The following is a 54,740-nucleotide window of genomic DNA, read 5'->3' on the forward strand; positions in this document are numbered from 1 at the left end:
CGTCGTTGTCGCGGACGATCGCACGACTGCCGACTCGGCCTACCGCCTCGCGTGCGAAGGCACGGCGTTGCTGTGGAACGGCGATTTCCAGAACGCCCGCCAACTGCTGCAGGCGGTTACGCGCCGGCTGGAACGCAAACCGCGCAAGCAGGGCGAAACGCCGATCGACGCGTTCAACCTGCATCGTCAGGCGCAATCGCAACGCGCCCGCACGCTTGGCATGATCCTGATTCCGCTCGACGCCGCTTACGGCATCCCGCTGCGCCGGGCGCCTGACGTGCAGCAAGCCTGCATCGAAACCTATGGGCCATCCGCCGATGAACCCTCGGTCGTGTCGCTACGCGAATTGCTCGGCCTGATCGGCGCGCACGAGTGGCGTAAAAAGGGCGTCGAAATCCCGGTGCTCGGCGAGCGCATCCATCCGCACTACGGCGTGTTTTCGCCGGTGCGCGGTGAGTATGTGGATCTGGTCGCGCGCACGCCGTTGCCGTCTTTGAACAAGGCATTCGATATCGGCACCGGCACGGGCGTGCTGGCCGCGCTGCTCGCCAAACGCGGCGTGAAGAAAATCGTCGCAACCGATCAGGACCCGCGAGCGCTTGCCTGCGCGCGCGAGAACCTCGCGCGGCTCGGCTACGATCAGCAAGTCGAAATCGTGCAGGCCGATCTGTTTCCGGAAGGCCGGGCGCCGCTGGTGCTCTGCAATCCGCCGTGGCTGCCGGCGCGACCTGCATCGCCGATTGAATACGCAATCTACGATTCAGAAAGCCGCATGTTGCTCGGGTTTCTGAACGGCCTCGCGGAGCATTTGTCGCCGGGCGGGGAGGGCTGGCTGATCATGTCGGACTTCGCCGAGCATCTTGGATTGCGGACGCGCGAGTGGCTGCTGGCCGCCATCGAAAAGGCCGGGTTGACCGTGGTTGGCCGCGAGGATATTCGTCCACGGCACCCGAAATCGACCGATGAAACCGACGCGCTGCACACGGCGCGCATGGCCGAAGTGACGTCGCTGTGGCGTCTGAAGGCGCGCTAATCCACGCAGATCCGCGCTAGTCCGCAATAGGGCGCCGCTAGAAAGCGGCGCCTCAGACCGGTACGCCGCGCGCCTCGAGATACGCCAATGCGCCGCGCCCGGCCACGAGTCCGCTGGCGAAGCAGGCGGTGAGTAGATAACCGCCCGTCGGCGCTTCCCAGTCGAGCATCTCGCCGGCGCAAAACACGCCAGGCAGACGCTCGATCATCAGATGCTTGTCGAGCGCTTCAAACGGCACCCCGCCCGCGGTGCTGATCGCTTCCGCGATCGGCCGGGCGCGCGTGAGCGGAACCGGAAGCGCCTTGATCGCATGCGCCAGACCCTGCTCATCGGCAAAGGCTTCCTTCGACAGAATCTCGTGCAACAAAGCCAGTTTTACGCCGCTTATACCGATTCTGCCGTGCAGGTGAGTCGACATGGAACGCGAGCCGCGCGGTCGCGTTACTTCGGCGATGACACGCTCCAGCGTCAAGCCTGGCGCCAGGTCCAGCGCGATCGTGGCATCGCCGTCGGCGAGAATTCGTTCGCGGATCACGGCCGACAGCGCATAAATCAGGCTCCCTTCAAGGCCCGTTTCGGTCAGAAGTATTTCACCTTGTCGATTGTGGACTTTATTGTCTACGTCGGTGAGCGTGATGGCCACGGATTTCACCGGTTGGCCGGCGAAACGTTCACGCAGATAGGGGCTCCAGTCGGCATCGAAACCGCAGTTCGCGGGCCGCAATGGCGTTACCGGCACTTCGCGCGCGTCTAGCAGGGGCACCCAGGTGGCGTCCGATCCGAGCCGCGGCCAGCTTGCACCGCCGAGTGCCAACACCACGGCGTCGCAGCTCACGCGGTGCTCGCCATCGGGTGCGGCGAAGCGCAAGGTGTTCGCAGCGCCGTCGCTATCGCTGTCCCAACCGGTCCACTTGTGGCGCATGTGAAAGCGCACGCCGGCTTCGCGCAACCGATGCAGCCACGCGCGCAGCATCGGCGCCGCTTTCATGTCGGTCGGAAAAACCCGTCCCGAACTGCCAACGAACGTTTCGATACCCAGTCCATGCAACCAAGCCCGCAAGGCGTCCGGCCCAAACGCGTCGAGTAGCGGCGCGATCTGTTCGCGGCGTGCGCCGTAGCGGTCAAGAAACGGCTCGAGCGGTTCCGAATGCGTGAGGTTCATGCCGCCTTTGCCCGCCATCAGGAATTTGCGGCCAACTGAGGGCATCGCGTCGTAGACGTCGACCTGTACGCCCTGCCGGGCGAGCGCCTCGGCGGCCATCAAGCCGGCGGGGCCGCCGCCGATCACGGCGACGCGGGCGGAATCGAAGGAGGATGACATGCGGTCCTGCAGATGAGCGGAAGGGCGGCGCGCCGACTCAGTCTGACGATCAGGCGGCGCGAAGGGCGCTATTTTCACACCGTGGGCAGCGCAGGGCAAACGGACGGGCGCCTGCCGGATCCGGCGGCTGAAAAACACTGGGTTCGGGCGGTTTCGACGCCACCCAGTTTGCGCTCGCGGCTTTGCAATCTCCGCGCGCAAACTATACTTTTCAAATGCCTTCCATCGGACGCAGCCCGCGTCTTCCCCGCGTCAAACTAACCCGCCATTCTCATTGCTCATTGCGCCCGACGCTGCCCATCCTGTCGCGTCACGGCTGGCGACGTGGTCTGCGCGTCTGCAGTCCGTCTGGATGTTTCGATGTTTGATCAAGGAGATTGCCATGACTCGCAAATACATCGACTGCCGCGAGTTTCCGAGCGAAATGAATTGCACGGTTGCCCTATCCGCCGACAGCGAGAGCGAATTGCTCGACGCGGCCGTGCAGCACGCCGTGACGGTGCACAAGCACGCGGACTCGCCGGAACTGCGCTCACAGCTCAAGACGTTGTTTCATGACGGCACGCCACCGGTCGAGGCACCGCGCGCGTGATGCGTCGTCCTTCGTCCTGAGGAAAGAGGCCGGGTGATCAGTTCGAACGGTGGGGAGCCGCTCGAACCGATCGCGGCGTCGCATGGGCGCCTTAACCGGGATAGGCCTCGTCCACCTTCAGGCCGGCCAGCTTGAAAATGACCCGCAGCGTTTGCGGTTTGATGTCGCGACGCGAAGCGAGCGTCGTCATCACGAAGTCGAGCACTTTCGCGTACTTGAGCATCGTCAGGCATGTTTCCATGTCGACGCTGCCGTCGCGCATGACCTCGGCGAGTCGCAGCATTTCGGTGGAAATATCGCGCGCCATTTCCAGTTCGAGCTGCTGCTTTTCCGACCACGCGGGCGCGGCGGTGAGCTTCGCCATCATTTCCTGAAATTTCTGTTCGACGTTTCCGTTGGGTACCGTGTCCATTGCTGCCTCTTCTATTTTCCAGGCGCGCGTCCGTTTGATATCGCGGCGCGCTGCTGGTTACGTAACGTTCGGCCCGTGTTCCGGGACCGTCCTCCCCACATGCATTCGGTTCGCGTGATCGACGCCACGGCCGGCAGCCTCTTGTTATGCGCGACACGGCTTACGCCATCGGGTGAGCCGGCCCGCAAGATGCTTTCAAGCCACGTTGGAAACGTTCCCGCGTAGTGCGTTTTACGCACGAAGTGTTCCAGGTTTGTGGCGTTTCTTGCGTAGTCGACACGGCTCCTCAGGTGAGCGGCCCGCGCTTTGGGTAAACTGGCAGCAACTTTTCCTTTTTTCCGTCATCTGTCGCACGTTCGCGTTGCAATCGATGGCGGTCCCCACGATGTCCAGCAAAACCCACGAAATCCGCCCGAACCAATCCGTCGAACTGCTGAAGGAGCTCCATATCCTGACGCGCGACGGCAAGATGAACCAGGACAGCCGCCGCAAGCTGAAGCAGGTCTATCACCTGTTCCAGTTCATCGAGCCGCTGCTGAAAGACCTCAAGGACCAGCAGGGCGCGGTGACGCTCGTCGACCACGGCGCGGGCAAGTCATACCTAGGTTTTATCCTGTATGACCTTTTCTTCAAGGAGTTTCAGGACGCCGCGGGTGGTGCGTCGCACATTTACGGCATCGAAACGCGCGAGGAACTCGTGAAGAAATCCGAGGAACTGGCCGGCCGGCTGGGCTTCACGGGGATGTCGTTTCTGAATTTGTCGGTGGCGGAGTCGATTACGTCGGAGCGCTTGCCGGCGCAAATCGATATCGTGACGGCGCTCCATGCGTGCAATACCGCAACCGACGACGCGCTCCGGTTTGCGCTGGAAAAGCAGGCCAAGTACATCGTGGTGGTGCCGTGTTGCCAGGCTGAGGTGGCGGGAGTTCTACGGCAAAACAAGGGCAAATCGCTGGGCAATGCGCTGACCGAGATCTGGCGGCATCCGCTGCATACCCGGGAATTCGGAAGTCAGATTACCAACGTGCTGCGCTGCTTGCAGCTCGAAGCACATGGTTATCAGGTGAGCGTGACCGAGTTGGTCGGGTGGGAGCATTCCATGAAGAATGAACTGATTATTGCCCAGTTCAAGGATCTGCCGAGACGGCGGCCGGCTGAGCGGCTCAATGAAGTGATGGAAACGCTTGGGATCGAAGAGCTGAAGGAAAGGTTTTTTGTCCCTGCGTGATTTTTTCTGCAGCAGTGATTCTGCGGTGGCCGGCGGTGGTCTTTTCATCGCCACCGCGCGAGCTATATTTTCATCAGATCATTCCAACCTTTGAGACCGATCCGCCGAAGGGTCTCCTGATTCCGCTCATAAATAGCTTCCGCATCGGGAAAAGCCTGAACGGCCCGTTCAATACTATCCTCGCGAAGCAGATGGAAAATCGGATAAGGCGCCCGATTCGTATAATTCTCGATATCGCCGGGCTCACTGCCTTCAAACTGATAGTGAGGATGAAAGCTCGCAATCTGGATAATGCCTTCCAGCCGAAGTTGCTTGATCATTCTTTCGGCAAAAAACAGGCAATCGTTATAGTCGAGAAAATCACCGAGTGCCCGAGGTAAAACCAGAAGCGTCGTATCCACTGCTTCTGGACTCGCCGCGACAAGCGCCTGAATCTCGGTTTCGAGATCCGTTAAAACCCCTTCCATATCCACGGCGTCGCTCACTGCGTAGCGAATTTGCTCCTTCACATGCACGGCCTTGGCAAAGGGGCACAGATTGAGCCCGATCACGGCTTTCGTCAGCCAGTGACGAGTGAGGGCGATAACAGCATCATGAGATTCGGCAGGCGACGACATGGCACGCAGCAAAGGGGGAAACCGTCATTCTAACGGCGCGCAAAGGTAGCGATCCATGTCCTGCCGTAGCAGGATGGCAGAAGCCTTAACGCGCCCGTGACTCGCCGCACGCCGCGGCGATCAACTGCGCCGCCACCTTCGGTGCGGCAAGAATCGGCCCGCAACCCGGGCCGTATGTCTGGCTGGCCGCGTACACGCCTTCGATCATCAAGCCCAGCCCGTCAGCCAACGCCACGGGATCGTTGGCGCCTGCCGCGGTCGTCAATTCCAGAAGCCGCGCCATCAGCCGTTCCTTGTTGCGAAACACGAATTGCCGCGCCGGATGCGCGACATCGGGAAACTCCACCGATACGTTCACGAAAGGACAGCCACGATAGTCGTCGATCGATGCACGCACCGCCAGATCGTCGAAATATTGCTGAAGCTGCTTCGCCGGCTCGCCTGGATGCTTTGCAAAGCTCTTCTCCACGTAGCCGAAGAATTGCTCGTCCTTGCTCTCCAGATAAGCCATCACCAATTCGTCTTTCGACGAAAACTGGCGGTACAAACTCATCTTGTTCACGCCGGCGCGCTCGACCACCGCGTCGACGCCGACCATGCGTACTCCCTCGCGATAAAACAGTTCGTCCGCGGCGCGCAAGAGATGCTGCTGCGCCTGCGGGCCGGCTGTCTGCGCGCCGCGCGCTCGCCGTGTACCGGCTGGCTTGGGAGTTTCACTGTCGGACATGGCATGCCACCTGAATTGAATTAACGCCTTGACATGTTACCGACCAGTAACTAAGATCGCAACACCTATTGTGACTGATCTGTCACAAGTCCTTTACCGAAGTCGTAACAATGCGAGCGGCGCGGCCTGTGGGGCAGGCGTCGATTGGAGAACCGATGAACTGGGCAGCGAGACTGATTGGCGGACGTTTCCACTACGGCTGGTTGACCGTGGCGGTGGTATTTCTGGTGCTGTTGGCGGCGGCGGGCACCCGTGCCACGCCGAGCGTGATGATGGTGCCGCTGGAACATCAGTTCGGCTGGAGCCGCGCGACGATCTCGCTCGCGATCTCCGTCAACATTGCGCTTTACGGCCTGATGGGACCGTTCGCTGCCGCGGCAATGCAGCGCTTCGGTGTGCGTCCTACTTTGCTGATCGCGCTCGGCACGATGGCGGCGGGCGTGGCGCTGTCGTCGCTGATGACGCATCCGTGGCAGATGATCCTGATCTGGGGCGTGATGGTCGGCGGCTCGACCGGCGTGGCCGCGCTGTCGTTGTCCGCGACGGTGGTGACGCGCTGGTTCACCACACACCGTGGCCTCGTGATGGGGATTCTTACCGCCAGTTCGGCGACCGGTCAGTTGGTGTTCCTGCCGATGCTCGCGGCCATCGCCGAGCATTACGGCTGGCGTCAGGTGGTATGGGTCGTCGCGGGCGCGGCCGCGATCGTCTTGCCGCTGGTCGCGTTTCTGTTGCCGGAGCGGCCCGCGGATATGAAGCTGCGCCCATTCGGCGAACCGGCCGACGCGCCGATTGCCACCACGGTGACGAAGCAGAATCCGCTGGCAATTGCCTTCGGCACGCTCGCCATGGCAAGCAAGACGCGCGACTTCTGGCTGCTGTTCTTCAGTTTCTTCATTTGCGGCGCGAGTACCAACGGTTACGTCGGCACGCACCTGATCGCAATGTGCGGCGACTACGGCATGACCGAAGTGCAGGGCGCGTCCTTGCTTGCCGCAATGGGCATCTTCGATCTGTTCGGCACGACGCTGTCGGGCTGGCTGTCGGACCGCTTCAATAGTCGCGTGCTGCTGTTCTGGTACTACGGTTTGCGCGGTTTGTCCTTGATGTATCTGCCGCACGCCTTTGGCATCGATTTCTTCGGCCTGCCGTTGTTCGCGGTGTTCTATGGACTCGACTGGATCGCCACCGTGCCGCCCACCGTGCGTCTCGCCACCGATGTCTACGGCAAGGAAGCGGCACCGGTCGTGTTCGGCTGGGTGGTTGCCGGCCACCAGCTTGGCGCGGCGTTCGCGGCGCTCGGCGCCGGCATGTTGCGCGCGAGTCTCGGCACGTACACGGTGGCCTCGATGATTTCTGGCGGGCTGTGTCTCGTTGCTGCTGTAATCGTGTTGCGAATCAACCGGCCGGCCAAGGTGCCGCAGCCGCAAGCGGTGTGACGCTGCGCCCGCTGTGAGCGGTGGTGAACAAAGGAAGCCTGGCAAACGACCCCATAAGGGGTTGTTTGCCATTACCTCCGACGTGAAAACTAACTGCGCACTTGTTGGAGCGCGAGCGGCTCAGCCCGGTTATGCTATGAGCCCCCGGGCAGCCGCCCGTCGATCATGAATTTCGACCGAGAGAAGCGCATGACCAACAAACCCGCCCCTACCGCAATTGCCATTCACGAGTTGATTGCAGGTCGCTGGAGCCCGCGCGCGTATTCGAGCGAGCCGGTGAGCCGCGAGAATCTGCATTCGGTGCTCGAAGCGGCACGCTGGGCGCCGTCTTCGTATAACGCTCAACCATGGCGTTTTCTCGTATTCGACCGCAGCGTCGATGAAGTCTCGTTCAAGCAGGCCTTTGCCACGCTGGTGCCGTTCAACCAGGGCTGGAACGCGCCGGCGCCGGTGCTGATCGCGGTGACCACGCACACGCTCACCAACAAGGGCGAAGTGAACCGCTGTGCGCCGTACGACGCGGGTGCCGCGGCGATGGCGCTGGTGCTGCAGGCGCATGCGCTCGGGCTCGCCGCGCATCAGATGAGCGGCTTCGATCCGAACGCATTCCGCACGACATTCAAGCTGCCGACGGACGTCGACGTGATCGCGATCATTTCGCTCGGTCACTACGGCGACGTCGACAAGCTCGATCCGGTGCTGCGTGAGCGCGAAAAGTCGGTGCGTCAGCGTTTGCCGCTTGCCGAGATCGCTTTTGGCGGTGGCTGGAAGAAGCCGCTCTGAAGATCCGGCGGCCTTAGTCGTAATAAAAACGCGCGGCGCCGACCGCGCGTTTTTTCATTGCGCATGGTTCGTGATGGATCAAGGCGCGTGGTTGGTTCCCCGCCGTCCACACTGCTCGAAGCGCATGGTTCAATCCGCTTCGTCCACAACGCTCGAGAGCGGCGCGGCGACACTCTCGAGCGGCTTGCGCTCCGCATCCACGCCCCAGATCGCGGCGATCACGGAGGCGGCGAGCATCAGCCCCGAGCCGACCAGATAACCCACGAACACTTCGCTGCGCTGATGAGTATCGATCAACCGGCCGAAGAAGGCCGGGCCGATGATGCCGCCCAACGCCGTACCGAACGCATAGAACACCGCGATCGCCAGCGCGCGGATTTCCAGTGGAAACGATTCGCTGACGGTCAGATACGCCGAACTCGCCGCAGCCGAGGCGAAGAAGAAAACCACCATCCATGCGATCGTCTGGGTCACGACGGTTAGCATCTGCTGCTCGAACAGGTAGCCGCTTATCGTCAACAGGATGCCGGACAGCGCGTAAGTCGTGGCGATCATCTTGCGCCGCCCGATGACGTCGAAGAGCCGCCCGAGTATCAGCGGTCCAAGGAAGTTGCCGAGCGCGAACGGCAACAGATACCAGCCGATGTGATCGCCCGGCACGTGATAGAAATCGGTCAGCACCAGCGCGTAGGTGAAAAAGATCGCGTTGTAGAAGAACGCCTGCGCCGTCATCAATGACAGGCCGACCAGCGCACGTCGCCGATGCACATTGAAAAGCGTGTGAAACACCTCGCGCAGCGGCGTATGTCCGCGTGCTCTCAGCTTGAGCCGTGTGAGGTCATCGTCGGCGAGCGTACGGCCTTCGTCGCGAAAACGCATTTCGATGCCCTCGACGATCGCGCGCGCGTCGCGTTCGCCGCCGTGCGTCAGCAGCCAGCGCGGACTTTCGGGCACCCAGATGCGCATCGGCAAAATCGCCAGCGCCAGCACCGCACCGATGAAAAAACACGCGCGCCAGCCCCAGTCGCCCGGTAGCAGATTCGGATCGAGCAGGACCAGCGAGCCGGCCGCGCCGAGTCCCGCGCCGACCCAGAAGGTGCCGTTGATGCCGAGGTCGGCCCAGCCGCGCACCCGCGCCGGCGTGAATTCCTGAATGGTCGAATTGATCGCCGTATATTCGCCGCCGATGCCCGCGCCGGTGAGAAAGCGAAACAGCAGGAAGCTGGCGAGATTCCACGACAAAGCAGTCGCCGCGGTGGCGGCCAGGTACAGCGCGAGCGTGATGAAAAACAGCTTGCGGCGGCCGAGCCGGTCGGTCAGCCAGCCGAAGCCGAGCGCGCCGAGCACGGCGCCGGCAATGTACGCGCTGCCGGCGAGGCCCACGTCGGCGTTGGTAAAGCGCAACGATGGGCTGGACTTCAACGCGCTTGCCACGGCGCCCGCCAGCGTAACTTCAAGACCGTCCAGCAGCCACGTCACGCCCAGCGCGACAACGATCAGCGAATGAAAGCGTCCCCACGGCAAACGGTCGAGCCGCGAGGGTAGATCGGTTTCAATAACGGTGGCGTTTTTCTCGTGGACAACGGCGGTAGGCGGCGCGCTCATTGCTGCAAGTCTCCTGATTATCGAAATTTGGTGGCGTATCCTGTCGGATTGAGCAATTTTTGTTCCGTCGAGCGGACGCGGGACACGGTTGCGGGCGTCCCGGAAAGCGTCAGTTGATGCTGATCGGGCTTTCGTGATACAAAGCCGCTCCCCTTTCTGTCCGCGCCAGCCGTGAGCGGCGATTCCTGCCATGAACTATTGCGCGATTGACTTCGGTACTTCCAACTCGGCCGTAGCCGTCCCTGACGGCGCTGCGCTTAGGCTTGCGCCGGTCGAGGGCGCCTATACGACGCTGCCGACCGCCGTCTTTTTCAACACCGACGAAAACACCCGCGAGTTCGGGCGCTCGGCGTTGGCGGCATACATCGACGGTTTCGACGGCCGTCTGATGCGCTCGATGAAAAGTATTCTCGGCTCGCCGCTCGCCGAGAATTCGACCGATCTCGGCGACGGTTCGGCGATCAAGTACACGGACATCATCGCGATTTTCGTCGACCACCTGAAGCGCTCGGCGGAAAAGAGCACCGGTGCGCCGATCAGCCGCGCCGTGCTGGGCCGCCCGGTGTTCTTCGTCGACGACGATCCGCGCGCGGACCAGATGGCGCAGCAGCAGCTCGAAGCGGCCGCGCGTTCAGTCGGTTTGCGCGAGATTCACTTTCAGTATGAGCCAATCGCGGCCGCGTTCGACTACGAATCGCATCTGACGGAAGAGGGCCTCGTGCTGGTGGCCGACATCGGCGGCGGTACCTCGGACTTTTCGCTGGTGCGAGTCGGGCCGGAGCGGATGAAGCGCGTCGAGCGCAAAGAAGACGTGTTGGCGCATCACGGTGTGCACGTGGCAGGTACTGATTTCGACCGTCGTGTCGAACTGGTGACGATCCTGCGTGAACTCGGCTATCAGACGCTCGACCCCGAAGGCCGCGAGATTCCGAGCCGTATCTATTTCGACCTGGCCACCTGGCACCTGATCAACACCGTCTACGCCCCGAAGCGCGTCAGCGAGCTAGCGCTCATGCGGCATCTGTTTACCGAGGTCAAGCATCACGACCGCCTGATGCGCGTCGTGGAGCGCCGCTTGGGCCATGCCTTGGCGGCTCATGCGGAAGAGGCGAAGATCGGCGTGGCGGCGGGCGGCGAGACCGTGATCGACCTCGACGAGGTGGAAGACGACCTGCGCCTCGCGTTCGACGAAGCGCAGCTTATCAAGGCCGGGCAGGACGAGACGCGGCGCATCGTGCAGGCGGCGCGCGACACAGTGCAGGCGGCCGGCGTAGCCCCGCGCGACGTCAACGCGATTTACTTCACGGGTGGCTCGACTGGCCTGGCGTTTCTATCGGGCGCATTGGCGGCGGCATTTCCCGATGCAAAAGCGGTATTCGGCGATCGTCTTGCCAGCGTTGCGACAGGTCTCGGTATTCACGCGCGGCGTCTGTTCGGATAAAAGACTTACCAATCGCATACTGCGAAGATAATCACCGCATACCGTTGCGATGAATATAAAAAAACCCCGCCGAGGCGGGGTTTTTTGCGTCCAGAAGGAAGCTTGCTTGCTTACGCCGGCTTGATGTTAGCAGCTTGCTTGCCCTTCGGGCCCGTCTTCACTTCAAACGTAACCTTTTGGTTTTCTTGCAGCGTCTTGAAGCCTTCCGTACGGATTTCCGAGAAATGCGCGAACAGATCTTCGCCGCCGCCGTCCGGCGTGATGAAGCCAAAGCCCTTTGCGTCATTGAACCACTTGACGGTACCGGTTTCCATATTACTTGTTCCTAAAGATGGTAAATAAGGCCGAAGCCCAATGGGTGCGCATGAAAATCAAGGAAGGGGGTAATGGGACCAACCGGAGTACCGTTGATGGGCGAACTACGAAAGACCAATTCACTCGCCGCTTGAAATCCTGCCCGAACGTTATACGGCCATTTCGGGCGAAGGTCAACACTCTGGTCCCAACTTTACAAGATTTTGATGGATTGGCGTAGAAATTGCTTACAAAGCTTGCTATTTGCCCGAATTTTTTGCCAGGGAGAACCCTTGGTTCCGCTGCAGCGGACGGGTGCAACCGTTAAACTACGCGCCGCGCGTCGGTTGCACCTGATTGGAATGGACCGTCGCGCATGCATGCGCGTCACCCGTCCTCAGCGCCACAAGCGATGTCACGCGGTGCCGGCATGATTCTGCTGCAAACTTGCATGGGGCTGAAGTAAGTGCTAAAGCACTAACTCCGGCCGACACACGGTGTATGGGACCGGAGTAAGTGCTACCGCGCTAACTCTGGTCGACACAGGAGAAGATGTGAAAAGTTCTATTCAACGGAACATTGGGCCAGTCGCACTGCTGCTGACCGGCTTGGGGTCGATCATCGGATCGGGCTGGCTGTTCGGCGCGTGGAAGGCTGCAAAAATTGCCGGACCGGCGGCCATTTGTGCATGGGTCATCGGCGCGGTGGTGATTCTCGCGATCGCATTGACCTACGCAGAACTCGGTGCAATGTTCCCTGAGTCCGGCGGTATGGTGCGTTACGCACGCTACTCGCACGGCGCGCTGGTTGGTTTCATCAGCGCATGGGCCAACTGGATCGCCATTGTCTCGGTGATTCCAATCGAAGCCGAAGCTTCCATTCAATATATGAGTACCTGGCCGTATCCATGGGCGCATGCGCTATTCGTGGATGGGTCATTAACGACCAATGGGTTATTACTGTCCGCGGCCCTGGTGATCATTTACTTCCTTCTGAACTACTGGGGCGTGAAGTTGTTCGCGCGCGCCAATTCGGCGATCACGGTCTTCAAGTTCCTGATTCCGGGTGCGACGATCGCGGGTCTGATGCTGACAGGCTTCCACAAGGAAAACTTCGGCGAAGCGAGCACCTTCGCGCCGTACGGCTGGTCGGCTGTGCTGACCGCCGTGTCGACAAGCGGCATCGTGTTCGCTTTCAACGGTTTCCAGAGCCCGATCAACCTCGCGGGTGAAGCGCGCAATCCGGCCAAGAGCGTGCCGTTCGCAGTGATCGGTTCGATCCTGCTGGCGCTGGTGATCTACGTGTTGTTGCAGATCGCCTATATCGGCGCGGTGAGCCCGGGCGACGTGATGAAGGGCTGGAGCCACTTCAACTTCGCTTCGCCGTTTGCCGAACTGGCGATCGCGCTGAACCTGAACTGGCTGGCTATCCTGTTGTACGTCGACGCGTTTGTCAGCCCGAGCGGTACCGGCACGACTTACATGGCGACCACCACCCGCATGATCTACGCAATGGAGCGCAACAACACGATGCCGAAGATGTTCGGCAACGTGCACCCGTTCTACGGCGTGCCGCGTCAGGCGATGTGGTTCAACCTGCTGGTGTCGTTCATCTTCCTGTTCTTCTTCCGCGGCTGGAGCTCGTTGGCGGCGGTGATCTCGGTCGCGACCGTGATCTCGTACCTGACCGGCCCGATCAGCCTGATGGCACTGCGCCGCGCGGCGACGGATCTGGAGCGCCCGCTGCACATTCCCGGCATGAAGCTCATTGCGCCGTTCGCTTTCGTGTGCGCGTCGCTGATTCTGTACTGGGCGAAGTGGCCGCTGACCGGCGAAATCATCCTGCTGATGGTTGTCGCGCTACCGGTGTACTTCTACTTCCAGGCGAAGTCGGGTTTCGGCGGCTGGGGGCGTGACCTGAAGGCTGCATGGTGGCTCGTAGCCTATCTGCCGGTGATGGCGATTCTGTCGCTGATCGGCAGCAAGGAATTCGGCGGCCGTGGCCTTCTGCCGTACGGCTGGGACATGCTGGTAGTGGCCGCGTTCTCGCTGGTGTTCTACTACTGGGGCGTGCATAGCGGCTACCGTTCGGAATACCTCGAAGAGCGTCAGACGCACGACGAAGTGCTCGAAGGCATGGGCGCGCACTAAGTTGCCGCGCTGAGTCTTGCGCCTGGTTGTCGGACCGCCCTGGTCCGGCGCCGTATGAAAAAAGCCCGCCTGAGTTGCTCAGGCGGGCTTTTTTGTTTGCGGCGTTTCGACCGTGGCTTGGCGCTTGGGTGGCGCTTCGATCGCGCTGAGTTCGCGTTGATTCAGGCGGTGCCGAACACGTAGTTCGTCATCGCGAGCGAGCGCTGATAGGTTCCGAGCGACTGGATCGCCAGCGAATAATCGTCGTCCGCTGCACCCAGGGCCGCGAATACCGGCAGCAGGTGCTCGTCGGTCGGATGCATCAGCACCGCGTGCGGCGCCTGACGGCGGTAGTCGAGCAACGCGTCGATGTCGTGTGCCGCGAGCCTGGCCTCGAACCAGTCGGTGAATTCGGCCACGCGCGGATCGGCGTCTTCCGGGCGTGCGGAAAAATCCGCCGCGCGCAGGTTGTGCGTGATCTGGCCCGAACCGATCACCATCACGCCGTCGTCTTTCAGCGAGCGCAGCGCGCGACCCACGCGGAAGTGATGGGCGGCGTCCATGTGCGGCTGGATCGATAGCTGTGCGACCGGCACGTCGGCCTGCGGGAACATCAGCAGCATCGGCACCCACGCGCCGTGGTCGAGTCCATGCGGCTCCGTAGTGGTCAGAATACCGTGCTCGCCAAGCAGTACGGCGGCTCGGCGAGCCACATCGGGCACGCCCGGAGCCGGATATTGAATCTCGTACAACTGACGCGGGAAGCCGTAGAAATCGTGAATGGTTTCCGGCGCCGTGGACGTGCTCGCCACCGGCTGCGCCGTGCCCCAGTGGGCCGACAGCATCAGCACGGCTTCGGGCCGCGGCAATTGCGCCGCTAACGTGCCGAATTCGGCGGACGGCAGCGAAGGGTCGATCGGCAGCGTAGGCGCGCCGTGGGAGAGGAACAGCGACGGTAAGCGATTCATGGCAGCAACGTCGCCGCGGGAGCGCGGCGTGGAAGTGGGGTTGCTATCAATATAGGTCCGTACCGGCGTTTGATAAACGGGTGAAAACGGAATTGATTGTGTCGCAGGTGTGATTAATGGCGACGAAAAGATTGTGGCGCGCCGCTCGCCCCTGTTCGCAAAGCCACGCCGATGTAACGCCTGCCTTCGCGCCACGGGCGGTGGCGGCAATTCGCCCGGCGAATTATTCCTGCGCGCCGCGCAAACCTTGCCACGCGGGCGACATGGCCGGGCCCAACGCGAATAGATCCAGTACGCGCGCCACCGTGTGATCGACCATTTCGTCGATTGTGGCGGGTTGGTTGTAGAAAGCGGGCAACGGCGGAAAGATCACGCCGCCCATTTCGGTGACGGCCGTCATGTTGCGCAGATGCGCAAGATTGAACGGTGTTTCGCGCACGAGAAGCACGAGCCGGCGGCGCTCTTTGAGCGTGACATCGGCGGCGCGGGTGATCAGGTTGTCGGAAAAACCGTGCGCGACGCTGGCCAGCGTTCGCATTGAGCAGGGGGCGACCACCATGCCGTCGGTGGCAAACGAGCCGGATGCGATACTCGCGCCGACATCGCGCACCGAGTGGACAACATCCGCGAGCGGATGCACGTCTTCTTTGCTCAACTGGAGTTCGTGCTGGATATTGAGCCAGCCAGCGCTCGAAATCAGCAGATGGCTCTCGACGCCGCCCAGCTTGCGCAACGTCTCGAGCAACCGGATGCCGTAGATGGCGCCGGTCGCACCGGTGATCGCAACGATCAGCCGGCGTGGCGCCGCAGCGCGTGTTTCCATGGCTCGCGGCGCCTTATCGGTGGACGACGAACGTTCGGACAGCGGACGTTCAGGCCGCAGCGAACAGTTGCTGCAGTTCGCCCGATTCGTACATTTCCATCATGATGTCCGAGCCGCCGACGAATTCGCCCTTTACATAGAGCTGCGGAATGGTCGGCCAGTTCGAGAACTGCTTGATACCCTGGCGGACTTCATCGTCTTCGAGCACGTTGACGGTCTTGATTTCGCCGACGCCGCACGCTTTCAGAATCTGGATGGCGCGGCCGGAAAAACCGCACATCGGGAACTGAGCGGTGCCCTTCATGAAGAGCACGACGTTGTTTTCGTCGACGATTTGCTTGATGCGTTGTTGCGTATCCATGACTGACCTTGCGGTTCCGTTATGTGTAGGGAATAGGCTGAAATGATAGCGGATTTCGGTCACACCGGCCTGAGGCGCTTGCTACCCCGCCGATTCAGGCGGTCCATCGAGGTCAGCCGGGCCACTGCCCGCCGCTGATTCGCTCGATGCCGGCAAGATCCCGCTCCGAGCGGACTTGCGCAAAACCCTGCGCCGTCAGCAGATCGCGCACGGCTTCGGCCTGATCGTATCCGTGTTCGATCCACAATACGCCGTTGGCGGCCAGACGTGCAGGTGCGCCGGCAACGATCTTGCGGATCGCGCTGAGCCCGTCGGCTTCGTCGGTGAGCGCGCCGCGCGGTTCGAAGCGCAGATCGCCTTCCGCCAGATGCGGATCGCCGCTGGCGATATAGGGCGGATTGCTGACGATCACGTTGAAGCGCAGCGCTGTGTCGAGCGAGCTGTACCAGTCGCTTTGCTGCAATGTCACGGCGCCGCCGGGGCGCCGGCTATCCAGCAGACAGGCGGCGTTGCGTGTGGCCACCGCCAGCGCTTCGGCGGAGCGATCCAGCGCCCAGACCTGTGCGTCGGGCCGCATCGACGCAATCGCCACCGCAATCGCACCGGTGCCGGTGCCCAGATCGAGCACGCATGGCCGCGAGATGTTTTCCAGCGCAGCCAACGTCGTTTCGACCAGCAATTCGGTTTCCGGACGTGGAATCAGTACGTCCGGTGTGACTTCAAAATCGAGCCCGAAAAATTCGCGTACGCCGACCAGTTGTGCCACCGGCTCGCCGGCGACACGTCGCGCTTCCATGGCCCGGTATCGCTCAACTAGCGCGTGGTCGAGCGCTTCTTCGCTGCGCGTAATCAATTGCGTATGCCGCCAGCCGAGTACGTGCGTGAGCAGAATCCGCGCTTCGAGCGAGGGCAGTGGCGAGGCGCGCAGGAGCGCGGCGGGCGTAACCGGATTCATCCGCGCTTAGTCCGCGTCGCCCAGCGACGCCAGCAACTCGGCCTGATGCTCGCTGACGAGAGCCGCGATCAATTCGTCGAGATCGCCGTCCATGAGTGCTTCGAGGCGATACAGCGTCAGATTGATCCGGTGATCCGTCAGACGTCCTTGCGGGAAATTGTAGGTGCGAATCCGCTCCGAACGATCGCCCGAGCCGATCAGGCTCTTGCGGGTTGCGGCCTCCTTCTGCTGCTGCTCGTGCGACTGCTTGTCCTTGATGCGCGCGGCCAACACCTTCAGCGCACGATCCTTGTTCTTGTGCTGCGACCGGTCGTCCTGACATTCGACAACGATGCCCGTCGGCAAGTGCGTGACGCGTACGGCCGAGTCTGTCTTGTTGATGTGCTGCCCGCCCGCGCCGGACGCGCGGAATGTGTCGATGCGCAGATCGGCCGGATTGATCTCGACTTCGCCGATCTCGTCCGCTTCCGGCATCACCGCGACCGTGCACGCCGACGTGTGGATGCGGCCCTGCGTTTCGGTGGCCGGTACGCGTTGCACGCGATGGCCGCCCGATTCGAACTTGAGCTTGGAGTAGGCCGCAACACCTGCGATCCGCACGATCACTTCCTTGTAGCCGCCAAGGTCCGACTCGCTCGCCGACATCATCTCCACTTGCCAGCGATTACGCTCGGCATAGCGCAGGTACATGCGCAGCAAATCGCCGGCAAATAGCGCGGATTCGTCGCCGCCCGTGCCGGCCCGGATTTCGAGGAAGATGTTGCGGTCGTCGTTCGGGTCTTTCGGCAGCAGCATTTTCTGCAATTCCGCGCCGAGTTTTTCCATCCGCTCACGCGCCGCGCGGATTTCCTCTTCCGCGAAGTCGCGCATCGACGCGTCCGTCAGGAGTTCCTGCGCGGTCGCCGCGTCGGTCATCGCCTGGCGCCACAGCGCGTAATGCTCGACGAGCGGCCCGAGCTCGGCGTGCTCGCGTGTGAGCTTGCGGTATTGGTCGAGATTCGAGGTGATGTCCTCGCGGCTCAACAGGTCGTTCAGTTCGGCCAGCCGGGTAGTGAGCTGGTCGAGCTTGCGTTGCATGCTCGTTTTCATCGGACGGGTATCGGAGCGGACTCCGGCAAGGACGACGACTAGGGGAGTGGGCAGATGCCCTGGTCAGAAGCATGTCGCGGGCCACTCGGGGTGGCGCGGACGGTGCGGCGGTGGCTGCGCCGCTAACGCTCCGTAGAACCGGAGTGTTTGTAGAAACCGCTCATCAATTCAATGAGCGTGTCACGGTTCTCGCTGCTCGCGCGATTGAGCGCGTGCGTGGGGCCGTGGATCAGTTTGTTGGTGAGCGATTGCGACAGCGCTTCGAGCACCGCTGCCGGGTCTTCGCCGCGGGCGAGCATTTTCTGCGCGCGTTCGACTTCGGCGCGACGCAGCACGTCGGCCTGCGTATGCATATGGCGAATCACAGGCACGATGCTGCGCGCGTCGAGCCATTGCATGAAATTCTGGACACGTGTTTCGATGATCGCCTCGGCCTGCGCGACCGCGGCTTGCCGCGACGCATTGCCTTCGCGAACAATCGCGCCGAGGTCGTCGACGGTATAGAGAAACACGTCTTCGAGCTGGCCGACTTCGGGTTCGATATCGCGCGGCACGGCCAGATCGACCATGAAAATAGGCCTGTGACGGCGCGCTTTCACGGCCCGCTCGACCGCGCCCAGCCCGATGATCGGCAGGGTGGAAGCGGTACACGACACGATGATGTCGAACTCGTGCATGCGCGTGGGCAGTTCCGAGAGCGGAATGGCCCGGCCGTTGAAGCGTTCGGCGAGGCGGGTGCCGCGCTCGGCGGTGCGATTGGCGACGACGAGCTCACGCGGCTGCTGCGCGGCGAAGTGCGTGGCGCACAACTCGATCATTTCGCCCGCGCCGATGAACAGCACGCGCTGGTTCGAGACCTTGTCGAAAATCCGCTGCGCGAGCCGGACGGCGGCAGCCGCCATGGAAACCGACTGCGCGCCGATTTCGGTCGTGCTGCGCACTTCCTTCGCAACGGCGAAAGTGCGCTGGAACAACTGGTTCAGATAGGTGCCGAGCGCGCCGGCTTCCGATGCCGTGCGCACCGCATCCTTCATTTGTCCGACAATTTGCGTCTCGCCCAGCACCATCGAATCGAGGCCCGATGCGACCCGGAACGCGTGGCGCACGGCTTCCGACTGCGGCAACGCGTAGACATGCGGCGCAAGTTCGTCGATGGGCAGATTGTGGTACTTCGAGAACCACTGGATCGCGGCTTCACGCGCGGCCTGGTCGTCGGTCGCGCAGTAGAGTTCGGTACGGTTGCAGGTAGACAGAATCGCCGCTTCCGGCGCCGTGCGGGCAGTGCGGCCGAGCCAGACATTCTTGAAGGTGTCCAGTGCAGGCTTGATCTGTTCGAGCGGAAACGCCACGCGTTCGCGCAAGGCGACAGGCGCAGTGTGGTGATTGATTCCGATCGTTAGAAGCTGCATATGGGGCGCTGCATATGGGGCGCTATGGTTTAGCCCAATATTATAGCGTTTTCATGATTCTTTCATTCTGCGCGCGTCATCCGGCCTCCACAACCGGTTCTGGCGCGATCGCGTCGAGCTGGTAGCCGTAGCCATAAAGGGGCGTCAGGCAGTAGCCGTGTTCCGGGCGCAACTGCAATTTGGTCCGTACGCGCGATGCATGCGTGTCGACAGAACGCGACTTTACGTCGCGGCGGCGTGTCCAGACGGTTTCGAGAATATGCGCGCGCGACACCGGCCGTGACAGATTGGTAAATAACAGCAGCGCAAAGCGGAATTCCTTCGGCGTCAGCGCGACGGTTTGATTGCGGAATGTGACGGCAAACTGCGCCGCGTCGAACGCGTAGCCGCCGAACGTGTCACGCCGCCGGTTGGGCGGTCGCCGCCAGCCGGCGCGGCGCAGCAGCGCATCGATCCGGGCCAGCATTTCCGGACCGCGGACCGGCTTGGTGAGGCAGTCGTCGGCGCCGGCATGTAGCGCGGCTACGATCTGGCTCTCACGTGGCTCCGCCAGCAGCATGATCACCGGCAGCCCAGGCAGGATGGAGCGGGCGCGCGGAATCACGTCTTCGGCGCAATGGTCGCCGGCCCAGCTCTCGGTGATGAGAAGATCGAAGAATTCGTCGGCGGCGCGATCCAGGAACGAGGCGCTCGCGGTGAAGTGCTGACAGGCATGGCCGCCGGCAAAGATCAGCCGGTTGACCAAGGTGGCGTGCCGAAGATCCGGCTCGATAAGGGCGATTCGCATGGCGCGCTGTCAGCGTGGCATTTACCAGGGGTCAGGCTTGTCCGTAAGGCTTACAGCTTGCCTAACATCACCCCGACCCCCTAAACTCAACCGCTATGCGGAAAGCGCCGTGCTGAACCTCTATAGTTAATGAGAAGAAAATGCTAGCTGTCCTGGCTCCATGCGCCCATGAGACGAATCTGAATCTGCGCGAGACCTGCTGCTAATGGGGTGGCCCGGAATCCTGGTGCTGGGCGTGGTGATCGGTCTGGCGGGCTGGTTGCTGCATCCGCTGCGCCGATCGAGCCGTGCCCCATGGTGGGCGGCGTTACTGGCTGGCGTGGTGGGCGCGGGTGTCGCGCGCATGGCCGGCAATGTGGTTGGTCTCTTTCATGATGGCGATACGCTCGAATGGCCGGTATGCACCGGCGTCGCGTTGATCGCCGTTGCCGTGACGGTCGGCTTGCTTTCCCGTCGTTGAATACTTGCAGGTGACTCCGATGAATGCCCGACTTCCCGAAACCTCCTCCATCCCCGAACGGCTCGCGACATTGCGCAATGCGATGGCACGTGAAGGTGTGGCCGCCTATCTGGTGCCGTCCTCGGACCCGCATCTTTCCGAATACCTACCCGGGCGCTGGCAAGGCCGGCAGTGGTTGTCGGGCTTCACCGGCTCGGCCGGCACGCTGGTCGTGACCGCCGATTTTGCCGGTGTCTGGACCGACAGCCGCTACTGGGAACAGGCCAGTGCGCAACTGGGCGGCACCGGCGTGCAGTTGATGAAGATGACCGGCGGCCAGCAGACCGTGCCGCATTTCGAATGGCTTGCACAGAACGTCGCGGCTGGCGGCACGGTCGGTGTGGACGGGGCGGTACTCGGTGTGTCGGCGGCGCGTGCGTTGGACCAGGCGCTCACCGCGCATAGCGTGAAGCTGCGCACCGACGTCGATCTGTTCGACGCAATCTGGCCGCAGCGTCCGTCGCTGCCCGCCGCGGCTGTGTTTGAGCATGCCGCGCCGCACGCAAGCGTCGCCCGTTCGGAAAAGCTTGCGCAGATTCGCCGCGCGATGGCGGAGAAGGGCGCACATTGGCACTTCATTTCCACGCTTGACGATCTCGCGTGGCTGTTGAATCTGCGTGGCGCCGATGTTAGCTACAACCCGGTGTTCGTGGCGCATGCGCTGATTGGTCCGCAGAGCGCGTCGCTCTTCGTCGCCGACGGCAAGGTGCCGCAAGCGTTGGCCGAGGCGCTCGCGCGTGACGGCATCAGCGTCGAACCGTACGCCAAGGCGGCCGATGCGCTGGCCGCGTTGCCGGCCGGCAGCACGCTGCTGATCGACCCGCGCCGCATCACCTATGGCTCGCTGCAGGTGGTGCCGTCCACGGTGAAGGTCGTGGAGGCGGTCAATCCGTCCACGTTCTTCAAGTCGCGCAAGACCGAGGCAGAAGCCGAGCACGTGCGCGAGACGATGGAGCAGGACGGCGCGGCGCTCGCCGAATTCTTCGCGTGGTTCGAAGGCGCGTTGGGCCGTGAAACGATCACCGAACTGACGATCGACGAGCGTCTGACGGCGGCCCGCGCGCGCCGTCCGGGCTTCGTGTCGCTGAGCTTTGCCACGATTGCCGGCTTCAACGCGAACGGCGCGATGCCGCACTACCGCGCGACTAGTGAGTCGCATTCGGTGATCGAGGGCAACGGCCTGTTGCTGATCGACTCGGGCGCTCAGTATCTGAGCGGTACGACCGACATCACGCGCGTCGTGCCGGTCGGCACCGTCAGCGAGGCACAGCGGCGCGATTTCACGATCGTGCTGAAAGGCACCATGGCGCTGTCGCGCGCGAAATTCCCGCGCGGCATACGTTCGCCGATGCTCGACGCGATCGCCCGTGCGCCGATCTGGGAAGCGGGCGCCGACTATGGTCATGGCACCGGTCACGGCGTGGGCTATTTCCTGAACGTGCACGAAGGCCCGCAGGTGATTTCGCACTATGCGCCGGCCGAACCGTGGACCGCGATGGAAGAGGGCATGATCACCTCGGTCGAGCCGGGCATTTACCGGCCGGGCAAGTGGGGCGTGCGGATCGAGAATCTGGTGCTGAACGTGCCGGCGGAGAAAACCGAGTTTGGCGATTTCCTCAAGTTCGAAACGCTGACGCTGTGTCCGATCGACACGCGCTGCCTCGACCTCTCGCTGTTGCGTGACGACGAGCGCGCCTGGCTCAACGGGTACCACGAGACGGTGCGCGCGCGGCTTTCGCCGCATGTGTCGGGCGAGGCGAAGGCGTGGCTCGAATTGCGTACACAACCTGTCTGATCGTCGCCGCGACTATACGGAGAGAGCGCGCATGGCCATCAAGGCAGTGGTGTTCGATTTCGGCGGTGTGCTGATCGACTGGAGCCCCGAGTATCTTTATCGTCAGTTGATTCCTGACGAAACGGAGCGCCGCTGGTTTCTGACCCACGTCTGTTCAATGGACTGGGTGATCCGTCAGGACGGTGGCCAGCCGATCGTCGAGGGAACAGACGAGCTGATTGCGAAGTTTCCCGATCACGCCCTGCTGATCCGCGCGTTCTACGAGCGCTGGCACGAGATGGTGGCCGGTGTGCTGGAAGAGGGTGTGGCCATCATGGAAAAGCTTGAGGCGGCCGAGGTGCCGCTTTTCGGGCTGACCAACTGGTCCGCGGAGACGTTTCCGTATGCGTGGGAGCATTACCCCGTGCTGCGGCGGTTCCGCGACATCGTTGTGTCGGGCAGAGTGAAGCTGGTGAAGCCCGATTCAGCGATTTTCGCGCTTATGCGCGAGCGGATCGAGGCGCAATTGCCGGGCATCCAGGCGGGCGAGCTGGTCTTCATCGACGACAATCTGAAGAACGCCGAGGCCGCAACGGCGCTGGGCTGGCACGGCGTGCATCACACGAGCGCCGTGCAAACCGAAGCGACATTGCGGGTGCTGGGGTTGCCGGTCTAAGCCTACTGCCCGAGCAGATTCTTCAACGCGTTACCCAAGCCTTTCACCGTTTCGCCAGCGCCCTTGGCCACGCCCTCGACGCTCACGCCCAAGGCGTTTGCAAACCCCGCGCCGAGGCGCTTCATCAGACCCTCCTGCACCGAAAACTTCGGGTCGCGGAGGTCTCCGTCCAGCACGAAATGCAGCGTGATATCGCCGTTATGCGTCTTGAGCGCCGCAATGGCCGCCTTGGTTGGAATCGACATGAAGGTGTCGAGCGGATTGTCGCTGTCGGCGAGTTGCAGACGGTGGATCGTTACCGTGCCGGGTGCGTGCAACTGATAGTTGCGCACCGTCGATTCGACAGTCAGGTCGACCGTGCCGCCGGCCACTTGCGCTTTCCCCCCGGCTTTCTTCAGCAGGTAGGGATCGAGCATCACGACATCGATGCCGCGTAGTTTGCTGGTGGTCTGCGAATCCTTGCTGGCGACCTTGATCCACCCGTCGAACGAAACGGTGCCCGTGTGAGTCGGGCCCTTGATCGAGCCGGTGACGCTGACGTTGGTCGGTTCGCTGAGCGCGGGCAGATGCAGGTGGTCAACCGTTGCGTTGGCGTTGCTGACCGTCACTTTGTATGCCGGCGGGCCGACCGTCATGTCGTAGAAATGGAAGTTGCCTTGCTCGAAGCTGATGTGGTCGATCAGCTTTTCGCTGGAGCCGGGTGTTGCCACGCCGCTGGCTTCGTCGTCGCTGGGGCCGTTCACCGCCTGCCGCAGATTCGGCACCAGACGGATCGCACCGTCTTTCGTTCGCAGCACCGCGATGTCGAAGCCGCGCACCACCACGCTGTGGATATGCATGCGCCGCGCGATCAAATCGCGGATATCGGGTGTGATGGTGATTTCGTCGGCCCGCAAAGGATCGCCGGCGGGCCAGCCGGGCGGTGCTTTGAGCAGAACGTTGGTGAGATGAACCGAGGTGAGGCCGACGTCGATGGCTTCGGCACTGCCTAATGGCCCGAGTGCCGCAATCACGCGTGTTTTGACTTCGCGCTGCGCGAATTGCAGCGCACCGACCGCGACGACGATCAGCACCAGCAGCACGCCACCTACGGCAATCGCCCAGCGTTTGCCCTTCGACATTGCCATGCTTGCCTCCTCGTCGCCGCGCTGCGCGCGGTATGGGTGCGATTGGCCTGCGCGCGCGCCGGCCTGGGCGCGCATCTGTTTGATACGGTGGAGTGACTGCATTCCGCCGGGACGACGTGTATCACGCCGTGGCAAGCAATGCGTGTGCCCTACCGCCCATCCGGTAAACGCAAGACGTTTCCGGCATGTCACGGCGAGCAAAATGATCGGCCAATCGGCCAATCGGCCAGTCGGCCAGTCGGCCGGCAAAACGCGCCGACCGGGCGGTCAGCGAAACGATCCACAAAAACCGTCAGCAAAAAACCGACCAGCAAGACAGCCCGCTCGTCAGTCAACGAGCGGGCCGCCAGGTTGGCTATTTATCGCGCGATCGGCTTGTAACGCAGACGCTTCGGACGTGCAGCTTCCTCGCCGAGGCGGGCGCGCTTGTCAGCTTCGTATTCCTGGTAATTGCCGTCGAAGAACGTGATTTGCGAATCGCCTTCGAACGCCAGGATGTGCGTCGCGATCCGGTCGAGGAACCAGCGATCGTGCGAGATCACCATGACGGAACCGGCGAACTCGAGCAACGCGTCTTCCAGCGCGCGCAGCGTTTCGACGTCCAGGTCGTTCGACGGTTCGTCCAGCAGCAACACGTTGCCGCCCGCGATCAATGTTTTCGCCAGATGCAGCCGGCCGCGTTCACCGCCCGACAGATTGCCGACGGTCTTTTGCTGATCGCCGCCCTTGAAGTTGAAGCGGCCGATGTACGCACGCGAAGGCGTCTCGTACCTGCCGACCGTCAGCACGTCCGCACCGCCGGAGATTTCTTCGAACACGGTCTTCGAACCGTCCAACGCGTCGCGGCTTTGATCCACATACGCGAGCTTGACCGTCGGCCCTTGCACGATCTCGCCCGAATCCGGCTGCTCCCGGCCGGTGAGCATACGGAACAGCGTCGACTTACCGGCGCCGTTCGGCCCGATGATGCCGACGATCGCGCCCGCCGGAATCTTGAAGCTGACGTCGTCGAGCAGCAAACGGTCGCCATATGACTTGCTGACGTTCTTGAACTCGATCACTTCGTTACCCAGGCGATCGCCGACCGGGATGAAGATTTCCGAGGTCTCGTTGCGCTTCTGATAGTCCTGGCTGTTCAGTTCCTCGAAGCGGGCGATACGCGCCTTCGACTTCGCCTGACGGCCCTTCGGGTTCTGGCGCACCCACTCCAGTTCTTTCTTGATCGCCTTCTGACGCGCCGATTCCGACGACTCTTCCTGCTTCAGGCGCTCTTCCTTCTGGTCGAGCCAGCTGCTGTAGTTGCCCTTCCAGGGAATGCCGTGGCCGCGGTCGAGTTCGAGAATCCACTCGGCGGCGTTATCCAGGAAGTAGCGATCGTGGGTGACGGCGACGACGGTGCCCGGGAAGCGCGTGAGGAACTGTTCGAGCCAGTCGACCGATTCCGCGTCCAGGTGGTTGGTCGGCTCGTCGAGCAGCAGCATGTCCGGCTTTTCGAGCAGCAGTTTGCACAACGCGACGCGGCGCTTTTCGCCACCCGACAGGTTTTCGATCTTTGCGTCCCATGCCGGCAGGCGCAGTGCGTCGGCGGCGATTTCGATCTGCTGTTCGGCACTGCCGTCGGTGGTGGCGAGAATGGCTTCGTACTTGGCCTGCTCCGCGGCGAGCGCGTCGAAGTCGGCGTCCGGTTCCGCGTAGGCGGCGTAGATTTCGTCGAGCTTCTTTTGCGCGCCGAAGACGTCGCCGAGACCTTCCTCGACCGCTTCACGCACCGTCTTGTTCGGATCGAGTTGCGGTTCCTGCGGCAGATAGCCGATGTTCAGGTTCGGCATCGGCGTGGCTTCGCCTTCGATGTCCTTGTCCACGCCCGCCATGATGCGGATCAGCGTCGACTTGCCCGAGCCGTTCAGGCCGAGCAGACCGATTTTCGCGCCGGGAAAAAACGACAGCGAGATGTCTTTCAGGATTTGACGCTTGGGCGGCACGATTTTGCCGACCCGGTTCATGGTGAAGACGTATTGGGCCATTTGCTTGCAATAGACGTTGACGCCGCCGGCCGCGTAAGGGCGGCGGTCGTGGGTGGATGGGTAATCGGTGTTGTAGCCGGGCAGTGCGCCCAGCGCCGGCCAGCGGGGCGTCGAATTCAACGACGCCCGCGGGCGGGGTGTTCAGGTGGCATTGTACTTCGGGCCGAGGATGCGGCGGCAGAGGGCGTCCGCGGTGGTGTCAGTTCGCGCGCCGTCCGCTCGATGCTTAAAGCCAATCCGCTACGCCGCCGTGCCGTGAACAGGTGCCGCTGCGATGCCGGCTGAAACTGTAGGTGCCGTCGCGGCAGCGCGCGGTCGCGCCTTCGGGCGCCTTGCCCGAAAGAGAGCGTGCCGGCGCATGCACCGTGTTGCCGTCGCGATTGGTATAGGTGTTGTGATTGCTAAGGTTCGCTTCGTCGGGCGACGTTCCGGGCGCGACATAGGCGAACGCCGAGGTCGCGGTGAAGAGAAGCGCAGCGGTGAGCGCTGCTGTGCGGCGCAAGCAGCGGAGGGCGATGCCTTGCATGGTCTTAAAGTCTTTATTGTTTTGGTTACGTCGAATTTGGCTTAAGTGGGACGTTAGTTCGCGCGCCGTCCCGTCGAAGAATCGAAGAAATGCAGATGCCGCGCGGGCAGCGCCACTTGCAGCGTTTCACCTGCCGCGGGCCGGTGCGTATGCGGCAAGCGCACCGTTACGTCGTGCTTGCCCCAGCGGCCGTGCGCCAGGTTGTCCGCGCCGAGCAGTTCGCAGGAGTCGACGACGAGCGTGGCCTGGGCGGCGTCGGTTTGTCCCGGCGTCATGTGTTCGGGACGAATGCCCAGCGTCCATTCACGCCCTTTGGCCACTTCCTGGCCAAGCGACGCAAGCCCTTGAAGCGGCAGCTTCGGCCCGTTGCCCGCCACCTCAAACGTTGAACCATCATCAGATACCCGGCCTTCCAGCAGATTCATCCCCGGCGAACCGATGAAGCTCGCGACGAACACCGTCGCCGGCCGTTCATAGACCTCGGTCGGCGCACCGATCTGCTCGGCGTGGCCCTTGTTCATCACGATCACGCGTTGTGCCAGCGTCATCGCTTCGATCTGATCGTGCGTGACGTAGAGACTCGTGGTGGCGAGCCGCGCATGCAGGCGCTGGATTTCGAGCCGCATCTGCACACGCAGCCGTGCGTCGAGATTCGACAGCGGTTCGTCGAACAGAAATACCGCCGGTTCGCGCACAATCGCCCGACCCATGGCGACGCGTTGCCGCTGGCCGCCGGATAGCTCGCGTGGTTTGCGCGTGAGTAACGCCTCGAGTTCAAGAATCTGCGCGGCTGCGTCCACGCGCTTCGTGATCTGCGCACGATCGACGCCTGCGATCTTCAGCGCATAGCCCATGTTTTCGGCGACGCTCATGTGCGGATACAGCGCGTAGTTCTGGAACACCATCGCGATGTTGCGATCCTTCGGCTCCAGTTGATTGACCACTTTGCCGGCGATCGAGATGGTGCCTTCGGAAATGCCTTCGAGCCCGGCCACCATCCGCAGCAAAGTCGATTTGCCGCAGCCCGACGGCCCGACCATCACGACGAACTCGCCGTCCGCGACGTCCACGTCGATACCGTGCAATACGAACTGTTTGCTGTCGTAGGTCTTTTTAACGCCTTGCAGAGTCAGTGCAGCCATGCCGTTTTAGCCTTTTTCGTTGCTTGCCGCGTTTTCGTCACGTGTTTCCCACGTATCGCGCGGTGTTCTTGAGTCAATGTCCAGCGCTGAAGCTCGCCCACGCTGCGCGAGTTACTTCTCCGAATCCACGAGCCCGCGCACGAACCAGCGTTGCATGGTCAGCACGACAGCGAGCGGCGGCAGCATGGCGAGCAGGGTCGCGGTCATCACGAGGTGCCATTCAGTCGCGGTATCGCCGGAAGCAATCATGCTTTTGATGCCGACCACGGCCGTGGTCAGCGATTGCTGGCTCGTAATCAGGATCGGCCACAGATACTGATTCCAGCCGTAAATGAAGGTGATCACGAACAGCGCTGCCATGTTCGTTTTCGACAGCGGCAGCACCACGTCCCAGAAGAAACGCAGCGCGCCGGCGCCGTCGATACGCGCCGCTTCCATCAGTTCGTCGGGCAGTGTCATGAAGAACTGACGGAACAGGAAGGTGGCGGTGGCCGAGGCGATCAGCGGTAAAGTCAGGCCGCTATACGTGTTGCTCAGATGCATCGACGACACGACCTGTACGGTCGGAAAGATGCGCACTTCGACCGGCAGCATCAGCGTGATGAAGATCAGCCAGAACGACAGATTGCGAAACGGAAAGCGGAAAAACACGATCGCGTACGCGGAGATCATCGAGATGGCGATCTTGCCGATCGAAATCACCAGCGCCATGACGAGGCTGTTGAACAGCATGCGGCCGAACGGCGCGGCCGCATTGCCGCTGCCATGCGACCAGACCGTCGCGATGTTCTCGAACAGATGCGTGCTCGGCACGAGTGAGAGCGGCACACTGAACACCTCGTGCTCGCTCATCGTCGCCGCGCAGAACGCGACGTACACGGGGAACACGACCAGCACGACGCCAAGAATCAGCACCGCATGGCAGAAGAGGTCGAAACCGCGGCGGTTCTCGATCATGAGTATTGAACCCTGCGTTCGATGAAGCGGAATTGCACGACCGTCAACGCGACGACGATCACCATCAGGATCACGGACTGCGCGCCCGAACTGCCGATGTCCAGGCCCTGGAAGCCTTCGGCGAAGATCTTGTAGATCAGCGTACGGGTAGCTTGAGCCGGGCCGCCGCCGGTGGCGGCGTCAATCACCGGGAAGGTGTCGAAGAACGCGTAGGTGATGTTGATCACCAGCAGAAAAAAGCTGGTCGGCGAAAGCAGGGGCAGCGCGATGCCGAAGAAACGCCGCACCGGACCGGCGCCGTCGATGGCCGCCGCTTCGATCAGCGAACGCGGAATGGCCTGCAAGCCGGCATAGAAGAACAGAAAGTTATAGCTGACCTGTTTCCACACGGATGCCAGCACAACCAGAAACATCGCCTGGCCCGCGTTCAATGCGTGATTCCACACAATGCCGTATTTTCCGAGCGCATAGGTGACGAGGCCGATGCTCGGGTTGAACAGGAACGACCACAAGACGGCGGCGATCGCGGGCGCGACCGCATACGGCCAGATCAGCAGCGTCTGATAGGCCCGGGCGCCGCGCGTCACGCGATCAGCGCAGACGGCGAGCAGCAGCGAGATCACGAGACCGAAGACCGTGACCAATCCACAGAAAATCAGCGTCGTATAGAACGACGACAGATAAAGTGGATCGGCGAATAACTGCTTGAAATTGGCCAGGCCGACAAATTCGGTCGACGTGCCGAACGCGTCCTGGCTCTGCGTGGATTGCCACAGCGCTTCGCCCGCCGGCCACAGAAAGAACAGCAGCGTGATCAGGAGTTGCGGCGCTACGAGCAGGTAGGGCAGGACGCTGGTGCCGAAGCGGGAGCGCTTTTCCATCGAGAATTCCCTGAGTTTCTACTAGCGTGAGAGTGTGGATGCGAGCGCGCCGACACCCTCACGGCTAGTACAGCACGTCTTAGTTACCGGCTTTCTCGAAGCGGCGCAGCAACTCGTTGCCACGCGACACCGATGCATCGAGCGCCTCTTGCGGCGTCTTCTTCTCCGCCCACACCTGTTCGAGTTCCTCGTCGATCACGGTGCGGATCTGCGGCATATTGCCCAGACGCAAACCCTTCGTGTACGGCAGGGGCGGTTTGTTGAGCATCTGCTTGATCGCCGTGTCGCTGCCCGGATTCTTCTCGTAGAAGCCTTGCTGCTGCGTCAGTTGATATGCGGCGGTCGTGACCGGCAGGTAGCCCGTGTCCTGATGCCACTTCGCGGCAACCGGCGCCGACGACAGATAAGACAGGAATTTCGCCACGCCCTTGTACACCGCCGGATCTTTACCCGACAACACCCACAGGCTCGCTCCGCCGATGATGGCGTTCTGCGGCGCGCCCTTCACATTGGCGTCGTACGGCATCATGCCGGTGCCGAAGTTGAATTTCGCGTACTTCTTGATCGTGGCGAGCGAACCCGACGAGTTCGTGATGATCCCGCAGTCGCCGCTATAGAACTTCGACACTGGCTCGTCCTTGCGGCCAACGTACGTGAAGGTGCCTTCCTTCTGCATGTTCTGCAGGAACTGGATGTGCGCGACCTGCAGCGGCTTGTTGAATTCGAGCTGCGCGTCGGCCCCGTCGAACCCGTTGTTCTTCGACGCGAACGGCACGCCATGCCAGGCGCTATAGTTTTCGAGCTGAATCCAGCTCTGCCAGCCCGACGAATAGCCGCATGACATGCCCGACGCCTTCAGCTTCTGTGCGTCTGTCTGCAGTTCGGCCCAGGTTTTCGGCGGCTGGTTCGGATCGAGCCCGGCTTTCTTGAACGCGTCCTTGTTGTAGTACAGCACCGGTGTCGAGCTATTGAACGGCATCGAGATCAGTTCGCCGGTTTTCGCGTCGCTGTAGTAGCTGGCAATGGTCGGCACGAAGGCTTTTTCGTCGAGCGGCACGCCGGCTTGCTTGAACACTTCCGAGACCGGGATCACGGCTTTTTTCGCTTGCATCATTGTCGCAGTGCCGACTTCGTAGACCTGCAAAATAGCCGGCGCATTGCCACTGCGATAAGCGGCGATGCCGGCGGCGAGGGTCTGGTCATAAGTACCCTTGAACACCGGCACGATCTTGTAGTCGCTTTGCGACGCATTGAACGCGTTGGCTATGTCGTTCAGACGCTCGCCCAGGGCGGCTTCCATGCCGTGCCAGAACTGGATTTCAGTCGCGGCGTGAGCTGCCTGGCTGATGCCGAGGCTCAGCACGGCGGCAACGGAAAGCGAACGGAATAGCGGCTTGCAACTCATCGATTGATCTCCTTTGTCGACCGGAGGTAGCGCTTTGGCGTTGACTCCGGTCCCATGCAACATCGTTGCGGAATGGGCGCGAATGCGAATCGCGCGATTCTATTTGTGTTCGATGACAGTCTGGCGACGATTGCCGGACGGCGGTCCGTTTTTGACAGGGGGGCCGGTTGCGGCAATTTAACACCGGCTGTCACGAAACGGAAATAGGGGATGTCACAAGGCCCGTTTTTGCGCAAAGTCATATCTGGGCGCAGGCCGTTGACTGCAATTGCCCGTGTGCGGGCACGATGGAACGAGGAATGTCGGGCGTGTTCTGCTCGATCATGCACGGTTTTGGTTCACGTGTTTATTAATCAGGATTCCAGATGCTGAGTTCAGTGCGATTGGCTGTTTGCAGTTCGATAGCGGGTCTCGCGCTCGCCGGGTGTGCGTTGACACCCGTCGCGACAGAGAATGGGCCGCCGCCCGTCACCTCGTTGCCCAGGATCGTCGCGCATCGTGGCGGCACGGGCGACGCGCCCGAAAACACGCTCGAAGCGATTCATCAGTCGATCGCGCATCATGCCGACGCCATGTGGCTCACGGTTCAGTTGAGCAAGGACGGCGTACCGGTGTTGTACCGCCCGGCCGATCTGTCGGCCTTGACCGATACGAAGGGGCCGGTGTCCGCCCTCACGGCTGCCGAACTCGCGCGTGTGAACGCGGGCTGGAATTTTCGTCGCGGCGATGCGTATCCCTATCGCGATCGCCCGGTCGGCATTCCGACGCTGCGAGAAGCGTTGCGCGCGACCCCGGACTCCATGCCGGTCATCCTGGACATGAAAGCGCTACCCGCCGCGCCGCAGGCGCTGGCCGTGGCGCGGCTGCTGGAAGAGGAAAATGCCTGGTCGCGGGTAACGATCTATTCGACCGAAGCCGATTACCAGCAGAGTTTCGCGGCCTACCCGCAGGCCAGGCTATTCGAGTCGCGTGATGCGACACGTGGACGGCTCGTGCGCGTCTTGCTGAATCAGGGCTGCGTGGACGCCCCTGCCGAACACGCGTGGACCGCGTTCGAGTTGCATCGGGCAATGACCGTGGTAGAGAAATTTACGCTGGGGGAGGGTCGCTCAGATGTGCAGGCAACGCTGTGGACGCCCGCGACGCTCGCCTGCTTCCGGCAGAAGCCTGATGTGAGGATCGTGGCGATCGCGGTCAACAGTGCGGACGATTACCGGACCGCGGCGTGCCTGGGAATCGATGCGGTGCTGGCGGATTCGCCGTCGAAGATGGCGGCCGTGCGGGAGGGCATCGCGATGCCGCTCAAGTGCGACGCAGCCAACGCAAAGCTCGCTCGGTAAAACAAAAAAGCCCGCTTTTGAGCGGGCTTTCGTGGGAGATGCAACGGGCGGCGGCGTTTGATGTTCGTCTGGCGTTCTGCCAATCAACGTCGCTCGCCAGACCGAAGCTTCAAACGTTGAACAGGAAGTTCATCACGTCGCCGTCGTGCACGACGTATTCCTTGCCTTCCGCGCGCATCTTGCCGGCTTCCTTCGCACCTTGCTCACCCTTATAGGTGACGTAGTCGTTGAAGGCGATCGTCTGTGCGCGAATGAAGCCGCGCTCGAAATCGGTGTGGATCGCGCCCGCTGCCTGCGGTGCCGTGTCGCCGATATGGATCGTCCACGCGCGCACTTCCTTCACACCGGCCGTGAAGTAGGTTTGCAGGCCCAGCAGCTTGAAAGCCGCGCGAATCACGCGGTTCAGGCCCGGCTCTTCCATGCCCATGTCGGCGAGGAACACGGCCATGTCCGCTTCGTCGAGGTCGGCGATTTCAGCTTCGATCGCCGCGCACACGGCGACCACCGGCGCGCCTTCGGCTGCCGCGAACTTCGTGACTGCGTCGAGGTGCGGGTTGTTCTCGAAACCGTCGTCCTTCACGTTGGCGACGTACATGGTCGGCTTGGCGGTGATCAGGCAGAACGGCTTGAGCGTGGCCTTTTCTTCATCCGACAGGTCGAGCGCGCGGACCGGCTTGGCCTGGTCGAGCTGCGCGCGCACCTTTTCCAGCACCGCGGCGTTCTTGATCGCTTCCTTGTCGTTACCCGACTTGGCGGCCTTCGAATAGCGCGACAGCGCCTTTTCGACGGTTGCGAGGTCGGCCAGCGCCAGCTCGGTGTTGATCACTTCGATGTCCGACAGCGGATCGACCTTGTTCGCGACGTGGATCACGTTGTCGTCTTCGAAGCAGCGCACCACGTGCGTGATCGCGTCGGTTTCGCGGATGTTCGCGAGGAACTGGTTGCCCAGACCCTCACCCTTGCTCGCACCGGCCACGAGGCCGGCGATGTCGACGAATTCCACCACGGCCGGCAGGATGCGCTCCGGCTTGACGATTTCGGCGAGCGCCTTCAGACGCGCGTCCGGCACTTCGACAATGCCGACGTTCGGCTCGATCGTGCAGAACGGGTAGTTTTCGGCGGCGATGCCCGCCTTGGTCAGCGCATTGAACAGGGTGGACTTGCCGACGTTAGGCAAGCCGACGATGCCGCATTTGAGGCTCATGGAAATCCTTCAGTGAATCAGTAAGTTGCGTGATGCGCTCGACGCTGTGTGCAGGATTCGGAAAGCCTTCGCGTTTGGCGTGGCGAAGCGAGTGCAGCGGAGCGGGACAAGACACCAGATCGGGGCGTTGCCTCGACGATTCTGGGCGAGTTTTGTCACGGAAAGCGCAATTGTAACCCGTTCGGATCGGGTTCTTGATCTGCCTGCGGTAAAGCCGCGGGCTCGATCCGTCCCCGCAACCCCCACGGCTATAATGCGCGGATGAACGCACACCACCAGACCTTTGATGCTGCCGTGATCGGCGGCGGGCTCGTCGGCAAGACCGCGGCGCTGGCGCTGACGCAAGGCGGACTGCGCGTGGCGCTGCTCGCGCAACCCTGCGCGGCGCTGCCGCCGGGCGCGACCTTCGACTCGCGGGTCTACGCGCTGTCGTCGAGTTCGCAGGCTCTCCTGGAGCGCTTGCGGGTCTGGCAGGCGCTCGATCTGTCCAGGCTAGGCCCCGTCTACGACATGCGCGTCTATGGCGACGCGCATGCCGAACTTCATTTCTCCGCGTTCCAGGCCTCCGTGCCGCAACTGGCGTGGATCGTCGAGTCGTCGGTAATCGAGCGCGCGCTGGATGCCGCGTTGCGTTTCCAGCCGAATCTCACCTGGATCGACACACGCGCCCAGGCGCTCGACTTCACCGCCGACGGCGCGAGCGTCGGTCTTGCCAACGGCAATGTGCTCGAGGCCGATCTGGTGGTCGGGGCGGACGGCGCGCATTCATGGGTACGCGCCCAGATCGGTTCGAAGATGAATCGGCGCGACTATAAGCAAACCGGCGTGGTCGCGAATTTCAAGGCCGAAAAGCCGCATGGCGAAACCGCTTACCAATGGTTCAAGGACGGCGAAATCATTGCGCTGCTGCCGATGCCGGAGGGCCACGTGTCGCTCGTCTGGTCGGCGCGCATCGAGCACGCCGAGCAGCTGCTCGCGCTTGATCCGGCACAACTCGCGGCCGAAGTCGAGCGCGTGACGGGTGGGCAGTTCGGCGCCCTGGAATGCGTGACACCGGCGCAAGGTTTCCCGCTCGCGCTGCAAACCGTCGACAAACTCGTGGCACCGCGCGTCGCGCTGGTCGGCGACGCCGCGCATCTGATTCACCCGTTGGCGGGCCAGGGCATGAACCTCGGTCTGCGCGATGTCGCGGCGCTCGCCGAGACGGTCGCCGGCAAGGAAGCATTCCGCGATCTCGGCGACACGGTGCTGCTGCGCCGCTACGAGCGCGCCCGCCGCGAAGACATCCGCGCGCTGATGATCGCCACCGACGGCCTGCAAAAGCTCTTCTCGGTGCCCGGTCCGTTTGCCAAGGCATTGCGCAATACCGGCATGGCATTTGTCGGCGCGCAGCCGTTCATCAAGCGCTGGCTGGTGTCGGCCGCGCTGGGGTAAAGCGCCCGAGCCGGCATGCCCGGCCGGCGAGACGGGTATCATGAACGGATGGGCGTCATTCCGGTCAGACCAGATACGTCCCCAAAACGCGCAACGCGCGATTGAACTCCAGGAATTCAGCATGAAAAAATCCTTCCGCATCGCGGCCGCCGCGCTCGCGATCGCTGCCGTGACGATGGGCTGCTCCGCGCAGGCCGATCAAGCTACCGACAAGCTCAAGGCCACGCTGCAAACCCGTCTGGCCGACGTGACGATCAAGAGCGTGACGAAGTCGCCGATTGCCGGCCTCTACGAAGTGAATCTCGGCACGCAGATCATCTATAGCGATGCGAACGGCGACTACCTCATGCTCGGCGACATGGTCGACGCGAAGACCCGCAAGAATCTGACTGAAACGCGTCTGGCGGAGACCAACCGCATCGATTTCGCGAGCCTGCCGTTCGCGAACGCGGTGAAGGTCGTGAAGGGCAACGGCGCGCGCAAGATCGCCGTGTTCTCCGATCCGAACTGCCCGTACTGCAAGCAGCTCGAAACCTCGCTCAAGTCGCTCGATAACGTCACGGTTTACACCTTCCTGTACCCGGTGCTGTCGCCGGATTCGACCGTCAAGTCGAAATCGATCTGGTGTTCGACCGATCGCGCCAAGGCGTGGGAATCGTGGATGCAGGATCACCAGGCGCCTACCGCTGCCGGCACCTGCGACACGGCTGCACTCGACAAGAACCTGGCGCTCGGCCGCGCCATGGGTGTCGACGGCACGCCGACCGTGTTCCTCGCCGACGGCCGCCGCCTGCCAGGCGCGGTGTCGGCAGACCGGCTGGACAAGGAAATGTCCGCCGTGCACTAAGCACCCAGCACGAGACGAAGAAAGGAGGCGCGAAGTGCGCCTCCTTTCACATCAAGCCCCGAACCTCCCCGCCAGAAATCTCCTAATCGCCGCCGATGAAGCCGATCCGCTACACCATCGTTCCCAAGCAACCCGCCGCCCATCTGTTCGAAGTCACCGTGACCGTTGCCGATCCCGATCCGGCCGGCCAGCGTTTCATGCTGCCGGTGTGGATTCCGGGCAGCTACATGGTGCGCGAATTTGCCCGCAACATCGTGACGCTGCGCGGCACCAATGAGGCGGGGCGGAAAGTGCGCGTCGAAAAGACCGACAAGCACACGTGGCAGGCCGCGCCGGTAAAGGGCGCGCTGACGTTGCGCTATGAGGTGTATGCATGGGATATGTCGGTGCGCGCCGCGCATCTCGACGACACGACAGGCTTTTTCAATGGCACCAGTGTGTTCCTGGCGCCGCTCGGTCACGAGGACGCGCAGTGCGTGGTCGATATCCAGAAGCCGGACGGCGCCGCGTATCGCAACTGGCGGGTCGCGACCGCGTTGCCGGAGGCGCGCGGCACGAAGCGCTACGGCTTCGGCGAGTATCGCGCGCAGAACTACGACGAGCTGATCGATCACCCGGTCACGTTGGGCGAATTCGCGCTGGAGACGTTCAAGGCGCACGGCGTGCCGCACGATATCGTGATCGCGGGACGTGTGATCGGGCTCGACATGGCGCGTTTGTCCGCCGATCTGAAGCGTATTTGCGAAGCGCAGATCGCGCTGTTCGAGCCGAAGTCGAACAAGGCGCCCATGGACCGCTACGTGTTCATGACGCAGGCCGTCACCGACGGTTATGGCGGACTGGAGCATCGCGCCTCGACGGCGTTGATCTGCAATCGCGGCGATTTGCCGGTGCAAGGGCGCGATGCCTCCACCGAGGGCTACCGGACCTACCTCGGCTTGTGCAGCCACGAATATTTCCACACCTGGAATGTGAAGCGCATCAAGCCGGCCGTGTTTGCACCGTACGACCTGAACGTCGAAAACTACACGCCGCTGCTGTGGCTGTTCGAAGGCTTCACCTCTTACTACGACGACCTGATCCTCGTGCGCAGCGGCCTGATCTCGCAGGCAGATTATTTCGACATGCTTGGCAAGGTGGTTGGCGGCGTGCTGCGCGGCAGTGGCCGTCTGAAGCAGTCGGTGGCTGAAAGTTCGTTCGACGCCTGGGTCAAATACTACCGGCAGGACGAAAACGCGGCGAACGCGATCGTCAGCTACTACACCAAGGGCTCGCTCGTTGCGCTCGCCTTTGATCTGACGATTCGCACGCAGACCAACAACCGCAAATCGCTCGACGACGTGATGCGCCTGCTGTGGCAGCGATTTGGCCATGATTTCTATCGTGGCAAGCCGGTCGGTGTCGAAGAAAGCGAGGTCGAGGCGATTTTTGCCGAAGCGACCGGCGTGCAACTGGGTGAATTGTTCGCCGAAGCCGTGTACGGCACGCGTGATCTGCCCCTCGACACGCTGCTCGAGCCGTTTGGCGTCACGCTCGCGCCGGATCTGGAAAAGCATGGCAAGCCGTCACTCGGCGCACGTCTGCGCGGCGGCGCCGATTGCACACTGGTGGCGGTTCACGAAGGCAGCGCGGCACAAAAAGCCGGGCTCTCCGCAGGCGACGTGCTGATCGCGCTCGACGGCCTGCGCGTGACCGGCGCGAATCTTGATTCGCTGCTGTCGCGCTATCAGCCGGGTGCGAAAGTCGAAGTCCACGCCTTCCGCCGCGACGAGCTGCGTACCGCACAAGTCAAGCTGGACGGGCCTGAGGTGTCGCGCTACAAGCTTGCCGTGAGCGACAAACAGCCCGCCACACGCAAGGCGCGGGAGCGCTGGCTAGCAAGCTGATCGTAATGCGGGGCGGTGTTAATCGCCGTTTCGAAGCGGGGGATTGTTCTACCAATGCAACAATCCTTCGCTGCCGCACGGCTTTTTCCCGCCGCGGTAAAAAAACACAATGGCTCCACTCGCGCAACATTGCGCGCCCCTACTGGAGTCAACCATGACCACGATCCTGCAAATCAACTCGGCAGCCCGCTCGCAAGGCGCGAACTCAACCCTGCTCCTCAACGAGCTGACCACAAAGCTGCAACAATCGAATCCGGGCGCGCAAGTCGTCGTCCGTAACCTGCAAGCCGAACCGCTGCCGCATCTGGACGACGCCGTGCTCGGCGCGTTCTTCACGCCGGCTGACCAGCGCACGCCGGAACAAGTCGCGATCGCTGCACGCAGCGAAGCGCTGATCGCCGAACTGCAAGCCGCCGACATCATCGTGATCGGCGCACCGATGTACAACTTCGGCATCTCGTCGCAACTGAAGACGTATTTCGACTTCATCGCTCGCGCCGGCATCACGTTCCAGTACACGGCGAACGGTCCGGAAGGCCTCGTGAAGGGCAAGAAGGTCCACGTGGTTTCGGCACGCGGCGGCAAGTATGTCGGCACCCCGAACGATAGCCAAACACCGTACCTGAAGGCCTTCCTCGGCTTCCTGGGCATGACCGACGTGAATTTCATCTACGCCGAAGGCCTGAACATGGGCCCGGACGCTGCTACCGCCGCATTGGCTGGCGCGCGTGAAGCGATCGCCGCTGCGTAAGGTGTGAGGTGTGTCCTGCGCTGCGTGATCGCGGCGCGGTGGAATGAAAAACGCCACGGAATGTGAATTCCGTGGCGTTTTTGCTTTGACTGCTGCGATTGACTCGCCTTACGCCAGCATTTGCGCTTCGTCGGGCAGGCGCCAATCGATCGGCGTGCGACCGTGCTTCACGAGAAACTCGTTCGCCGCCGCAAAGTGTCCGCAGCCGAGAAAGCCGCGATGGGCCGACAGCGGCGATGGGTGCGGCGCCTCCAGCACGTAGTGCGACTTGCCGCTTAACAGCGCGCGTTTGGCTTGCGCATGCGCGCCCCACAGCATGAATACGAGACCGTCATGGCGCATGGCCAATTCGCGAATCAGCGTATCCGTGCATTTCTCCCAGCCGCGTTTCGCATGGCTCGCGGCCGAATCGCGCTCGACGGTCAGCACCGTGTTCAACAGCAGCACGCCCTGTTTGGCCCAGGTGTCGAGGCAACCATGGCGCGGTGGCTCATGGCCGAGGCTGGCGGCGATTTCCTTGAACATATTGCGCAGCGACGGTGGCGTGCGCACGTTCGGCGCCACGGAAAACGCCAGTCCGTGTGCTTGCGGCGTGCCGCGATCTTCGCCGTGATACGGGTCCTGGCCGAGAATCACGACTTTGACTTCGTCGGGGCTGGTGAGGCGCAGAGCCCGGAACACGTCGGCGGGATAGACGGTTTTGCCGGCCGCGCGCTCACCGTCGACGAAACGGCACAACGACGCGTAGGCGTCGCTTTCGATGAACGGCGTGAGGTGGACGCGCCAGGCTGGAGGCAGCGCGGCGAATTGGGCTTCGAGCGTTGCCGGCGATGAGCCGGCGGCTGCCGGTGTTTGCTGCGGCTGCGCGGTTGCGCCGGCCGGCGTGGCAGGGGTGTCGCCGAACAATGAAGCTTGCGACGAATTGGAGCGGGTGCGGGAAGCGGAGGTCATGGCGGGGAAGTGTCGCAGCAAACGCGGCGTTGCTCAACCTGCCCGTAACTTATAACCGCGTTGCGCCTTGCTGATATTGTCAGGCGCGAGACCGGCTATCTGCTTGCCGAGTTCCGCCGCGAGGGCGTGGAGCGCCGCTTCGTCGCCGGATTTCAGTTCGAGTTCGACTTCCGAGATCGGCGCGCGACGCGTTTCGCCGTTCACCTCGGCGAACACGTCGCCTTGATCGATCGCCGCTTCGACCTCCGAGCTGTCCAGTTCGATATTCCACAGCGTGCGGGTGAAATTCGTGCGGAACAGTTCGGCGAGTTTGGGCGCCGCGTGACGCAACGCGTCGGCGGCGGATTTTTCGTCGCATTCGCGCAGCAACGCGTCGATCTCCAGCGCTTCGCCGGCCACCGGCATTTCCCATTCGTGCCGGCTGTGCAAACCATTGCTGGCGTTACCCACCGTCTTGAAGGTTTGCAGCCAGCCGTCCGGCGTCTGCCGCAAACGCAACGCGCTCTTCGAACTGGCCAGCGTCAGTTGGGGGGTGTCGAAATAAATATTCACCAACCTGATCGGGCGACCCGCCGCGCCGGTGCGCGCGACGAACCATTGCGTCGCCGCCTGCACCTGAGCGGGCGGCAGTGCCAGCTTGATTTCACGTTCCATACCCATGACCTGCTCCGCTACGTAGCCTGCGTGTTGAACGTGCGTTCAGAAAAACATCCGCGCAAGTTCCACCCCCGGCTCTTGCGCGCGCATGAACGCCTCGCCGACGAGGAACGTATGCACGTCCATCGCCCGCAGACGTTCGACATCGACGCGCGACAGAATGCCCGACTCCGTGACGACGATACGGTCGTCCGGAATCGATTCGAGCATGCCGATGGTGGTCTCGATCGACGTTTCGAAGGTGCGCAGATTGCGGTTGTTGATACCGATCAGCGGGGTCTTCAGCGTGAGCGCCTGCATCAGCTCGTTGCTGTCGTGTACTTCGACCAGCACCGCGAGGCCCAGGGAATGCGCGAGCGCTTCCAGATCCTGCATCTGCGAGGTTTCCAGCGCGGCGGCGATCAGCAGAATCGCGTCGGCGCCCATCGCGCGGGCTTCGACGATCTGGTACGGGTCGACGATGAAGTCTTTGCGCAGCACCGGCAACTTGCAGGCGGCGCGCGCTTCTTCCAGATACGCCACGCTGCCCTGAAAGAACTGCACATCGGTGAGGACGGACAGGCAGGCCGCACCGTGCTTCTCATACGAACGTGCGATCTCGGCGGGAACGAAGTTTTCGCGCAGCACGCCTTTCGACGGGCTCGCCTTCTTCACTTCGGAGATCACGGCGGCCAGACCGGCCGCGTGTTTCGCGCGCAATGCACCGACGAAATCGCGAATGTCGCGTGACGATGCTTCGAGGCGCAGCGCTTCAAGCGGCGCGCTCTGTTCGGCCGCTCGGACTTCTTCGCGTTTGACCGCGATGATGCGGTCGAGGATGTCGCTCATGAGTGTCTCGCTACGTAGTTACTGCTTGAATTGCTGGGTGAAGCGGACCAGCTCGTCGACCTTCGCACGCGCCTTGCCGCTCGCGATCGCTTCGCGCGCCAACTGGATGCCGTCCGCGATCGAGGCCGCCACGTTCGCCGAATACAGCGCCGTGCCCGCATTCAGCGTGACGATTTCACGCGCGACGCCGGGCTTGTTGTCGAGCGCTTCGAGCAGCATCAGTTTGGATTCGGCGGAGTCAGCCACTTTCAGTGTGCGATTCGACACCATTTGCATGCCGAAGTCTTCCGGATGGATTTCGTACTCGTGGATCTGGCCGTCGCGCAACTCGCCGACCTGCGTGGCCGCGCCGAGCGAGACTTCGTCCATGCCATCCATGCCGTACACCACCAGCACGTGCTTCGCGCCGAGGCGCTGCATCACGCGGACCTGAATGCCGACGAGGTCGCCGTGGAACACGCCCATCAACTGATTCGGCGCGCCGGCCGGATTGGTCAGCGGTCCGAGAATGTTGAAGAGGGTCCGTACGCCGAGTTCGCGGCGCACCGGCGCGATGTTTTTCATCGCCGGATGATGGTTCGGCGCGAACATGAAGCCCATGCCGGTTTCCGCAATCGAAGCCGCCACCTGGTCCGGTTGCAGATCGATGTTCACGCCGAGCGCTTCGAGTACATCCGCGCTGCCCGATTTGCTCGACACACCGCGACCGCCGTGCTTCGCGACCTTGGCACCTGCAGCGGCAGACACGAACATGGTTGCCGTGGAAATGTTGAACGTCTGCGAGCCGTCGCCGCCGGTACCGACGATATCGACGAAGTTCGAGTTGTCCTGCACTTCGACGTGCCGGGCAAATTCACGCATCACCGTGGCGGCGGCGGTGATTTCGCCGATGGTCTCTTTTTTGACGCGCAAGCCGGTGATGATCGCCGCCGACATCACGGGCGAGAGTTCGCCGCGCATGATGAGCCGCATCAGATGCAGCATTTCGTCGTGGAAAATTTCGCGGTGCTCGATCGTGCGTTGCAGCGCTTCCTGGGGCGTAATCGACATGATTTCGTCTCTCTTCATCAAGCGTTGCGGTGAGCCGTCTTCGACTGCTTCACGAAGTTTTCGAGCAAGGCGTGGCCGTGTTCGGACAGGATCGATTCCGGGTGGAACTGCACGCCTTCAACAGCCAGTTCCTTGTGACGCACGCCCATGATTTCGCCGTCCTCGGTCCATGCCGACACTTCGAGACAGTCAGGCAGTGATTCGCGTTCGATCGCGAGCGAGTGGTAGCGGGTTACGACGAAATGTTTCGGCAGGTCGGCGAACACGCCTTTACAGTCGGTTTCGATCGTGCTGACCTTGCCGTGCATGATGGTTTGCGCGCGCACCACGCGTCCGCCGAAGGCTTCGCCGATCGCCTGGTGGCCGAGGCAGACGCCGAGAATCGGCGTCTTGCCGGCGAATTCGCGGAGTACGTCGAGCGTGATGCCCGCGTGTTGCGGATTGCTCGGACCGGGCGACAGACAGATGCGCTCCGGGTTGAGCTTCGCAATTTCGTCCAGCGTGATTTCGTCGTTCCGATAGGTGCGCACGTCTTCGCCGAGTTCGCCGAAGTACTGCACCAGGTTGTAGGTGAACGAGTCGTAGTTGTCGATCATAAGCAGCATGGTGTGTCTCCGGTCAGAAGTCGCTATCGAGGCCGTCTTGAACCTGCTCGGCGGCGCGCAGCACAGCACGCGCCTTGTTCTCGGTCTCTTGCCATTCGGATTCCGGCACCGAATCCGCGACTATCCCCGCTGCCGCCTGCACATACAGATTGCCGTTTGCGATCACGCCCGTGCGGATCGTGATGGCCAGATCCATTTCGCCGGTGAACGACAGATAGCCGACGGCGCCGCCGTAGAGGCCACGCTTCACGGGTTCGAGTTCGTCGATCAGTTCCATGGCGCGGACCTTCGGCGCGCCGGACAGCGTGCCGGCCGGGAAGGTGGCGCGCAGCACGTCGAAATTGGTGATGCCGGGTTTCAGCTTGCCTTCGACCGAACTCACGATGTGCTGCACGTGTGAGTACTTCTCGATCACCATCTGGTCGGTGACGACCACCGAGCCGATCTGGGCGATGCGGCCGACGTCGTTACGCGCGAGGTCGATCAGCATCACGTGTTCGGCGATTTCCTTCGGATCGTTCAGCAGTTCAGTAGCAAGCTCCGCGTCGCGTTCCGGTGTATTGCCGCGCGGACGGGTGCCGGCGAGCGGCCGGATCGTCACGATGCGATCTTCGCCGCGTTTTTCCTGGCGCACCAGAATTTCCGGCGACGCGCCGACCACGTGGAAGTCGCCGAAGTTGTAGAAGTACATGTACGGCGACGGATTCAGCGAACGCAGCGCGCGGTACAGCGACAGCGGGTTGTCGCGGTACGGCTTGATCAGGCGTTGGCCGACCTGCACCTGCATCAGTTCCCCGGCGGCGACGTATTCCTTCGCCTTGCGCACGGCGGCCAGATAATCGTCTTTGGCGAACTCGCGGTAGGTCTCGGTGCGCACGCTGGCCGACGTGACCGGCGGCTGCACGGTCGTGCGCAAACGCTGACGCAATTCACGCAGACGCTGTTTGGCTTTCGTATATGCCTCGGGCTGCGTCGGATCCGAGTACACCACCAGGTAGAGTTTGCCCGCGAGGTTGTCGATCACCGCCACTTCTTCGGTGAGTAGCAACTGGATGTCCGGCAGGTTCAGATCGTCAGGCGGTGCGGTGTGCGCGAGTTTTTTCTCGATGTAACGCACCGCGTCATAGCCGAAATAGCCCGCCAGGCCGCCCGCGAAACGCGGCAGACCAGGGCGCTGCGCGACTTTGAAGCGACCCTGGAATTGCTGGATGAACTCAAGCGGATCGCCTTCGTGCGTTTCGACGACTTTGCCGTCTCGCACCACTTCCGATACGCCGTTGCGCGTGCGCAGCAGCGTGCGCGCCGGCAGGCCGATGAACGAATAGCGGCCAAACCGTTCGCCGCCCACCACCGATTCCAGCAGGAACGAGTTCGCGCCGTTGCGTTCCGTTTGCGCGAGCTTCAGGTACAGCGAGAGCGGCGTTTCGAGGTCGGCGAGTGCTTCGGCGATCAGCGGAATGCGGTTGAAACCCTCGTTGGCGAGGGACTGGAATTCGAGTTCGGTCATGTTCCGATCCTGTACGTACGTCAGACGGCACTATGCGTCGGACAAAGCGGGGGGCGGCGCGGCCGGTCAGGCGATCGTTCGACGTTTCGACACGATGATACCGACCGGCGCGAGTTTCCCATCGACGCATGCAGCGGGTTTCAGCGCACAGATGTACTTTGCGAGTACACGAGGGCTAAATCAACCGATGTAGCGAAACAAGAGGATGGAAAAAACGCGTGAGCGCAGCGAAGTAAAAAACGGTTGCCGAAGACGAGCTTCAGCGTACCTCAGGCGAGGTTAGCGCGACCAGCGACGCCAGGGCCAGGCTCCCCGGTCGATGCTAATCAGACTCCGTTTTTTATTCAGAAACATGAGGATGAAGGACTTTTCAGGTCGTGGAATGGTGCGCTGCGATCGCCTTGGCGGCATCGAGCAGCGAGGCAACTATACCATCGGATTTTATTTCTTGTATAGCTCGGCCGTGGTTGTAGCCGTACGGCAGCGTGAGCGTTGCCATGCCCGCCGCGCGGCCTGCCAGCGCGTCGTTTTCCGAATCGCCAATCGCGACCGTGGCCTGCGGCGCGACACCTAGCTGCGCCGCGGCGGTGAGCATCGGCAGCGGATCCGGCTTCTTTTCCGGCAGACTGTCGCCGCCGAGCACAACGCTGAAATATTGGCTGAGCCCGTACTGCTCGAGCAGTTCGACCGCGAAACGGTGCGGCTTGTTAGTGACGCAGGCGAGTTTGAGGCCGGCGTCGCGCATGGCGCTGAGGCCGGCTTCGACCTCGGGGTACAGCCGCGTATGTACGCCATTGATCTTGGCGTACTCCTCCTGATAGATGGCGAGCGCTTCGTCGAAACGGTCCTGCGCGTGGTCCGTTTCGAAGCGCTCGGCCAGCACACGGCGAATCAGATTCTCCGAGCCCTTGCCGATGTAGCCAACCACTTCTTCGCGCGAGGTTTCCGCCGCGTCGAGTTGCGCGAGCATGCCGTTCAGGCCGGCAGTGAAATCGTCGGCGGTATCGACCATCGTGCCGTCCAGATCGATAATCGCGGCTTGCAGGCGTGGGCCGGTGAAGGCCGGAGCAGGGTATGAAGTCGTCATCTTGAGTGCTTGCTGGATCCTGGAGGTCGATCGGTGTCCGATCAGTGCTCGATGTTGGCGAGTGCGGCGCGCATCTTGTCGATCACCACCTTGTGATCCGGCGCGCCAAAGATCGCCGAGCCTGCCACGAACGTGTCCGCGCCGGCTGCTGCGATTTCGGCGATGTTGTCGACTTTCACCCCACCGTCCACCTCGAGATGGATCTCGCGGCCGGTCTTTTCCTTGTAGGCGTCGATCCGCTTGCGTGCTTCGCGCAGCTTGACGAGCGCCTCGGGAATGAACGATTGACCGCCGAAGCCCGGATTCACCGACATGATCAGCACCAGGTCGACCTTATCCATCACGTAGTCCAGATGGTTCAGCGACGTGGCGGGGTTGAACACGAGGCCGGCCTTGCAGCCATGGTCGCGAATCAGCGACAGCGTGCGGTCGATATGGTCAGAGCCCTCAGGGTGAAAGCTGATCAGGTTCGCGCCGGCCTTGGCGAAATCCGGCACGATCCGGTCGACGGGGCGCACCATCAGGTGCACGTCGATCGGCACGTCCACGTGCGGACGGATTGCTTCGCAGACGAGCGGACCGATCGTCAGGTTCGGCACGTAATGATTGTCCATCACGTCGAAGTGAATCCAGTCGGCGCCGGCGGCGACAACGTTGCGGACTTCTTCACCGAGGCGCGAGAAATCGGCGGACAGAATGCTGGGGGCGATGCGGAATTGCGTCATGGCGGGGGCGGATGCAAGCGGGAAAACGCCATTTTACCGTTTTGCGCGCTGCTGGGCCGGTTCGCGGGCGGTTTGAGGCCGGCTTACGGCAGGCTTTGGTAACGCGCGGCAGTGGTGACAAAACGTCTTAGCGGCCCTTGGCCAGAGGGATTTGTCGGGTTGCGGGCGTGCCGCGCATCAAGCAGAATGCCAAACCATCAGTGCCGCTTCTCCAATGCGCCCGCAAACCATTGGCGTTCGGGGCTTGCCGCGATTTTTTAGCCCGTTTCACCAGATCGGAATCAGGATGAGCCAGTACGAATTCAGCGTCTCGGCGCAGGTGCAGTATCTGCCCGAAGAGTCGGACCCGGAGCGCCGCCAGTATGCGTTTGCGTACACGCTGACTATCCGTAACAGCGGCCAGGTGCCCGCGCAGCTGATCGCGCGTCACTGGGTGATTACCGACAGCGACAACAGCGTGCAGGAAGTGAAAGGTCTGGGCGTGGTCGGGCATCAGCCTCTGCTCAAACCGGGCGAGCACTTCGAATATACGAGTTGGGCGGTGATCGCCACGCCCGTCGGCACCATGCGCGGCGAGTATTTCTGCGTGGCGGAGGACGGCGAGCGCTTCGACGCGCCTGTGCCCGAGTTCATTTTGCGTATGCCGCGTACTTTGCATTGAACCGCGAGCGTGGCTCGCGGTCTTTAAGAGGCTTTACGGCGCGGCTTCACTGGGACTTTTGCTGCTTTTGCTGTTCATTGGTGGTGGCGCGCGCGGCCTTTTTCTTGCCGGACGACGTCCACACAACGATAAAGACGAGCAGGAAAAGCGCGAGGAGCGATTCCAGCGCGAAGATGAGCATCGGGTATTCGTCGAACAGATCAGACATGGCGGTTTCCATCAAGAACGAACATTGTATGCGGTTTGTCCGCACTGCCGGAGCATGGCTCGGCGCGCTTTCGGTTGCGGTGATGCTGGCTTCCTGCGGTGGCGGCGGTGCGGTCCGGCCTTCGGTTTCGCCGCCCACGGGTGCCGCGATCATACCCGGGCAGATCGCCGCGACACGGCTCACGGCGGTAGCCTGGCAGCAGGTGCCGGGGTGGCAGGACGATTCGCTGATTGGCGCAACGGCCGCGTTGCGGCAAAACTGCCTGAGGCTCGCGCGTCAACCGAACTGGGCTCGCGCATGCGCGGCGGCCTCGCAGATCGACGATCTGGACGTCACCAGCGCGCGCGCGTTTTTTGAGGCGTATTTCACGCCGTTCCAGTTGGCGAATAACGACGGCACGCTCGATGGCCTCGTCACCGGCTACTACGAGCCGTTGCTGCGAGGTTCGCGCACACGGCACGGCGTGTATCAGACGGCGTTGTACCGTTGGCCATCCGGCTACCGCGCGGGGGCGCCGTTGCCGGCGCGTGCGCAACTCGAGCGCGCGGGCGTACTGAGCGGCAACGAGCTCGTGTGGGTCGACGATCCGATCGAAGCCTTCTTCCTGCAAGTGCAGGGCTCCGGGCGTGTCGTGATGGAAGACGGTAGCGTGATGCGGGTCGGCTTTGGCGGCACCAACAACCAGCCGTACAAGTCGATTGGGCGGTGGTTGCTCGATCGTGGCGAACTGACGCCGGCGCAGGCGACCATGCAGGGCATCAAGGCATGGGCGCGCGCGAACCCCACGCGGGTCGACGCATTGCTCGATACGAATCCGCGCTTTGTGTTCTTCCGCGAAATGCCATCTGGCGAGAGTGCGCCGAGCGGTGGGGCGGATGGGCCAATTGGTGCATTGGGTGTGCCGTTGACACCGGAGCGGTCGATCGCGGTGGATCCGTCTTCGATTCCATTGGGTACGCCGGTGTTCTTGCAGACCACGCGTCCGTTGACGAACTCACCGATGAATCGCCTCGTCTTTGCGCAGGACACTGGATCCGCGATCAAGGGCGGCGTGCGCGCGGACTACTTCTGGGGTCTTGGCGACGATGCCGGCGATCTCGCCGGCAAGATGAAGCAGGGCGGCAGGATGTGGTTGTTGTTGCCGAATTCGTGAGGATTTGGTGCGGACAGCGGGTTCACCGCCTGCAGGTTTGATAGCAGGGCTGACGCTGATCAGCTCTGCTACCAGACATCAACCGTCGCCGTTTCTTCGGCGCTCCGGCGTATGACTTAAGGCTTAAAGCCCCGACTTCCGCTTGTCGACCACCCTCCGGGCTTTACCCACCGAACGCTCGATCCCGTTTACACCCAGCACGTTCACCACAGCACTCACGCCGATCAGTGCCTTGATGTCGTAGGCCAACGCCTGCTTTGCCGTGCTCAGTGCGGCAGTATCCGGCGCTGATTCCGGGCAGGGCTCGACATTCAACGTCAGTACGTCGAGCGGGCCTTCCTTGGTCAGCACAATCTGATAGTGAGGTGCAAGGGCGTGCTGCTTGAGCAGCAATTCTTCGATCTGCGTCGGGAATACGTTCACGCCGCGCACGATCATCATGTCGTCCGAACGGCCCGTGATCTTCTCCATGCGGCGCATGGTGCGCGCGCTGCCTGGCAAGAGGCGCGTCAGATCGCGCGTCCGGTAACGGACGATCGGCAGCGCTTCCTTGGTCAAGGATGTGAATACCAGTTCGCCGAGTTCGCCGTCCGGCAGTACCTCGCCGGTTTCCGGGTCGATGATCTCGGGATAGAAATGATCTTCCCAGATCGTCGGGCCGTCTTTGGTCTCGACGCATTCCGAAGCGACGCCCGGCCCCATCACTTCGGATAGACCGTAGATATCGACGGCATCTATGCCCATGCGCTTTTCAATTGCCTGGCGCATGTCGTTGGTCCACGGCTCGGCGCCGAAGATGCCAAGTCGCAGTGAGCAATGCGCCGGATCGATGCCTTGCCGTTCGAGTTCGTCTGCGATCGACAACATGTAGCTCGGCGTCACCATGATGATGTCGGGCCGGAAGTCCTGAATCAGTTGCACCTGTTTTTCAGTCTGACCACCGCCGAATGGGATCACCGTCAGCCCCGCGCGCTCGGCACCGTAGTGTGCGCCCAGACCGCCGGTGAACAAACCGTAGCCGTAGCTCACGTGAACCTTGTCGCCGCGCTTCGCGCCCGCGGCACGGATCGAACGTGCGACGAGATTCGCCCACGTATCGATGTCGCGCGCTGTGTAACCGACAACTGTCGGTTTGCCCGTTGTTCCGGACGACGCGTGGATCCGCGAGATCTGCTCCTGTGGCACTGCGAACATGCCGAACGGGTAGCTGTCGCGCAGATCTTTCTTGGTGGTGAAGGGGAAGCGTGCCAGGTCCGAGAGGGTCTTCACTTCGCTCGGGTGGACGCCGGCTTCGTCGAATTTCTGCCGATAGACGGGCGAATTTTCGTAAGCGTGGTTCAGCGACCATTTGAGCCGTTCGAGTTGGAGCGCGGCGAGTTCGTCGCGGCTGGCTGTCTCGATGGGATCGAGCGGAAGGGCGGTGGTCATCGAATGTCTCCTTGCTGCCTCAATGCTTGGGTCTGGGGTTGCGGTGCGCTTGCATGCGAAAACCGGGGACCCGTTGCTGTCTATGGATGCGCTGCCAATGGGTCGCGGACGCGCCGCGGCTCTGCTGTTCGATCAGCTATTGTTCAATCGCCCGAAGGGATCAGATTGCCTTTGATCTGTGCAGATTTGCCGCGAAACATCGCCACGATCTCCTCCGCGCGGTTCGTGACGCGAATGTCGTAAATACCCGTGCGGCCGCTCAGCGTTTGCTCGACCGCTTCGGCGGTCAACACATCGCCGCCTTTAACCGGCCGCAAGAATTCGATCGAGCAGCCTGCTGCGACTGTGTTGATGTTGTACGTATTGCAGGCGAAAGCGAACGTCGAATCAGCGAGTGTGAAAATCAGGCCGCCGTGGCAAATCTGATGGCCATTCAGGAAGTCGTCGCGGACAGCCATGCGCAGGCGCGCATACCCTGGGCGCACCTCCATGATTTCGAGTCCGAGCGCCCGGCTGCACGCATCGTTTTCGTACATGGCGACCGCGGTTGCGCGAGCGAGTTCGTCGGGTGTCATTTGGGTTGGGTGGTTCGGTTGTGCGGACATATCAGCGCCCCTCGAAGCGAGGCGCGCGTTTTTCCACGAATGCCTGGACACCTTCGGCGTAATCGTGCGAAGCGCCGAGTTCGCGTTGCAGATCGCGTTCGAGATCGAGCTGTTGGTCCAGGGTTTGTGTCACGCCCGCGCGCATCGCCTGTTTGATTGCGGCGATGGCGCGTGTAGGTTGCTGTGCCAATTGTGTTGCCAGTTTGCTCGCCGTCGTGGCGAGCTCGGTGTCGTCAACCGTTTGCCAGATCAACCCCCAGCTTTCCGCTTTTTCCGCGCCTAGTTTGTCGCCGGTGATCGCGAGACCCAGGGCGCGCGCCATGCCGACGCGTTGCGGCAGGAACCAGGTGCCGCCCGAGTCCGGTACCAGACCGATCTTTACGAAGGCCTGGATGAAACTGGCCGAACGAGCGGCAAGCACGAGATCGCAAGCCAGCGCGAGATTGGCGCCGGCGCCTGCGGCCGTGCCGTTGACCGCAGCGATCACCGGCAATGGCAGTCCTTGCAGGCGGCGAATCAGCGGATTGAAATGCGCGTCGATCAGCTCGCCCAGATCGGTCATGGCGCCTGGCGTGAAGTCAAGATCCGCGAGATCCTGTCCCGCGCAGAAACCGCGGCCTGCGCCGGTGAGCACGAGCGCACGGGCGCCGGATGCCTCCACCTGATCAAGTGCGGCGCTCAATTCCTGGTGCATCGCGCGCGTAAAGCTGTTGAGCTTGTCAGGGCGGTTCAGCGTGACGGTCGCCACGCGACTCGATGTATCGATGTCGAGGTGAATCGCTTCATATGACATTGGGTGTCTCCTCAAAGTCTCTTTGACCCGCGAGTCGCGTTGACGTCAGACGCGCTCGATCACCAGGGCGATGCCTTGACCCACGCCGATACACATCGTGCATAGCGCAAAGCGGCCGTTGATCCGCTCCAACTGGTAAAGCGCAGTGGTGATCAAGCGCGCGCCCGATGCGCCGAGCGGGTGGCCGAGCGCAATCGCTCCGCCATTCGGATTGACACGAGGATCGTCGTCGCGCAGACCGAGTGTGCGCAGAACGGCGAGTCCTTGCGATGCGAACGCTTCGTTCAACTCGATCACGTCGAGTTGGTCGAGCGTCATGTTCAGTTGCTTCAGCAGTTTTTGCGTGGCTGGCGCCGGGCCGATGCCCATGATGCGCGGCTCCACGCCCGCCGTCGCCATGCCCACTACCCGTGCGCGGCGACGCAGTCCGTATTGAGCGGCAGCCTCCTCGCTCGCGAGCAGCAATGCGCACGCGCCATCGTTCACGCCCGATGCATTGCCGGCGGTCACGCTACCGTCGGGGCTGACCACACCCTTGAGCTTGCCCAGGCTTTCGAGCGACGTTTCACGCGGATGCTCGTCGAGCGTCACGCGGACGGGGTCGCCTTTCTTCTGCGCAATTTCAACGCCGACGATTTCCTGAGCCAAGGTGCCGTCGCGTTGCGCGCGGGCTGCCTTTTGCTGGCTCGACAGCGCAAATGCGTCCTGATCCGCACGGCTTATGCCGAACTGGACGGCGACGTTTTCCGCGGTCTCCGGCATCGAGTCGACGCCATATTGGCGCTTCATTAACGGATTGATGAAGCGCCAGCCGATGGTCGTGTCGTAAATATCGGCCTGCCGCGAGAATGCACTGGTGGCCTTGCCCATCACGAACGGCGCGCGCGTCATGCTTTCGACGCCGCCGGCGATCATCAACCGCGCTTCGCCAGCCTTGATGGCGCGCGCTGCGGTGCCGACTGCGTCCATGCCCGAGCCGCACAGGCGATTGATGGTTGCGCCGGGCGCAGTGGTGGGCAAGCCTGCCAGCAACGCGGACATACGGGCGACATTGCGGTTGTCCTCGCCGGCCTGATTGGCGCAGCCATAGATCACGTCGTCGAGGGCCTGCCAATCAACACCAGGATTGCGCTCGATCAGCGCCTTGATCGGTACCGCGCCGAGGTCGTCGGCGCGGACGTCTTTCAGGGCGCCGCCGTAGCGGCCGATCGGGGTGCGAATCGCGTCGCAAATGAAGGCGTCGTTCATGTGGGTTCCTACTGGAACGGATCGGCGGGACGTGCCGATCCGATGTCTCATGTTAGTTGGGGTGCACTGCCCGGTCTATTCGGCCAAACGGCATAGGACGAACGCCGTACTTTGTCTTATGCCATTCAGCCAGCTACCGCCGGTGCCGCTTTCGGTTCAACATGAACGCGACTTTGAATCACGCGGAAGCGGTTCGCGACAAAGGCCGCGTCGGCCAGCGCGGCATTTGCCGCCGGGTTTGCGCCTGTGCCGTGGAAGTCGGAGAACGCTGCCGACTGATTGACGAAAACGCCGCCCGTCAAGTTGATCGAGAGTGCGACGCCACCGCGGATCGATGCTTCGTGCGCCTCTTCGAGCACGGCTTCGTCCGTGCTGTAGACCGACAACGTCAACGCGCCGTGCTCGGCGGCGATTGCGCCGGCGAGGTCGAGCGACTGTGCTGTCGAGTCCGTCGCGATTACGAACGAGATCGGGCCGAACCATTCTTTGGTGAACTGCGCGTGGTCGGTTGCAGCATCGAGCTGGAGTACGAGCGGTGTGCGTACGCGGGCGCCGGCAAAGGCCGGATGTTCCAGCGATTGGCTTTCTACCAGAACGCGGCCGAGCTTCGCGGCTTCGCCGATGCGTTGGGTTACGCCTTCGTTCTGGATCGCGCCGAGCAGTTCGACCGCGCGCGCTGGGTCCGCAACCAGTTTTTGTACCGCGCCGGCGATAGCCTGGGCGACTTCGTCGAAACCGAGCGTGCCTTCAGCGGTGCGGATACCGTTGCGCGGTACATAGATGTTTTGCGGCGCGGTGCACATCTGGCCCGAGTACAGCGCAAGCGAGAAGGCGATATTGCGAGCAGCGGCCTTGATGTCGTCTACAGAGTCGATCACGATCTGATTGACACCGGCCTTTTCGGTGTAGACCTGAGCCTGATGCGCATTGCGCTCAAGCCAGGTGCCGTTTTGTGTGCTGCCTGTGAAGTCGATCAGCTTGATTTCCGGGCGCAGTGCGAGATCCTGAACAAGCGGGCCGTCGTTCGGCTCGGTTGCCAGCAGCGTAACGACGTTCGGGTCGAAACCGGCTTCGCGCAGTACGTCACGCGCGATTCGTACGGTCAGCGCGAGCGGCAGAATCGCGCCCGGATGCGGCTTGACGATGACCGTGTTACCTGTTGCCAGATCGGCGAAGAGTCCGGGATAGCCATTCCACGTCGGGAAGGTGCAGCAGCCGAGCACGAGGCCGGTGCCGCGCGGCACGACGGTGTAGCGTTTGTGCATCGCGAGCGGCGGATTTTTGCCCTGCGGTTTTTCCCAGTGGGCATCGGCGGGAATGCGGCGCAGTTGATCCCATGCGTACACGACCGCTTCGAGTGCGCGGTCTTGCGCATGCGGGCCGCCGGCCTGGAAGGCCATCATGAACGCTTGACCGGTCGTATGCATCACGCTGAAGCCGATTTCGAAGCTGGCGCGATTCACGCGCGCAAGGATTTCGAGGCATACGCCGATCCACGCTTGCGGGCCGGCCAGGCGCCAGTCGCGTTGCGCGGCAGCGGCCGCGGAGATCAGTGCGTCGGGATCGGCTTTCGGATAGCGCACGCCAAGCGGGAACCCGAACGGCGAGACTTCGGCGCCGACGGTTTCTCCGGTCGACGGCTGGTCGAGTTCGAACGTCTTGTTCAGGAGCGCTTTGAATGCAGCTTCGCCGTCTGCGCTAGCTGTTTCCCCGTACACTTTCGGACTGGGCATCTCGACGAACGGACTCCAGTAGCCGCGCGTCTCAATCGCGGTGAGTGCCTTTTGCAGCGTGTCTTCGTGCTTGGTGAATAGCGGATGTGTCATGGCAGAGGGGCTTGGCTGTACGTTGGGAAAAGCCTGTCGAATAATTGACCGACCGGTTGGTTGGTGAATGGTAGCATTATTAAGACGGCCGCGCGAAGCGTTTTCGCGCAGCATTAACCATTAGGAGGCGGCATGGCTTACGAGAACATTCTGGTTGAGACGCGAGGGCGAGTCGGATTGATCACGCTGAATCGCCCGAAGGCGTTGAACGCGCTGAACGACGCCTTGATGGACGAACTGGGCGTGGCGCTGCGCGAGTTCGATGCAGACGACGCCATCGGTGCGATCGTGGTGACGGGCAGCGAGAAGGCGTTTGCCGCCGGAGCCGATATCGGCATGATGGCGACCTATAGCTATATGGATGTCTACAAAGGCGATTACATCACTCGCAATTGGGAAGCCGTGCGCTCCATCCGTAAGCCGATCATCGCTGCGGTGGCGGGCTTCGCTCTTGGTGGTGGCTGCGAGTTGGCGATGATGTGCGACATTATTTTTGCCGCGGACACGGCGAAGTTCGGCCAGCCGGAAATCAAGCTCGGCGTCATGCCGGGTGCCGGCGGTACGCAGCGTCTCCCGCGCGCCGTCTCAAAGGCGAAAGCAATGGACCTTTGCCTGACCGCGCGCTTCATGGATGCCGCTGAGGCAGAGCGCGCCGGATTGGTTTCGCGGGTGACTCCTGCGGCTTCCCTGCTGGACGAGGCGGTGGCTGCGGCCGCGACCATTGCTGAATTCCCGCTGCCGGCGGTGATGATGGTGAAGGAGTCGGTTAATCGCGCATACGAAACGACGCTTGCAGAAGGCGTGCATTTCGAGCGCCGCCTCTTCCATTCGCTCTTCGCTACGGAGGATCAGAAGGAAGGGATGGCCGCGTTCGTTGAGAAGCGCAAGCCGGTTTTCAAGCATCGTTAATACGCTTGTCAAA

The 54,740-nt window shown here is 62.3% G+C and carries 53 protein-coding genes (1 of these 53 cut by a window edge); 18 read left to right on the forward strand and 35 right to left on the reverse strand.

The window, feature by feature from the left end:
• Positions 1-1,033, forward strand: partial view of a methyltransferase gene (locus PQR67_RS19885; RefSeq protein WP_408462771.1) — the 3' portion only. Its footprint begins 92 nt before the window's first position; the window shows 1,033 of its 1,125 coding nt (coding positions 93-1,125); the start codon falls outside the window, past its left edge; its stop codon occupies positions 1,031-1,033.
• A gap of 52 nt (positions 1,034-1,085) precedes the next feature.
• Here PQR67_RS19885 and PQR67_RS19890 read toward each other — a convergent pair whose 3' ends face one another.
• A complete protein-coding gene (locus PQR67_RS19890; protein ID WP_408462773.1) occupies positions 1,086-2,354 on the reverse strand; it encodes a TIGR03862 family flavoprotein in 1,269 nt (422 codons plus the stop codon).
• 382 nt (positions 2,355-2,736) lie between these two features.
• On the opposite strand from PQR67_RS19890, the gene PQR67_RS19895 reads away from it, so the two are divergent.
• A complete protein-coding gene (locus PQR67_RS19895; RefSeq protein WP_153137554.1) occupies positions 2,737-2,946 on the forward strand; it encodes a DUF1059 domain-containing protein in 210 nt (69 codons plus the stop codon).
• A 91-nt stretch (positions 2,947-3,037) separates the two neighbouring features.
• On the opposite strand, the gene PQR67_RS19900 is transcribed toward PQR67_RS19895, so the two are convergent.
• Positions 3,038-3,358, reverse strand: coding sequence for a type II toxin-antitoxin system HicA family toxin (locus PQR67_RS19900; protein ID WP_093643478.1), 321 nt, complete (start codon positions 3,356-3,358; stop codon positions 3,038-3,040).
• A 385-nt stretch (positions 3,359-3,743) separates the two neighbouring features.
• Between PQR67_RS19900 and PQR67_RS19905 the strand changes: the two genes are divergently transcribed.
• On the forward strand, positions 3,744-4,586 hold the full coding sequence (locus PQR67_RS19905; RefSeq protein ID WP_408462776.1) for a class I SAM-dependent methyltransferase: 843 nt from the start codon (positions 3,744-3,746) through the stop codon (positions 4,584-4,586).
• 62 nt (positions 4,587-4,648) lie between these two features.
• On the opposite strand, the gene PQR67_RS19910 is transcribed toward PQR67_RS19905, so the two are convergent.
• Positions 4,649-5,203, reverse strand: coding sequence for a DUF1415 domain-containing protein (locus tag PQR67_RS19910; protein ID WP_408462778.1), 555 nt, complete (start codon positions 5,201-5,203; stop codon positions 4,649-4,651).
• Between the two features lie 85 nt (positions 5,204-5,288).
• Positions 5,289-5,930: a TetR/AcrR family transcriptional regulator gene (locus PQR67_RS19915; protein ID WP_408462780.1), complete on the reverse strand. Its 642-nt coding sequence runs from the start codon at positions 5,928-5,930 to the stop codon at positions 5,289-5,291.
• Between the two features lie 155 nt (positions 5,931-6,085).
• Here PQR67_RS19915 and PQR67_RS19920 point away from each other — a divergent pair, with 155 nt between their 5' ends.
• Together PQR67_RS19920 and PQR67_RS19925 are read left to right on the forward strand one after the other, a co-directional pair.
• Entirely contained in the window at positions 6,086-7,369 is a 1,284-nt protein-coding gene (locus PQR67_RS19920) for an MFS transporter (protein WP_408462783.1), read from the forward strand.
• A gap of 189 nt (positions 7,370-7,558) precedes the next feature.
• Positions 7,559-8,152, forward strand: coding sequence for a nitroreductase family protein (locus PQR67_RS19925; protein WP_408462786.1), 594 nt, complete (start codon positions 7,559-7,561; stop codon positions 8,150-8,152).
• A gap of 129 nt (positions 8,153-8,281) precedes the next feature.
• On the opposite strand, the gene PQR67_RS19930 is transcribed toward PQR67_RS19925, so the two are convergent.
• The gene (locus PQR67_RS19930) at positions 8,282-9,757 is read right to left on the reverse strand and encodes an MFS transporter (RefSeq protein WP_408462789.1); all 1,476 of its coding nucleotides are present in this window, start codon (positions 9,755-9,757) and stop codon (positions 8,282-8,284) included.
• Between the two features lie 190 nt (positions 9,758-9,947).
• Here PQR67_RS19930 and PQR67_RS19935 point away from each other — a divergent pair, with 190 nt between their 5' ends.
• The gene (locus PQR67_RS19935) at positions 9,948-11,198 is read left to right on the forward strand and encodes an Hsp70 family protein (RefSeq protein ID WP_408462792.1); all 1,251 of its coding nucleotides are present in this window, start codon (positions 9,948-9,950) and stop codon (positions 11,196-11,198) included.
• A 110-nt stretch (positions 11,199-11,308) separates the two neighbouring features.
• Here the strand turns inward: PQR67_RS19935 and PQR67_RS19940 are convergent, their stop codons facing one another.
• Complete coding sequence (locus PQR67_RS19940) at positions 11,309-11,512, reverse strand: cold-shock protein (RefSeq protein ID WP_060858913.1); 204 nt, start codon at positions 11,510-11,512, stop codon at positions 11,309-11,311.
• 534 nt (positions 11,513-12,046) lie between these two features.
• Here PQR67_RS19940 and PQR67_RS19945 point away from each other — a divergent pair.
• Positions 12,047-13,642, forward strand: a complete 1,596-nt coding sequence (locus PQR67_RS19945; protein ID WP_408462795.1) for an APC family permease — start codon at positions 12,047-12,049, stop codon at positions 13,640-13,642.
• Between the two features lie 161 nt (positions 13,643-13,803).
• Here the strand turns inward: PQR67_RS19945 and PQR67_RS19950 are convergent, their stop codons facing one another.
• From PQR67_RS19950 to PQR67_RS19980, 7 genes are all read right to left on the reverse strand, one after another.
• Positions 13,804-14,589, reverse strand: coding sequence for a DODA-type extradiol aromatic ring-opening family dioxygenase (locus tag PQR67_RS19950; protein WP_408462798.1), 786 nt, complete (start codon positions 14,587-14,589; stop codon positions 13,804-13,806).
• Positions 14,590-14,812: 223 nt separating this feature from the next.
• Complete coding sequence (locus tag PQR67_RS19955; protein WP_408462801.1) at positions 14,813-15,412, reverse strand: UbiX family flavin prenyltransferase; 600 nt, start codon at positions 15,410-15,412, stop codon at positions 14,813-14,815.
• A 49-nt stretch (positions 15,413-15,461) separates the two neighbouring features.
• Complete coding sequence (grxD, locus tag PQR67_RS19960) at positions 15,462-15,773, reverse strand: Grx4 family monothiol glutaredoxin (protein ID WP_012434475.1); 312 nt, start codon at positions 15,771-15,773, stop codon at positions 15,462-15,464.
• A 112-nt stretch (positions 15,774-15,885) separates the two neighbouring features.
• Entirely contained in the window at positions 15,886-16,728 is an 843-nt protein-coding gene (prmC, locus tag PQR67_RS19965) for a peptide chain release factor N(5)-glutamine methyltransferase (RefSeq protein WP_408462804.1), read from the reverse strand.
• A gap of 6 nt (positions 16,729-16,734) precedes the next feature.
• On the reverse strand, positions 16,735-17,817 hold the full coding sequence (gene prfA / locus PQR67_RS19970; RefSeq protein WP_408462807.1) for a peptide chain release factor 1: 1,083 nt from the start codon (positions 17,815-17,817) through the stop codon (positions 16,735-16,737).
• Between the two features lie 122 nt (positions 17,818-17,939).
• Positions 17,940-19,226, reverse strand: a complete 1,287-nt coding sequence (hemA, locus tag PQR67_RS19975; protein WP_408462810.1) for a glutamyl-tRNA reductase — start codon at positions 19,224-19,226, stop codon at positions 17,940-17,942.
• Between the two features lie 76 nt (positions 19,227-19,302).
• Positions 19,303-20,013, reverse strand: coding sequence for a response regulator transcription factor (locus PQR67_RS19980; protein WP_408462813.1), 711 nt, complete (start codon positions 20,011-20,013; stop codon positions 19,303-19,305).
• A gap of 205 nt (positions 20,014-20,218) precedes the next feature.
• Here PQR67_RS19980 and PQR67_RS19985 point away from each other — a divergent pair, with 205 nt between their 5' ends.
• Genes PQR67_RS19985 through PQR67_RS19995 form a run of 3 tightly spaced genes read left to right on the forward strand, consistent with a single transcriptional unit; the run spans position 20,219 to position 22,962 of the window.
• Positions 20,219-20,473, forward strand: a complete 255-nt coding sequence (locus PQR67_RS19985) for a hypothetical protein (RefSeq protein WP_408462816.1) — start codon at positions 20,219-20,221, stop codon at positions 20,471-20,473.
• Between the two features lie 19 nt (positions 20,474-20,492).
• Entirely contained in the window at positions 20,493-22,307 is a 1,815-nt protein-coding gene (locus PQR67_RS19990; protein ID WP_408462819.1) for an aminopeptidase P family protein, read from the forward strand.
• Between the two features lie 31 nt (positions 22,308-22,338).
• Positions 22,339-22,962 carry an HAD family hydrolase gene (locus tag PQR67_RS19995; RefSeq protein WP_408462822.1) on the forward strand — a complete coding sequence of 208 codons (624 nt, stop codon included), beginning with the start codon at positions 22,339-22,341 and terminating at the stop codon, positions 22,960-22,962.
• Positions 22,963-22,964: 2 nt separating this feature from the next.
• Here PQR67_RS19995 and PQR67_RS20000 read toward each other — a convergent pair whose 3' ends face one another.
• The 7 genes from PQR67_RS20000 to ugpB all read right to left on the reverse strand — a co-directional run bounded on the left by PQR67_RS20000 (position 22,965) and on the right by ugpB (position 31,024).
• Positions 22,965-24,089 carry a DUF748 domain-containing protein gene (locus PQR67_RS20000; RefSeq protein ID WP_408462825.1) on the reverse strand — a complete coding sequence of 375 codons (1,125 nt, stop codon included), beginning with the start codon at positions 24,087-24,089 and terminating at the stop codon, positions 22,965-22,967.
• Between the two features lie 359 nt (positions 24,090-24,448).
• A complete protein-coding gene (ettA, locus tag PQR67_RS20005; protein WP_408462912.1) occupies positions 24,449-26,113 on the reverse strand; it encodes an energy-dependent translational throttle protein EttA in 1,665 nt (554 codons plus the stop codon).
• Between the two features lie 226 nt (positions 26,114-26,339).
• On the reverse strand, positions 26,340-26,639 hold the full coding sequence (locus tag PQR67_RS20010) for a DUF3761 domain-containing protein (protein WP_408462828.1): 300 nt from the start codon (positions 26,637-26,639) through the stop codon (positions 26,340-26,342).
• A gap of 53 nt (positions 26,640-26,692) precedes the next feature.
• On the reverse strand, positions 26,693-27,781 hold the full coding sequence (locus PQR67_RS20015) for a sn-glycerol-3-phosphate import ATP-binding protein UgpC (RefSeq protein WP_408462831.1): 1,089 nt from the start codon (positions 27,779-27,781) through the stop codon (positions 26,693-26,695).
• A 111-nt stretch (positions 27,782-27,892) separates the two neighbouring features.
• A complete protein-coding gene (gene ugpE, locus PQR67_RS20020; RefSeq protein ID WP_408273088.1) occupies positions 27,893-28,738 on the reverse strand; it encodes a sn-glycerol-3-phosphate ABC transporter permease UgpE in 846 nt (281 codons plus the stop codon).
• Positions 28,735-29,619 carry a sn-glycerol-3-phosphate ABC transporter permease UgpA gene (gene ugpA / locus PQR67_RS20025; RefSeq protein ID WP_408462834.1) on the reverse strand — a complete coding sequence of 295 codons (885 nt, stop codon included), beginning with the start codon at positions 29,617-29,619 and terminating at the stop codon, positions 28,735-28,737. The genes ugpE and ugpA overlap by 4 nt, the downstream gene beginning before the upstream one ends.
• 79 nt (positions 29,620-29,698) lie before the next feature.
• Positions 29,699-31,024 (reverse strand): sn-glycerol-3-phosphate ABC transporter substrate-binding protein UgpB, encoded by a 1,326-nt coding sequence (gene ugpB, locus PQR67_RS20030; protein WP_408462837.1) that lies wholly within the window; start codon positions 31,022-31,024, stop codon positions 29,699-29,701.
• 365 nt (positions 31,025-31,389) lie between these two features.
• On the opposite strand from ugpB, the gene PQR67_RS20035 reads away from it, so the two are divergent.
• Complete coding sequence (locus tag PQR67_RS20035; protein WP_408462840.1) at positions 31,390-32,364, forward strand: glycerophosphodiester phosphodiesterase family protein; 975 nt, start codon at positions 31,390-31,392, stop codon at positions 32,362-32,364.
• A 109-nt stretch (positions 32,365-32,473) separates the two neighbouring features.
• Here the strand turns inward: PQR67_RS20035 and ychF are convergent, their stop codons facing one another.
• Positions 32,474-33,568 (reverse strand): redox-regulated ATPase YchF, encoded by a 1,095-nt coding sequence (gene ychF / locus PQR67_RS20040; protein ID WP_408462843.1) that lies wholly within the window; start codon positions 33,566-33,568, stop codon positions 32,474-32,476.
• A 261-nt stretch (positions 33,569-33,829) separates the two neighbouring features.
• On the opposite strand from ychF, the gene PQR67_RS20045 reads away from it, so the two are divergent.
• The 4 genes from PQR67_RS20045 to PQR67_RS20060 all read left to right on the forward strand — a co-directional run bounded on the left by PQR67_RS20045 (position 33,830) and on the right by PQR67_RS20060 (position 38,486).
• On the forward strand, positions 33,830-35,002 hold the full coding sequence (locus PQR67_RS20045; RefSeq protein WP_408462846.1) for a UbiH/UbiF family hydroxylase: 1,173 nt from the start codon (positions 33,830-33,832) through the stop codon (positions 35,000-35,002).
• Positions 35,003-35,123: 121 nt separating this feature from the next.
• Positions 35,124-35,849, forward strand: a complete 726-nt coding sequence (locus PQR67_RS20050; protein WP_408462849.1) for a DsbC family protein — start codon at positions 35,124-35,126, stop codon at positions 35,847-35,849.
• Positions 35,850-35,944: 95 nt separating this feature from the next.
• A complete protein-coding gene (locus tag PQR67_RS20055; RefSeq protein ID WP_408462852.1) occupies positions 35,945-37,735 on the forward strand; it encodes a M61 family metallopeptidase in 1,791 nt (596 codons plus the stop codon).
• Between the two features lie 154 nt (positions 37,736-37,889).
• Positions 37,890-38,486: an FMN-dependent NADH-azoreductase gene (locus PQR67_RS20060; RefSeq protein ID WP_408462855.1), complete on the forward strand. Its 597-nt coding sequence runs from the start codon at positions 37,890-37,892 to the stop codon at positions 38,484-38,486.
• A gap of 108 nt (positions 38,487-38,594) precedes the next feature.
• On the opposite strand, the gene PQR67_RS20065 is transcribed toward PQR67_RS20060, so the two are convergent.
• From PQR67_RS20065 to rpe, 8 genes are all read right to left on the reverse strand, one after another.
• Positions 38,595-39,437, reverse strand: a complete 843-nt coding sequence (locus PQR67_RS20065; RefSeq protein ID WP_408462858.1) for a uracil-DNA glycosylase — start codon at positions 39,435-39,437, stop codon at positions 38,595-38,597.
• A 33-nt stretch (positions 39,438-39,470) separates the two neighbouring features.
• Positions 39,471-40,097 carry a CYTH domain-containing protein gene (locus PQR67_RS20070; protein ID WP_408462861.1) on the reverse strand — a complete coding sequence of 209 codons (627 nt, stop codon included), beginning with the start codon at positions 40,095-40,097 and terminating at the stop codon, positions 39,471-39,473.
• A gap of 39 nt (positions 40,098-40,136) precedes the next feature.
• Positions 40,137-40,922 (reverse strand): indole-3-glycerol phosphate synthase TrpC, encoded by a 786-nt coding sequence (gene trpC, locus PQR67_RS20075; RefSeq protein WP_408462864.1) that lies wholly within the window; start codon positions 40,920-40,922, stop codon positions 40,137-40,139.
• Between the two features lie 18 nt (positions 40,923-40,940).
• On the reverse strand, positions 40,941-41,972 hold the full coding sequence (gene trpD / locus PQR67_RS20080; RefSeq protein WP_408462915.1) for an anthranilate phosphoribosyltransferase: 1,032 nt from the start codon (positions 41,970-41,972) through the stop codon (positions 40,941-40,943).
• A 17-nt stretch (positions 41,973-41,989) separates the two neighbouring features.
• Entirely contained in the window at positions 41,990-42,577 is a 588-nt protein-coding gene (locus PQR67_RS20085; protein WP_120345375.1) for an aminodeoxychorismate/anthranilate synthase component II, read from the reverse strand.
• 13 nt (positions 42,578-42,590) lie between these two features.
• Positions 42,591-44,084, reverse strand: a complete 1,494-nt coding sequence (trpE, locus tag PQR67_RS20090; RefSeq protein ID WP_408462867.1) for an anthranilate synthase component I — start codon at positions 44,082-44,084, stop codon at positions 42,591-42,593.
• A 370-nt stretch (positions 44,085-44,454) separates the two neighbouring features.
• Complete coding sequence (locus PQR67_RS20095; RefSeq protein ID WP_408462870.1) at positions 44,455-45,171, reverse strand: phosphoglycolate phosphatase; 717 nt, start codon at positions 45,169-45,171, stop codon at positions 44,455-44,457.
• A gap of 41 nt (positions 45,172-45,212) precedes the next feature.
• Positions 45,213-45,896 carry a ribulose-phosphate 3-epimerase gene (gene rpe, locus PQR67_RS20100; protein ID WP_408462873.1) on the reverse strand — a complete coding sequence of 228 codons (684 nt, stop codon included), beginning with the start codon at positions 45,894-45,896 and terminating at the stop codon, positions 45,213-45,215.
• 286 nt (positions 45,897-46,182) lie between these two features.
• Here rpe and apaG point away from each other — a divergent pair, with 286 nt between their 5' ends.
• Positions 46,183-46,557 carry a Co2+/Mg2+ efflux facilitator ApaG/CorD gene (apaG, locus tag PQR67_RS20105; RefSeq protein WP_028199699.1) on the forward strand — a complete coding sequence of 125 codons (375 nt, stop codon included), beginning with the start codon at positions 46,183-46,185 and terminating at the stop codon, positions 46,555-46,557.
• A 46-nt stretch (positions 46,558-46,603) separates the two neighbouring features.
• Here the strand turns inward: apaG and PQR67_RS20110 are convergent, their stop codons facing one another.
• The gene (locus tag PQR67_RS20110; protein WP_259461427.1) at positions 46,604-46,777 is read right to left on the reverse strand and encodes a hypothetical protein; all 174 of its coding nucleotides are present in this window, start codon (positions 46,775-46,777) and stop codon (positions 46,604-46,606) included.
• A gap of 16 nt (positions 46,778-46,793) precedes the next feature.
• Between PQR67_RS20110 and mltA the strand changes: the two genes are divergently transcribed.
• Positions 46,794-47,918: a murein transglycosylase A gene (gene mltA / locus PQR67_RS20115; protein ID WP_408462876.1), complete on the forward strand. Its 1,125-nt coding sequence runs from the start codon at positions 46,794-46,796 to the stop codon at positions 47,916-47,918.
• Positions 47,919-48,041: 123 nt separating this feature from the next.
• Here the strand turns inward: mltA and paaK are convergent, their stop codons facing one another.
• From paaK to paaN, 5 genes are all read right to left on the reverse strand, one after another.
• Complete coding sequence (paaK, locus tag PQR67_RS20120) at positions 48,042-49,346, reverse strand: phenylacetate--CoA ligase PaaK (RefSeq protein WP_408462879.1); 1,305 nt, start codon at positions 49,344-49,346, stop codon at positions 48,042-48,044.
• Positions 49,347-49,489: 143 nt separating this feature from the next.
• On the reverse strand, positions 49,490-49,951 hold the full coding sequence (paaI, locus tag PQR67_RS20125) for a hydroxyphenylacetyl-CoA thioesterase PaaI (RefSeq protein WP_408462882.1): 462 nt from the start codon (positions 49,949-49,951) through the stop codon (positions 49,490-49,492).
• 1 nt (position 49,952) lies between these two features.
• The gene (gene paaG, locus PQR67_RS20130) at positions 49,953-50,744 is read right to left on the reverse strand and encodes a 2-(1,2-epoxy-1,2-dihydrophenyl)acetyl-CoA isomerase PaaG (RefSeq protein WP_408462885.1); all 792 of its coding nucleotides are present in this window, start codon (positions 50,742-50,744) and stop codon (positions 49,953-49,955) included.
• A 45-nt stretch (positions 50,745-50,789) separates the two neighbouring features.
• Positions 50,790-51,992: a 3-oxoadipyl-CoA thiolase gene (gene pcaF / locus PQR67_RS20135; protein WP_408462888.1), complete on the reverse strand. Its 1,203-nt coding sequence runs from the start codon at positions 51,990-51,992 to the stop codon at positions 50,790-50,792.
• 125 nt (positions 51,993-52,117) lie between these two features.
• Positions 52,118-53,818: a phenylacetic acid degradation protein PaaN gene (paaN, locus tag PQR67_RS20140; protein WP_408462891.1), complete on the reverse strand. Its 1,701-nt coding sequence runs from the start codon at positions 53,816-53,818 to the stop codon at positions 52,118-52,120.
• A 132-nt stretch (positions 53,819-53,950) separates the two neighbouring features.
• Between paaN and PQR67_RS20145 the strand changes: the two genes are divergently transcribed.
• Positions 53,951-54,727, forward strand: coding sequence for an enoyl-CoA hydratase (locus PQR67_RS20145; RefSeq protein WP_408462894.1), 777 nt, complete (start codon positions 53,951-53,953; stop codon positions 54,725-54,727).
• Positions 54,728-54,740: the final 13 nt, after the last annotated feature.

Origin of the sequence: Paraburkholderia fungorum, assembly GCF_046026025.1 — a bacterium.
Lineage (GTDB): Bacteria > Pseudomonadota > Gammaproteobacteria > Burkholderiales > Burkholderiaceae > Paraburkholderia > Paraburkholderia fungorum_E.

Excerpts from the sequence above, each read along its gene's own strand:
- PQR67_RS19905 (WP_408462776.1), top strand. The coding sequence starts at position 3,744 with ATGTCCAGCAAAACCCACGAAATCCGCCCGAACCAATCCGTCGAACTG.
- mltA (WP_408462876.1), top strand. The coding sequence starts at position 46,794 with ATGCGGTTTGTCCGCACTGCCGGAGCATGGCTCGGCGCGCTTTCGGTT.
- PQR67_RS19890 (WP_408462773.1), bottom strand. The coding sequence starts at position 2,354 with ATGTCATCCTCCTTCGATTCCGCCCGCGTCGCCGTGATCGGCGGCGGC.
- PQR67_RS20035 (WP_408462840.1), top strand. The coding sequence starts at position 31,390 with ATGCTGAGTTCAGTGCGATTGGCTGTTTGCAGTTCGATAGCGGGTCTC.
- prfA (WP_408462807.1), bottom strand. The coding sequence starts at position 17,817 with ATGAAAACGAGCATGCAACGCAAGCTCGACCAGCTCACTACCCGGCTG.
- prmC (WP_408462804.1), bottom strand. The coding sequence starts at position 16,728 with ATGAATCCGGTTACGCCCGCCGCGCTCCTGCGCGCCTCGCCACTGCCC.
- ugpE (WP_408273088.1), bottom strand. The coding sequence starts at position 28,738 with ATGATCGAGAACCGCCGCGGTTTCGACCTCTTCTGCCATGCGGTGCTG.
- trpD (WP_408462915.1), bottom strand. The coding sequence starts at position 41,972 with ATGTCGATTACGCCCCAGGAAGCGCTGCAACGCACGATCGAGCACCGC.
- PQR67_RS20065 (WP_408462858.1), bottom strand. The coding sequence starts at position 39,437 with ATGACCTCCGCTTCCCGCACCCGCTCCAATTCGTCGCAAGCTTCATTG.
- PQR67_RS20045 (WP_408462846.1), top strand. The coding sequence starts at position 33,830 with ATGAACGCACACCACCAGACCTTTGATGCTGCCGTGATCGGCGGCGGG.
- PQR67_RS19915 (WP_408462780.1), bottom strand. The coding sequence starts at position 5,930 with ATGTCCGACAGTGAAACTCCCAAGCCAGCCGGTACACGGCGAGCGCGC.
- trpE (WP_408462867.1), bottom strand. The coding sequence starts at position 44,084 with ATGACCGAACTCGAATTCCAGTCCCTCGCCAACGAGGGTTTCAACCGC.
- PQR67_RS19910 (WP_408462778.1), bottom strand. The coding sequence starts at position 5,203 with ATGTCGTCGCCTGCCGAATCTCATGATGCTGTTATCGCCCTCACTCGT.
- PQR67_RS19895 (WP_153137554.1), top strand. The coding sequence starts at position 2,737 with ATGACTCGCAAATACATCGACTGCCGCGAGTTTCCGAGCGAAATGAAT.
- PQR67_RS20070 (WP_408462861.1), bottom strand. The coding sequence starts at position 40,097 with ATGGGTATGGAACGTGAAATCAAGCTGGCACTGCCGCCCGCTCAGGTG.
- PQR67_RS19990 (WP_408462819.1), top strand. The coding sequence starts at position 20,493 with ATGAATGCCCGACTTCCCGAAACCTCCTCCATCCCCGAACGGCTCGCG.
- PQR67_RS19955 (WP_408462801.1), bottom strand. The coding sequence starts at position 15,412 with ATGGAAACACGCGCTGCGGCGCCACGCCGGCTGATCGTTGCGATCACC.
- PQR67_RS20095 (WP_408462870.1), bottom strand. The coding sequence starts at position 45,171 with ATGACGACTTCATACCCTGCTCCGGCCTTCACCGGCCCACGCCTGCAA.
- PQR67_RS20010 (WP_408462828.1), bottom strand. The coding sequence starts at position 26,639 with ATGCAAGGCATCGCCCTCCGCTGCTTGCGCCGCACAGCAGCGCTCACC.
- PQR67_RS19925 (WP_408462786.1), top strand. The coding sequence starts at position 7,559 with ATGACCAACAAACCCGCCCCTACCGCAATTGCCATTCACGAGTTGATT.
- PQR67_RS20055 (WP_408462852.1), top strand. The coding sequence starts at position 35,945 with ATGAAGCCGATCCGCTACACCATCGTTCCCAAGCAACCCGCCGCCCAT.
- PQR67_RS19985 (WP_408462816.1), top strand. The coding sequence starts at position 20,219 with ATGGGGTGGCCCGGAATCCTGGTGCTGGGCGTGGTGATCGGTCTGGCG.
- PQR67_RS20000 (WP_408462825.1), bottom strand. The coding sequence starts at position 24,089 with ATGGCAATGTCGAAGGGCAAACGCTGGGCGATTGCCGTAGGTGGCGTG.
- paaG (WP_408462885.1), bottom strand. The coding sequence starts at position 50,744 with ATGTCATATGAAGCGATTCACCTCGACATCGATACATCGAGTCGCGTG.
- grxD (WP_012434475.1), bottom strand. The coding sequence starts at position 15,773 with ATGGATACGCAACAACGCATCAAGCAAATCGTCGACGAAAACAACGTC.
- PQR67_RS19995 (WP_408462822.1), top strand. The coding sequence starts at position 22,339 with ATGGCCATCAAGGCAGTGGTGTTCGATTTCGGCGGTGTGCTGATCGAC.
- trpC (WP_408462864.1), bottom strand. The coding sequence starts at position 40,922 with ATGAGCGACATCCTCGACCGCATCATCGCGGTCAAACGCGAAGAAGTC.
- pcaF (WP_408462888.1), bottom strand. The coding sequence starts at position 51,992 with ATGAACGACGCCTTCATTTGCGACGCGATTCGCACCCCGATCGGCCGC.
- PQR67_RS20145 (WP_408462894.1), top strand. The coding sequence starts at position 53,951 with ATGGCTTACGAGAACATTCTGGTTGAGACGCGAGGGCGAGTCGGATTG.
- PQR67_RS20015 (WP_408462831.1), bottom strand. The coding sequence starts at position 27,781 with ATGGCTGCACTGACTCTGCAAGGCGTTAAAAAGACCTACGACAGCAAA.
- paaI (WP_408462882.1), bottom strand. The coding sequence starts at position 49,951 with ATGTCCGCACAACCGAACCACCCAACCCAAATGACACCCGACGAACTC.
- PQR67_RS19920 (WP_408462783.1), top strand. The coding sequence starts at position 6,086 with ATGAACTGGGCAGCGAGACTGATTGGCGGACGTTTCCACTACGGCTGG.
- ugpB (WP_408462837.1), bottom strand. The coding sequence starts at position 31,024 with ATGAGTTGCAAGCCGCTATTCCGTTCGCTTTCCGTTGCCGCCGTGCTG.
- hemA (WP_408462810.1), bottom strand. The coding sequence starts at position 19,226 with ATGCAGCTTCTAACGATCGGAATCAATCACCACACTGCGCCTGTCGCC.
- PQR67_RS19935 (WP_408462792.1), top strand. The coding sequence starts at position 9,948 with ATGAACTATTGCGCGATTGACTTCGGTACTTCCAACTCGGCCGTAGCC.
- rpe (WP_408462873.1), bottom strand. The coding sequence starts at position 45,896 with ATGACGCAATTCCGCATCGCCCCCAGCATTCTGTCCGCCGATTTCTCG.
- PQR67_RS19980 (WP_408462813.1), bottom strand. The coding sequence starts at position 20,013 with ATGCGAATCGCCCTTATCGAGCCGGATCTTCGGCACGCCACCTTGGTC.
- PQR67_RS19930 (WP_408462789.1), bottom strand. The coding sequence starts at position 9,757 with ATGAGCGCGCCGCCTACCGCCGTTGTCCACGAGAAAAACGCCACCGTT.
- apaG (WP_028199699.1), top strand. The coding sequence starts at position 46,183 with ATGAGCCAGTACGAATTCAGCGTCTCGGCGCAGGTGCAGTATCTGCCC.
- ettA (WP_408462912.1), bottom strand. The coding sequence starts at position 26,113 with ATGGCCCAATACGTCTTCACCATGAACCGGGTCGGCAAAATCGTGCCG.
- PQR67_RS19900 (WP_093643478.1), bottom strand. The coding sequence starts at position 3,358 with ATGGACACGGTACCCAACGGAAACGTCGAACAGAAATTTCAGGAAATG.
- paaN (WP_408462891.1), bottom strand. The coding sequence starts at position 53,818 with ATGACACATCCGCTATTCACCAAGCACGAAGACACGCTGCAAAAGGCA.
- PQR67_RS20085 (WP_120345375.1), bottom strand. The coding sequence starts at position 42,577 with ATGCTGCTTATGATCGACAACTACGACTCGTTCACCTACAACCTGGTG.
- PQR67_RS20060 (WP_408462855.1), top strand. The coding sequence starts at position 37,890 with ATGACCACGATCCTGCAAATCAACTCGGCAGCCCGCTCGCAAGGCGCG.
- paaK (WP_408462879.1), bottom strand. The coding sequence starts at position 49,346 with ATGACCACCGCCCTTCCGCTCGATCCCATCGAGACAGCCAGCCGCGAC.
- ychF (WP_408462843.1), bottom strand. The coding sequence starts at position 33,568 with ATGAGCCTCAAATGCGGCATCGTCGGCTTGCCTAACGTCGGCAAGTCC.
- ugpA (WP_408462834.1), bottom strand. The coding sequence starts at position 29,619 with ATGGAAAAGCGCTCCCGCTTCGGCACCAGCGTCCTGCCCTACCTGCTC.
- PQR67_RS20050 (WP_408462849.1), top strand. The coding sequence starts at position 35,124 with ATGAAAAAATCCTTCCGCATCGCGGCCGCCGCGCTCGCGATCGCTGCC.
- PQR67_RS19940 (WP_060858913.1), bottom strand. The coding sequence starts at position 11,512 with ATGGAAACCGGTACCGTCAAGTGGTTCAATGACGCAAAGGGCTTTGGC.
- PQR67_RS19950 (WP_408462798.1), bottom strand. The coding sequence starts at position 14,589 with ATGAATCGCTTACCGTCGCTGTTCCTCTCCCACGGCGCGCCTACGCTG.
- PQR67_RS20110 (WP_259461427.1), bottom strand. The coding sequence starts at position 46,777 with ATGGAAACCGCCATGTCTGATCTGTTCGACGAATACCCGATGCTCATC.